This window comes from Rhizobium sp. Rhizsp82 (assembly GCF_047325115.1).
Classification (GTDB): domain Bacteria; phylum Pseudomonadota; class Alphaproteobacteria; order Rhizobiales; family Rhizobiaceae; genus Rhizobium.
Genome location: NZ_CP168571.1, coordinates 492501 through 548182, shown reverse-complemented (window position 1 = coordinate 548182; position 55682 = coordinate 492501). Strand labels below are relative to the sequence as shown.

The window sequence follows — 55682 nt, the reverse complement described above, 5'->3', positions numbered from 1 at the left end:
CGCCTACCTGCCCTGGGATTACTGCCAGGTCGGCCGCAAGCTCAACATCGAGTATTTCGCCGAGACCTATCCGGTCGAAGTCGCAGCGGTCGGCTACAAGCCGCTCTACGACCCTGAAAACATCAACCCGCGCAGCTAAGTCAGCACCGGGTCAGCTTCGAAAGCCGCCGCGATGAACACGCGGCGGCTTTTTCGTTTCATTCGCCGCCGAGCGCAAAGACCGGGCACGGCTCGGCAATGCCGCGAAGCGGATGGCTGCCGAGGTCCACGAGCCCTTCCGGCACCTCGGCCGCCAGGGCACCCGAGACGAGAACCGTCTGTCCCAGCGGCTTGCAGAGACCTTCGAGACGGCTGACGAGATTGACGGCAGGGCCGATCGCGGTGAAATCCAGCCGGTCGGCCGCGCCGATATTGCCCCAGAAGATTTCGCCGAAATGCAGCGCCATGCCGAACGGCAAGGCGGGAAGACCATCGCCTTCTCGCGTGGCATTCAGGTGCTTCATGCCGGCCTTCGCCGCGTTGGCGGCACGGATGGCGGCCGCGCAGGCATCATGCGCCGTCCCCGTCACCGGAAAGATCGCCAGCACGCCGTCGCCGATGAATTTCAGCACCTCGCCGCCGAAGACATTGACGGCACCGGTCACCCGCTCGAACCAGGCATCGAGCGCGGCGATGACTGTTTCCGCCGGAGCACTTTCGGACATGGCGGTGAAATCGCGAAGATCGGCGCAAAGCAGTGCCGCACGGATCGTCTCGCCAGTGCCGCGTTTCAGCGCACCGGCGCCGACGCGGGCGGCACTGCGCCTGCCGAGATAGGCTTCGAGCAAGGCCCCACCCGCCAGCCGTGCCGAGATCGCCGCCAGCGGCGCCTTGGCAAAGCGCGCGGCATCGTCGATCAGCGCCTGCTGCTCTGCACTGAAGGGTTGGCTCCCCGCAAAGCCGAGGAAGCGCACGCCGCTTGCCTCACTGCCGAGCCCTTCCCTGGCATTGCCGATCTCGGCCAGCCATTCGCGCCCGGCCTGCGCCGAGACGCCGAAGCCGAGCGCTTCGATCACCTCGTTGCCGGCGGCGCGCCAGAGCCAGGTTCGCTGGGCGATGATCGGATGCGGCACGGCAAGTGTCAGCGCCATGCGGGCGACGGGAATGCCTTCGGCCAGCAGCATCCGGCCGAGTTCACCGAGAAACAGTTCCGGGGTTGCCGTATGGCTCGCCTCATCGACCAGCCAGGCAAGGGAGGGAGGCATGTTCATGCGGCGATGATGCCATGGCCGCTAGCCCCTGTCATCCAAGCTTCAGCCGGTGCGGCCGGCATTCGAATCCGGTCCCGGATCCTTGCCGGCGACGACGGTGGCGAGACGGTCGAGATAATGCGCCCAGCCCTCGGCATGACCGGCGCACTGCTCCGGCGTCGGCAGGCCGGTATGCGTCAGCCGCAGCAATGTGCCATCCGGCTTCTCGATGAGATCGATCTCAACCAGGCTCGATCCCGGCGGCACGATCTCGCTGCCATCCCAGCCGAAACTGTAGGCGATGCGATGGACGGGGATCACCTCGCGGAACGTGCCCCGGGCGAAGCGGGCGCCGGTGACATTGACGAGATAGAGACCACCCGGCTCGGCCTCGACATGGGCCTCGGTTCCCATCCAGCGCAGGATCTTGTCGGGATCGGTCAGCAGCGCAAAGACCGCCGCAGGCGGCGCGGCTACATGGGTTTCCCGTTTGACGACCATTGTATCAGGCATGGCTCTCCCCCTGACCTTCTCTCCTGATGATCTAGGTTCCGCATCACAACTGCTCAAGGGGCGGCCCTGACAGCGCGCGGCTGCCGCCGGTTGCCGTATGCGGGAACGCGGGATAACGTATACAGGAAATCACTTCTCAGGATCCGCAATGTCCTCGAATTCCGATCGCGTCGAAGCCGCCACCCTCGCCCTGCGGCGCGCCATCATCGAACAGGCACTGAAGGCCGGCACCAAGCTGCCCGAAGACGAGATCGGCCGGCACTTCTCGATGAGCCGGACGCTGGTGCGCGCCGTGCTCGCCAAGCTGCAGACCCAGGGCCTCGTCGATACCTATCACAAGCGCACCGCGACCGTGGCGCAGCCGAGCCTGGAAGAGGCGCGTGATGTCTTTGCCGTGCGCCGTTCGCTGGAGCGCGAGGCGATGAGAAGCGTGATGAAGCGCTGGTCTCCGGAGATCGAGAAGGCTCTGAAAAATCACGTGAAAGAGGAGGAGGCGGCGCATGCCAAGGGCGATGCGCGGCTTTCCACCCGGCTTGCCGGCGAGTTCCACCTGAAACTCGCGACGCTCTCCGGCAACACGCTGTTGGAGCGCTATCTTTTCGAGCTGGTGTCGCGCTGCTCGCTGATCCTGGCGATGTATAGCCGCCCGCATTCCAGCGAATGCGCCATCAGCGAACATTCCGCCCTGATCGCCGCCCTCAAAGCGCAGGATGCCGCTGCCGCCGAACGGTTGATGGACGAACATCTCGTATCTGTGGAGACGCGCGCGCTGATCACCGAGGAGGCGGAGACTGCACCCGATCTCGGCAGCATCCTCTCGCGCTACAGCAGCGCCCGGTAGCGCCGCCTATTTTTCAATCATGTATACATGATTTTGCCTTTTATGTAGACATGATATATGAGCATTCGCGAAACCGTGCCGGTCAAGCGGGTCTCCAAGCCCTGCGATCCGTGCCCGGCAGATATTTCATCCCATAGGCCGCCAACTGGCATTGCTCTTGCACGTCATATCCCGAGTGAGTCAGGCGCCCGGCAGCAGAACAACAAGGAGAACGAGATGGCCGAGATCGAGACCGTCTTTACCAATGCGCGCCTCGCCGATGGATCGCTGGCGGATATCGGCGTTTCCAGCGGCAGGATCGTGGCGATTTCACCGGCAGGCGCTGCAGGTGGCGCGGGCAGTACCGTCGATCTCGGGGGCGTGCTGGTCGTGCCCGGCTTCGTCGAGGGCCATATCCATCTCGACACCAGCTTCTATGGCGACGCCTGGATCCCGCATAAGTCCTGCACCAATGGCTTCGACGTCCATGAGCGCGTCGCGTTCCAGGCGCAGAATATGGCTCAGGCCGCGCCTATGGACGAGCGCGCCCGCAACCAACTCGACCTCTGCATCGCCAATGGCGCAACGGCCATGCGCAGCCATGTCATGGTCGACGGATCGGTCGGCCTGACGTCTCTCGAGACCATCCTGAAGGTCCGCGAGGACTATCGCGATCTGATCGATATCCAGCTCGTCGCCTTCCCGCAGAGCGGCATTCTGAAAAGTCCCGGCACACCCGAACTCCTCGACCAGGCCATCGCGCTTGGCGCAGATCTCGTCGGTGGCCTCGATCCGGCAAGCTTCGACCGCGATGTGACGGGCCATCTCGATGTCGTCTTCGGCGTCGCCGAAAAGCACGGCGTCGATGTCGATATCCATCTGCATGATGCCGGCACGCTCGGTCTCTTCACCATCGAGGAGATCTGTGCGCGGACTGCGGCGCTCGGCATGTCCGGCCACGTCACCGTCAGCCATGCCTACGGGCTAGGCGACCTGCCTCCGGATGCGGCAAGGAAGGCAGCCGACCTGATCGCTGCGAGCGGCGTTTCCATCATGACCAATGCGCCCGGCAATCACAATTTTCCGCCGGTCGCCTTGCTGCGCAAGGCCGGCGTGACCGTCTTCAGCGGCAGCGACAATATCCGCGACTCCTGGTGGCCCTATGGCGATGGCGACATGCTGCGCCGGGCCGAAATCATCGGCTACCGCTCCGGCTTCTATACCGATGACGAGCTGGCCGCCGCCTTCGACGTTGTCACCGCAGCAGGCGCCAAGGCGCTGCGGCTGGAAGGCTACGGCCTTCAACTCGGCAACAAGGCAGACTTCGTGACCTTGCCGGCCGAGCATATCCCGCAGGCCGTCGTCAGCGTGCCGAAGGGCCGCAAGGTCTTCAAGTCCGGCAAACTGGTTGCCGAGGACGGTGTGGTGATCCGCAGATGACGACGGCGAGCCGCCAGACATCAGGCAGCGATGCCGCGTCCGCGAGCGCCATGGTGACGGCGCCGCATTGGCTTGCCGCTGAAGCCGGTGCCAAAGTCCTCCGTCGCGGTGGCAACGCCATCGAGGCGGTGATCGCGGCCGGTGCGGCGCTTTCGGTCGTCTATCCGCATTTCTGCGGGCTCGGTGGCGATGCGATCTGGCTCGTCGCCGATCGCTCCGGCACCGCCACGTCCTTTCTCGGCATCGGCCAGGCGGCCATGACCCTGCCCGAGATCCCGGCAATTCCGCTTCGCGGACCGATGTCGGCTCTCACGACGGCGTGCCTCGTGGACAGCTGGGGCGCGCTCCTCGCTCATTCGGCGGAAAGCTGGAACGGCAAGGAAAAACTCGTCGCCCTGCTGGAGGACGCGATCGCTCTGGCGGAAGACGGCTTTCCCGCCAGCCCCTCTCAGAGTTTCTGGTACCGGTTCAGGGAAAAGGAAATCCCGGACTGGCCGGGCTTTGCGGCGACTTTCGCCGCCGATGGCACACAGCGCCAGCCTGCACTGGCGAAGACATTGCGCGCCATTGCCGACCATGGCCCACGCGAGTTCTACGAGGGCGAGCTTGCAGCCCGGATTGCCGCCGGGCTGGCTTTGGCCGGTTCACCTTTGACCGCAGGGGACCTGGCGAGAACCAAGACCCGTACGGCCGAACCCCTGTCGCTCGATTATCGCGGCCTGACCCTGCTGGCGCCCCCGCCTCCGACGCAGGGCGTCACCACGCTCGGCATCATGGGGGTTCTCAGCCAATTCAACATGGCAGCGCTCGAGCCGGACAGCGCCGCCTTCTACCATCGGCTCGTCGAAGCGGTGAAGCAGGTCTTCCTCGATCGTGCCAGGATCGCCGATCCGGATTTCGCCGATGTCGATTGCGAGACCCTGCTGGATGGCACCCGCCTGGCAGCCAAGGCCGCCGCGATCGATCCACAGAAGGCGATGCCCTGGCCGCAGCCCTACAAGCACGGCGATACCGCGTTTTTAGCCGCCACCGACAGCGAGGGGCGCAGCGCCTCCATGCTCCAGAGCATCTATTTCGACTGGGGCAGCGGCGTCGTGGCCGGGGATACCGGCATCCTCTGGCAGAACCGCGGCGCCGCCTTCAGCCTCGATCCCGCGAGCCCCAATCGGCTGACGCCCGGCAAGCGGCCCTTCTACACCCTGAACCCCGGCATGGCGCTGAAGAACGGGCGCCCGCACCTCCTCTACGGCACGCAGGGCGCCGACGGGCAGCCGCAGACGCTGTCGCTGCTGTTGTCGCTGCTGATTGACCACGGGCTTGACCCGCTGGCGGCCCTGTCGCAGCCCCGCTTCCTGCTCGGCCGCACCTTCTCCGATGTCAGGGACACGCTGAAGATCGAGGCCAATGCCGGGGCTGGTGTCTTCGAGGAATTGCAGGCCATGGGCCACGAGGTCAGCAGCATCGATGCCTTCAGCCAGCTGGGCGGACAGGCAGGCATCATCCGCATCGGCGAGACAATCCATGGCGCGCATGATCCGCGCAGCGACGGCGGGGCGATCGGTACCTGACCATGGCGACGCCGCTCTTCGATCTCCTCATCCGCAATGCCAGCCTCGAAGAAGCCGATAGCCCTGCCGATATCGGCATATCCGGCGGGACGATCGCCGTGATCGGATCGAACCTCGTTTGCGAAGCCGTCGAAACCATCGATGCCGAGGGCGCCTTTGCGAGCTGCGGCTTCACCGACAGCCATATCCATCTCGACAAGGCCTGCATCCTCGACCGCTGCAGCATCTGCGAGGGCACGCTTGCCGAAGCCGTCCGCGAGACCGCCGTCGCCAAGGCAGGCTTCACCGAGGCCGATGTCTATGCCCGCGCCGCCCGCGTCGTCGAGAAAGCAATCGTCAATGGCACAATGCGGATGCGAACCTTCGTCGAGATCGATCCTCGCGCAGGCATGCGCTCCTTCGAGGCGATCAAGCGCATCCGCAGCGACTATGCCTTCGCGGTCGACATCGAGATCTGCGTCTTCGCCCAGGACGGCCTGACCAATGAACCCGAGACCTTCGCGATGCTGGATCAGGCGCTGGCGGATGGCGCCGACCTCATCGGCGGCGCGCCCTATATCGATCCCGATCCGCGCGGCCAGATCCGCATGATCTTCGATCAGGCGGAAAAGCACGGTGTCCCCGTGGATTTTCACCTCGATTTCGACCTGTCGCCGGAAAAGAGCAACATACCCGCCGTCATCGAGGAGACGCTGAAGCGCGGTTATCAGGGCCGCGTCTCACTCGGGCACATGACCAGCCTGTCGGCGCTCGCGCCGGACGAATTGCGCGCCGTGGCCCAGAAACTGAAAGCCGCAGGCATCGCCATTACCGTGCTGCCATCGACCGATCTCTTTCTCAACGGCCGCAGCTTTGACCGGCTGGTACCGCGCGGTGTCGCCCCTGCGCATCTCCTGGCTTCGGAGGGCGTGCTGACGTCGATCGCCAGCAACAACATCCTCAATCCCTTCACGCCTTACGGCGACGCCTCGCTGATCCGCATGGCGAACCTCTATGCCAATGTCGCGCAGCTCTCACGCCGCCAGGATATGCAACTCGCCTTCGACATGATCGAGCGCTCCGCGGCAGAGATCCTGGGAAAGAGACAAAAGATCGCCGTCGGCGAACCCGCCGACATCATCCTCATCGACTGCGCCGACCGAGAACAGGCCATCCGCGAAAACGCCCGCGTCATCTTCGGATGCAAAGGCGGGCGCAGGACGTTCGAGGCGCAGAGGCCGAAGCTGTTCCGGCCTCGCTGACCGGAACAGGATCGCCTCACGCCGTCCGCTTCGATTTCAATCCGCTCTCGAAGGTCTGGTTATCCTTGCCGATGCCGTAGGATTTCTCGCCGGATTTGCCGATCAGCGGGAAGAGCAGCTCGGCGACATGGAATGCCTCTTCGAGATGCGGATAGCCCGAACCGATGATGGTCTCTACGCCGATCTCCTGATATTCGCGCAGGCGCGCCGCGATATTTTCCGGGCTCCCGACCAGCGCCGTCCCGGCGCCGCCGCGTACCAGGCCATGACCGGCCCAGAGGTTCGGCGCGATGACAAGCTTGTCGCGGCTCCCCTGATGCAGCGCCGACATCCGCTTCTGGCCGACCGACTGCGATACGTTGAGGAATTCGTTCTGCGCCTCGGCGATCTGTTCGTCGGTGACGCGGCTGATCAGTTCGTCGGCAGCGGCCCAGGCCTTGTCCTCGGTTTCGCGGACGATGAAATGGATGCGCAGGCCGAAGCGGATCTTGCGTCCCTCGGCAAGGGCACGCTCCTTCACCCGGGTGATCTTCTCCGCCAATAGCGCGGGCGGCTCGCCCCAACTCAGATAAACGTCGGCATGCTTGGCGGCGACAGCGATACCGGCATCCGACGAGCCGCCGAACCAGATCGGCGGATGCGGAGCCTGCACCGGCGGGAACGACAATCCGCGCCCGTGCGAGGAGAGATACTTGCCTTCGAAATCCGGATTTTCGCCGGAGAGAATCCGCCGCCAGATCGTCAGGAACTCGTCGGTCTGTTCGTAGCGTTCGCCATGGCCGAGCTTGTTGCCGTCTCCTGCGAGATCGGCAGGGTCGGCGCCCGTGACGACATTGAACAGCGCCCTGCCGCCGGAGATGCGGTCGAGGGCGGCGGCATGACGCGCGAACATGGCAGGTGTTGCGCTGCCCGGGCGGAGCGCCACGAGGAAACGAAGCCGTTCCGTCAGCGGTGCGAGCGAGGCGGCGGTGATCCAGGCATCCTCGCAATAGGTGCCGGTTGGAAGCAGCACGCCTTCGAAGCCGAGCCGATCGGTTGCCTGGGCGATATCGCGCATGTAGCCGAAGGTCGGCGGACGGTGGCGTTCGTCGCTTCCGAGGTAGGGACCATCGCCATGGGTCGGCAGGTACCAGAAGAAGTTCAGCGGAGGATTTGCATGTGCGGTCATGGGTCGGATCCGGATGTCAGAGTTTGCCCTTCCAGGGCACGAGCTGTTTTTCGAGGAAACGCATCGCCGCGGTGAAGGCGAAGGCGAAGATGGCGATGACGATCAGGCCGACGAAGACGACATCGGTTGCCAGGAAATTGGAGGCGGACATGATCATGTAGCCAACACCCGATTGGGCGGCGATGAGCTCGGCGGCCACCAGGGTCGAGAGCGTTGCACCGATCGCGATGCGCAGACCCGTCAGGATCTCGGGCAGCGCAGAGGGAAGCACGATCGTCGTGAAAAGCTGGAGGCTGTTAGCGCCCAGCGACTGGGCGGCATTGATGCGCTCCTGCGGTACGGAGCGGACACCGGCCTGCGCCGCATAGCAGATCGGCGCGAAGGCGGAGAGGCTGAGGAGCAGGATCTTCGAGGATTCGCCGATGCCGAGCCAGATGATCAGCAGCGGCAGATAGGCAAGCGGCGGCAGACCCCAGTAGATGTCGATCGGCACGCTCAACACGCCTTTCGCCCAGCGATTCAGCCCCATGATCAGGCCGATCGGCACGCCGAGGCCGATGCCGAAGGCGAGCGCCACGCTGATGCGACCAAGGCTCGCCAGAATATGTTCGGTAAGCGTCCCGTTGGCATATCCATCAGCGGCGATCGCCTGAAACTGGACGAGCACTTCGCCCGGCGAGGGAAGGAAGAGCGGGGAAGCGAGATGGTACCGTGTGGCGATCACCCATCCGAAGAGGAGTGCCACCAGCGTCGCGGCACTGATCGCGAAGGTGCCCGTCGCCGGTTTGCGGACGCGTGGCCTGCGCTCGGGCGAGGCCGCGTGGGCTGCTGTGGCTGGTTCTGCCAATACGCTCATAGTCAAATCCTTGATTTGTGTGCCGCGTCAGGCGGCCCGGCGGTCATGCGCGGGCTTGTGAATGATCGAGCGGATCTCTTCCCTGAGAGCGACGAAATCCGGGTTTGCGAGGATCGGCCCGATCTCGCCGGTGCCTGCGAATTCCCGCACGAAATCGGCCTCGTATCGTGCAACCACCCTGCCCGGCCGTGGCGACATGACGAGGATATGGGTGCCGAGCGTCAGCGCCTCTTCGATCGAGTGCGTGATGAAGAACACCTGTTTCTTCGTCTCGGCCCAGACCGAGGCGAGCAGCTGCTGCATGGTTTCGCGCGTCAGGCTGTCGAGGGCGCCGAATGGCTCGTCCATCAGCAGCACTTTCGGATCCGTCGCCAAGGCGCGGGCGATGCCGACGCGCTGGCGCATGCCGCCGGAAAGTTCATAGGGAGGCTTGTTCTCGAAATCGGAAAGCCCGACAAGCTTCAGGAGGTCGCGCGCCTTCTGGTGTCGCTCCCTTTTGCCGACGCCCTGATAACGCAGGCCGAGCGCGACATTGTCGAGAACGCTCGACCAGGGAAGCAGCGTATCCTTCTGGAAGACGACACCGCGATCACCGCCCGGCCGCGAAACCGCCACGCCGTCGATCAGGATCTCGCCTTCGGTCAACGGCTGGAAGCCGGCGATGGCATTCAGCAAGGTCGATTTTCCGCAGCCCGAGGCACCGAGCGCGACGACGATCGAGGCTGGCGGGATGTCGAAGGAGACGTTGTCGAGGGCATGGACGGAGCTTCCGTCGGCTGCATCGAACTTCACGGTGGCGTGTCGGACTTCAAGCATGTCGTGTCTTCCGTAAATGTGAAATGGCGGCCGGGTCGGGCCGCCATTTCGTCAGACGTTCAGTTCGAAGCGAGGGCTGCGGCAGCAAACTGCGGATCGACGAAGCTCGCGTAGCTGTCCTTGACCGCAGTGATCTTCTTCTGCTCCTTCAGGAAGCCGGCGGTATCCTTCAGGGTCTTGGCGACGCTGCCCTTGTCGCCTTCGCCCAGCCAAGCGGCCGTTACCTGCTCCTGCAGCGGAACGACGACGGTCGTGTTCAGCCAGCCGGCATTTTCCTCAGGCGTACCGCCCTGCAGCTTGGCGATCGCCTTGATGTTGTCGGAGGATGCAGTCCAGTTGCCGGGGTTCTTGGCGAAATCGACATAGTATTTGTCGATCAGGCCGACATATTTCGTCAGGAACTCGGCATTCTTTTTAGCGAAGTCGCCGGTCACCACCAGCGCGCTGAAAACGGGCGCGCCGCGCTTCGAGACTTCCCCCGAGGTCACCAGAACCTTGCCGTCCTTCTTCAACTCGGTCAGCGCCGGATCCCAGACGAAGGCACCGTCGATATCGCCGCGCTTCCAGGCGGCAACGATCTGCGGCTGCGGCATGGCGATGACCTGCGCGTCCTTTTCGGTGAGACCTTCCTGCTTCAGATAGGCGAGAAGCTGGTAATGGTCGGTGGAAACGGGCGCGGCCGAGAACTTCTTGCCCTTGAGATCGGCGGCGGACTTGATATCGGGGCGCACGACCAGCGCTTCGCTGTCGCCTGCACCGGCCGTGATGTAGATGCCCTTGACGTCGAGATCCTTGCTGACCGAAGCCGCATAGGGGCTCGAACCGACATCGCCGAGCTGCACGTCGCCGGAGGCGATCGCCGCGAAGATATCGGCACCGGAATTGAAGCGGCGGAATTCGATATCCCAGCCGGTCTGCTTGGCAAGATCGCCGTTTGCAATGCCGACCAGATAGGGCACGGCGCCGGTCTGGTAGGCGATGACGACCTTCTTTGCTTCATCGGCATGCGCGGCGGTGATGAACGACGCGACGAGACCGATCGTCCCGAGCAATGTCTTGATACCCATGATGTCACCTCAATGTTTCGTCAGCCCCAGCGGTGACGTCCCAATGAGATTTCCATAATGTCTATTTATATTATAGATTATATTTTCTAAAAACAGGCGACCTTCGGAAAAGAGTCATTCCGGAAAAGCGACAAGCTTAGCGCTGACATTGCGGCACGGCGGTCTGCCGGAGCGTTTCATGGGCGCCCCGGCACCGATTACTTGGCGGCGATCGCGGTCATTTCGACGAGCATATCCGGATGGGCAAGCCGTGCCTCGACGGTTGCGCGCGCCGGCGCATGGCCTTCCGCAACCCAGGCATCCCAAGCTTCGTTCATCTCGTCGAAGCCCGCAATGTCGGCGAGATAGATTGTGACGCTGACGAGATTGTTCTTGGTGACGCCCGCCTGCGCCAGCGTGTCGTCCATGCTGGCGAGTACCTCGGCGGTCTGCACCTTGACGGACTGGCCACGGGTTTCCTCCGCCGTATGGCCCGCGAGGAAAATCAGATTTCCGACAACGACCGCGTCGCTCCAGCGCGCTGCCAAGCCAATTCTTTCGATCATCAAACCACCCTTCTCTCTTTAAAACGGACTTCTCGCTGGGTTTGGCACAGGCCGCCCACTCATCACAAGGCGGGAATATTTTTCCTGCTTTGCCGCCCTCGTGAAATTTCATCCCTGTTCAGCGCCGCCCCGCCGCGGCATAAGTCCCCTCATTGAAGAGAGGCGCCTTGCCTCTCCAGCCGCCTACACTGAAAGCCTGTTGTCATGCGCCGGAACCGTGATTGTCTTCGAATGTGCAGCCTGATTGGCTAATGTGCGCATGAGCGGTTATAGAACCGCGAGTTTTTGAAGACCAACCTCCGAGAGCATAGCATGACAACTGAGCACGCGGGCCACGAACTGGCTGCCGGCGCCGCATCAACCGGTCGTTCCCACGGCAATTTTGCGGGCACCGATCATCCGGTGCCGATGGTCGCCTTCGAAGGCGCCGGAAAGCGCTACGGTCCCTCAGGCGAAGGCGGGTTCACCGCTGTCGAACATGTCGATCTCACCGTCGCGCGCGGTGCCATCACCGGCATCATCGGCCGGTCGGGCGCCGGCAAGTCGACGCTGATCCGCATGGTCAACGGCCTGGAGACCGCGACATCCGGCAAGGTGCTTGTCGATGGCGTCGATGTTGGGGCGCTCGGCGAAGATGGTCTGCGGGGGCTCCGCCGCCAGATCGGCATGATCTTCCAGCACTTCAATCTTCTCTCTTCGCGCACCGCTTTCGACAACGTGGCGCTGCCGCTGGAAATCGCCGGCGTCGACAAGCAGGCGATCCGCGCCAAGGTCGGCCCCCTGCTCGATCTCGTCGGCCTCGGCGACAAGGCCGGCAGCTACCCTTCGGAACTTTCGGGCGGCCAGAAGCAGCGCGTCGGCATCGCCCGCGCGCTAGCCACCGATCCGAAGCTGCTGCTCTCGGACGAGGCGACCTCGGCGCTCGATCCGGAAACCACGCAGTCGATCCTCGAGCTCCTGAAGCGGATCAATGCCGATCTCGGCCTGACCGTTCTGCTGATCACCCACGAGATGGAAGTAGTGAAGACCATCGCCAGCCATGTGGCTGTCATCGATGCCGGGCGGATCGTCGAGTCGGGCCGCACCTTCGACGTCTATACCAACCCGCAGCACGAGACGACACGCACGCTGCTCGCCTCGGCGCTGAAGCTGCCGCAATGGCTGCGCTCGACGATCAAGCCGCAGCCTTCGGCGGGCGACCGGGTGCTGGTGCGCCTCGTCTTCTTCGGCGACACCGCCTTCAAGCCGCTGACCGGCAGGCTGGTCGCCGAGCTCGGCTCCGACGTCAATATTCTCGCGGGAGCGATCGAGGAAATCTCCGGCGAGCCCTTCGGCTCGCTGGTCGTGTCCTATTCGGCTGATCCGGATGTCGTCGCGCGCGCCAACAGGTTCTATACTGAAACGGGCCTCAAGACGGAGGTGCTCGGCTATGTCGCCTGATATGATCTTCAGCCTGCTTTCCAAGGCGCTGATGCAGACCCTGCAGATGGTCTTCGTCGCCGGCATCGTCGGCTCGATCATCGGCTTGCCGATCGGCGTTTTCCTGGCCACATCTGGCAAGGGCGAGCTGTTCCCGGCGCCGGCGACCAACCGCGTGCTTGGCCTCATCGTCAACGCGGCGCGCTCGACGCCCTTCATCATCCTCGTCGTCGCCATCGTGCCACTGACGCGGCTGCTCACCGGCACCTCGATCGGCACCTGGGCGGCGATCGTGCCGCTGACCATTGCCACCATTCCGTTCTTCGCCCGCCTGGTCGAATCCGCGATCCGCGAGATCGACAAGGGCCTGATCGAAGCCGCACGCGCCATGGGCGCGACGCCGTTCCAGATCGTCTTCAAGGTGCTGCTCGCGGAAGCGCGACCCAGCATCCTGATGGCGCTGACGATGACCATCGTCAGCCTGATCGGCTACTCCGCGATGGTCGGCGCCGTCGGCGGCGGCGGGCTTGGAGACCTCGGCATCCGCTTCGGCTACCAGCGTTTTAATCCCGAGATGATGGTGATCGTCGTCGTGGTGCTGATCGTGCTGGTGCAGGTGGTCCAGAGCGCCGGCGACGGCCTTGCCCGGCGCTTCGACAAGCGCAACCGCAAGAACTGATTATTCGCATACCCGATAAACATACCAAGGAGACATCCATGAAGAAGTTCATCATCGCAGCTGCGATCGCGGCCTTTGCCGCCGGTTCGGCACTTGCCGAAGACATCAAGGTCGGCGTCACGCCGGGCGAGCACGCGCAGATCATGGAAAAGGTTGCCGAAGTCGCCAAGACCAAGGGCCTCAACATCGAAATCGTCGAGTTCTCCGACTACGTCGTCCCGAACCAGGCGCTTGCCGACGGCGACATCCAGGCCAACTCGTTCCAGCACCAGCCCTATCTCGACAACCAGATCGCCGACCGCAAGTTCGACCTCGTCAGCATCGGCACGACGATCACCACCCCGATGGGCGTCTATTCCAAGAAGGTGAAGAGCCTCGACGAACTGAAGGAAGGCGCCACCGTCGCCATCCCGAACGACCCGACCAACGGCGGCCGCGCGCTTCTGGTTCTCGCCAGCAAGGGCCTGATCAAGTTCAAGGAAAACCCGGGCATCAAGGTCACTGTCGCCGATATCGTCGAGAACCCGAAGAAGATCGACTTCGCCGAAATCGACGCCGCCCAGCTGCCGCGCTCGCTCGATGACGTCGACGCCGCCGTCATCAACACCAACTACGCGATGGAAGCCGGCCTGCACCCGAAGACCGACGCGATCGCCATCGAAGGCGAAAAGTCGCCCTACGCCAACGTCATCGTCGTGCGCGCCGCCGACAAGGACGCGCCCTGGGCCAAGACGCTCGTCGAATCCTACCACGACGAAAGCATCCGCAAGTTCATCAACGAACAGTTCAAGGGTGCGCTGATCGCGTCCTGGTAAGACCTGCGCGATCTCGTGAAGACGTGGAACGGTCCGGCCCTGCCGGGCCGTTTTTGCTTTCACCGGATCGACAGGAAGCCGCCGGGCTCGGAATGGTCGTAAAGCACGAAGCCGATGAGCAGCGTCAGCACGATCAGGGTCGTCAGGGCTTCCGATACGATGAGCCGTCTCATGACATGCCTCACAAATCATCCGGCGAGGGATCGCCGGCCATCTCGCGCAGTTCGGAGGCGCTGAGCGCGATCAGCGCCTCATATTGATCGCCGATCATCCTGTTGAACTTCCTGCGGACACCGAAATCCTGTGATGACCCGAGGGTCTCCATCGTGTCGATCGTTTTCAGGATGTGATCCTTGATACCACTGGGCTCTGATGTCATCGGGTACTCGCCACCAAACGCTGCACTCAAGGCGCCGGAGCGCTCCGCGCCAGGCGGAAGCGCCACGCATTGCACTGTCACTATCTATCCAAATGCCGGCAATATCACCTTGGTCCTTCGGCTTAAGCCTGAAGCCGGGTGTTCCCTATTCGGCATTCTCCACGAAGAAGTCGATGAGCGCGCGAACCGCGGGAGAGTTGCCCTTGCGCGTTGCAAAGGCGAGATAGACTTCCTCATCCGCCGGGCTCCAGTCCGGCAGGATGCGGACAAGACGGCCGGCCGCCAGATCGTCACGGCAGGTTATCTCCGGCAGCATGGCGATGCCGAGGCCCGAGCGCAGCGCGGCGAGCACCGCCGGAATGCTGCGACAGGCGAGACGCGCCCGCTTCTTGACGATCGCGACCTCCTTGTTCGGACCCGTCATCTGCCAGGTATCTTCGTCGTAGAGGCTTGTCGCCGTCAGCAGCGGAAGGTCTTCGAGCTGCGCGATCGAGGTGATCGCGCCCGCCTCCTCGAGAAAGGCCGGGCTTGCGACCAGGACCGACGACGCCTTGGCCAGCCGCCGCATGACGACGCTCGACTGCGTTTCGCGTTCCCGGCTGGAGCGGATTTCGAGATCGATGCCTTCGCCAACCAGGTCACTGTTATGCTCGACACCGACGACCTGGACGGAGACCTCAGGATAGCGGCTCAGAAAATTCTGGATGGTCCGGGTCACGACGAGATCGACGAAAGGCATCGGGCATCCGAGCCGGATCAGACCCCTCGGGCGCTCCTGCGCGCTGATCACCGCGTTTCGCGCATCCTCGGCGGCCTGAAGGATCGCCACGCAGCGTTCGTAGAAGTCCCGTCCGATCTCGGTGACACGAAAATTGCGCGTCGATCGCTCGATCAGGCGGGTGCTCAGCTCGTCCTCGAGCTTCTGGACCCGGACGCTGAGCTTCGAGCGCGGAATACCGAGATTGCGGCTTGCCGCCGCGTAGCCGCCATGTGCGACGACAGCGGTGAAATACCGGATGTCGTTCAGGTCGTTTGCCGGCATTGCTGCCTCCTGTGCGTCGCCCGATGCGACAATTCCTAGAACGGCACTCCGGTAGCGCATCGGAATGTCTTAGTCATCAGCGATAGATGATGCGGCGGGGGCTCGCCCGTGGCATGGAGATTGCAGTAGGTTAATAAAAACCTCGCTTTTGCGGATACCTGTCATGCTTCGACACGCATTGTCAAAATTAGCAGCCGTTTTGATGCATCTTGCATCGGTCCAGGGGACACATGCTGCCGAAAAGTGGCAGGTCTTCACCCCTCCTCCGCCGATGCCCGTCGCCGACGAGAGCGGCCTGGCGGATGTGAACGGCATTCGCATGTATTATGCGATCTACGGCAAGGGCCGGGGCAATCCGATCCTCCTGGTGCACGGCGGCATGGGAACCGGGGATGTCTGGGGCTTCGAAGTGCCGCGGCTTTCTGAGCATCATGAAGTCATCGTCGCCGACAGCAGAGGCCACGGGCGTTCAACGCGCACCGATGCGCCCTATACCTATCATATGATGGCCGAAGACTATGTGGCCCTGCTCGACAAGCTGAAGGAGCCGAAGGTCTCGCTGGTCGGATGGAGCGACGGCGCGATCATCGGCCTCGACATTGCCATGAACCATCCGGACCATCTGGCGAAACTCTTCGCCCACGCGGCCAATGTCACGCCCGACGGCCTGAACGACGACCCCGACATGACGGCGCTGACCGCCGCCGGCGCGCGCGACGAAACGGAATACAAGCGCCTGTCGCCCACGCCGGACGACTTCTCGAATTTCAAGGCGGCGATCCAAAAGCTCTGGGCCACCGAGCCCAACTACACCGCCGCCGACCTCGGCAAGATCACGGTGCCAACCGAGATCGTCGTCGGCGATCATGACGAGTTCATCCTGCCGGAACATTCCCGCTACATCGCCTCGGCCATCCCGGGCGCCAAGCTCGTTATCCTCAAGGATGTCAGCCATCTGGCGATCTACCAGGACCCGGACCAGTATATCAAAGCGGTCGAAGACTTCGTGGATGGAGACGGCGCGAGCGCGACGAACGCATCGACGCCCTGACCGGGCGATCAGCCCATCGAGCGGAACGTCTCGAAGATCAGCGCCCGCAGCCAGCGATGGACGGGATCGGCATCCATCCGCGGATGCCAGGCCTGCACGATATCGAAACCCGGCATGACAAACGGCAGGTCGAAGGTCGCGATCTGGTCGGCGGCGGCCGATCTCAGATAGGATTTCGGAATCGAGCCGATCAGATCCGATGTCGAGGCGACGGCAATCACCGCTGGAAAGCTCGGGACGATCAGCTTGACCTCGCGGTGGGCGCCAAGCTCTGCCAAGGCCCTGTCGACAGGACCGGAAAAATCGGCCTGTGGGGAGAAGACGACATGGCCGCAGGCGGCATAGGCGCCGACAGTCAGCTTGCCCGTGTCAAGAATGGGGTGGCCGTGTCTGGCAACACCGACATAGCGGTCTTCAAACAGCGTCTGGCAGCGCAGCTCGCCGGCGTCGGCGGGCAAGACCCCTATATCGAGATCGACGGCCGCCTCTCGCAGGGGGTGCACGTCCTTGTCCGATCTCGGCGCGAAGCGAAGGCGGATGCCGGGCGCAGCACCGGCGACGGCGGCGCTCAAGGTCGCGGCATAGAGAAGCACGAAGGCCTCGTTGGCCCGGATGGTGAAGTCGCGGCTGATCTCGCGGATATCAAGCGTTGCCGCCGGGCTCAGCACCCTGACCACCGCCTCTTTCAGCGCGTGGACGTCTGCGGCGATGGCGAGAGCATGCGGGGTGGCGACCATGCCGCGGCCGGCGGGCACCAGGATCGGATCGCGCAGCGCGGTCCGCAGGCGCGACAGCGTTCTGCTCATTGCGGAGGTGCTGAGGTTCATCCGGCGTGCGGCGGCCGAGACGCTCTGCTCCTGCAGCAGGGCATCCAGGGCGACCAGCAGATTGAGATCGACTTCCGTCATGGCTGAACGATATTGATGAATGGCGTTTTATGCAACGGTACTTTTACTTCGTTGCGTCTGGCGCAACTCGTCCGCAGAGCGTAGCTATCGGGCATGGAAACCAAAGGGAGTGTCCTGATGTCCCTCGCTTCAACAATGCCCGTCGCCGACGAGCCCGGCCTGAAGTCGGCGCGCAGCCGGATTGCCGTCGCGCTGATCCTGTCGACCATCGTTCTCGTCGTCCTCGACGGCGCAATCGCCAATGTCGCCCTACCGTCGATCGCGCTGTCGATGAAGGCCGATGCAGGCAGCACCGTCTGGGTCGTTTCGGCCTATCAGCTGGCCGTGCTTGTCGCCATTCTGCCCTGCGGGGCGCTCGGAGAAATCTACGGCGCCCGGCGGGTCTTCCTCGCCGGTGTCGCGCTGTTTACCGCAGCCTCGGCGGCCTGCGCCCTTGCCGGCAATCTGCCCGTTCTGGTCGTTGCCCGCTTCGCGCAGGGCCTCGGCGGTGGCGCGATCATGGCGCTTGCAATGATGAACCTGCGCGCCGTCGTGCCAGAGCGATCGCTTGGGCCGATCATCGGCGTCAACGCCATGGTTATCGCCATCTCGGCGGCTGCCGGCCCCGGCATTGCCGGTGCGATCCTCTCTGTGACCCAATGGCCGTGGCTCTTTGCCGTCAACCTGCCGCTCGGCACCATCGTTCTGATCGGTGGGCGGCTGCTTGGGAAGATGGAGCGCGCCGATCGCCCGCTGAACACCAGGGCGCTGCTCCTGAACACGCTGATGTTCATCCTGTTCTTCTGCGGCACCGAACGGATCGCCACCGCGCCGGTTACCGGTGTCGCCCTGATCGCCGCCGCACTCGCCTGCCTCGCCGCCTTGCTACGTCTCGAACGCGGAAGCCGCACGCCGATCATCCCGACCGATCTTCTGGCGGAACCGGCTTTCCGAGTTGCGGTCATCGCCTCGGTCTGCTGCTTCAGCGGACAGATGCTGAGCTACATCGCCCTGCCCTTCTACCTGCAGCACAGCTATCAGATGTCCCCGGTTCTCGCCGGCCTCTACATGATGCCCTGGCCGATCGCGACCGCCATTATTGCGCCGATTTCCGGGCGCCTCGCCAACCGCGTCAAGACGGCCTGGCTCTGCGCCACAGGCGGGGCTCTTCTGGCGTTCGGTCTTCTGATCATCGGCTTTGCGCCATCGGACCCGCATGCCATCGCGTTCCTGACGGGCACTGTGATTTCCGGCTTCGGCTTCGGATTGTTTCAGACCCCGAACAACCGGATCCTGCTGTTGTCGGCACCGAAGGCCCGGAGCGGCGCGGCTGGCGCCATGCAGGGCACGGCACGGCTACTCGGTCAGACCTTGGGCGGGATTTCGATGTCGATCATCTTCACGCTGCTGCCGATATCGATTGCGCTCGAAACGGCAATCCTCACGGCCAGCGCCTGCGCTGCCGTGGCAAGTCTGGTGAGCCTCAGCCGTGGACGGTATGAAGTGGCGGGGAAAGCGTAAACAGCGCCGAAGCGGTGGCGTCGGGGATCAGTGCAATCCCGGCGCCCCGGTTACCTTCCAGGAACCATCGGCCGGGCAGGCAACGCCATCGAACCGCGTCGTGCCTTCCAGGCTTTGGCTGCTCGTCACGAACCGCCGGCATCCATCCGGACCATCGCCTGCAGCGTCGATCTTTTCGATAACACCGGCACTGCCCGTCGAAGGATTGGCCCAAGCCAGGGTACTCGCACCGACCGGCGCATTGCCGACAGCATCGGCGATAACCGACTGATCCGTCATCGGAGCCTGCTTCGGCACGGAAGACGTGACCGCCACTGTTTCCAGCGGTTCGGTATGCGAACACGCTGCCAGCGGCAGCAGGAGCATCAGGCAGGCAAGGAGCGGCGCGATCGGCTTTTCTGTCATGGAGTCATCCAGTTTCAAAAGTGCCTCTGACACAGCAATGTGTTCAGAAGCGGGCCACTTCGTCGATCCCATGCCGCCATGGTTAGTATCGTCTTAATGTCTGCTGCTACCGCAGGTCAATATGGCGGGAGCAGTTCTTCAAGTGCTTGTGGTGGCGTGGAATTCTCCGATCGGCCTTGGCGATCGCGGCAACCTCCCCTTCGGCATCCCCGATAAAAAGATTCGATCGCGCCGCCAGAGGTGCTATCTACGTCGCGGGCACGCTTCAGGAGCGGCCGTTTGTCAGGGCGCTTGTGGGAGGCAGTCCTGACGGAGGAGAGTTTTCGTTTTTGGCCGCGATAGATTGCGGTCGTTCCCTCTATGCTCAACGAGGTCCAGATTTCATGAAAACCTATACTGTCAAGAACACGTCGCTCAGCGTTTCCAGCGTCATCCTCGGCCTGATGCGCATCGCCGAGATGACCGATGCGGAGATTCGCGGGCTGTTCGATGCCGCGGTCGAAGCTGGTGTGACCGTCATCGACCACGCCGACATCTACGGCGGCGAGCGCCACCGCTGCGAGAAGCGCTTCGGCGAGGCCGTGAAACTGTCGGCGGCCGACCGTTCGCGGATCAGCATCCAGAGCAAGGTCGGCATTCGCCGCGGCTGGTTCGACTTTTCGCGCGAACATATCCTGCAGTCGGTCGACGGCTCGCTTGCCGCGCTGAAAACCGATTATCTCGACGTGCTGCTGCTCCACCGCCCGGATACGCTGGTCGAGCCTGAAGAAGTGGCCGATGCCTTCGAGACGCTGCACAAGGCCGGCAAGGTAAAGCATTTCGGCGTTTCCAACCATACGCCGGGCCAGATCGAGCTCCTGAAGACCGCGGTCACGCAGCCGCTGCTGTTCAACCAGGTCCAGCTCAGCATCACCCATGCCAATCTGATCGCCCAGGGCGTCGCCGCCAACATGGCCGGTCTCGACCAGTCGATCTCGCGCGATGTCGGCCTTCTCGATTATTCGCGCCTCAACGGCATGATGCTGCAGGCATGGTCGCCCTTCCAGAAGGGCTTCTTCGACGGCGTCTTCATCGGCGACCGCAAGGACTTTGCCGAGCTCAACGACGTGCTCGACGAGCTGGCCGCCAAATACGGCGTGACGCCGACCGGCATCGCGGTCGCCTGGATCACCCGTCATCCGGCCAATATCCAGGTCGTCCTCGGCACCACCAAGGCCGCGCGCGTTCGCGAAAGCGTTGCAGGTTCGGATGTCGATCTGACCCGCGAAGAATGGTACCGCCTGTTCCGCGCTGCCGGCAACAAGGTGCCGTAAGATCGGGTGATCCCGTGTCAGCGATGCCCTTTACGGGGCATCGCTGCAATCAATCCAGGCGCTGCAGGGTGCTGCCGAGATCGCCGAGCCGGGCGAGCAGCAGCGCCATCTCCTCGGTATGATCCTGTGAGAGGCGGCCGACCGAGCCGCTGCGCTCCCAGAGCCGCTGCAGCCGCTGGCTGAGACCCGCCGCGTCCTGCATCATCTGCAGGATCGCCTCGCGGTTCTCCCAGGTGGTGACCACGGAGGGCGGGATCTCGTCATATTGTCCGTAAAGCTGCTCGTCTAATCTCAGCATGATGGATCCTATCGTCGAACGGCCGGCGCTGCGCGCGGGGCGGAAAACTGCCGGGACAAATTCTTGAGCAATTCCAGAAGGCAGGGACGGGCCGAGCGGTAGAAGATCAGCTGCCCCTCGCGGCGTGTGGTGACCAGATCGGCCTGCCGCAGCCGGGCCAGATGCTGCGACAGCGACGACTGGCCCATGCCGAGCTGGTCCGCCAGATCGCAGACACTCATCTCTTCTTCGTTGAGGATCGCCAGGATTTCCAGTCGCTTGGGGTTACCCATTGCCAGCAAACGCATGGCATACGCCTGGATCATTTCTCGATCGGCCATCGGCAATCGCATCCGTCAACGGTTGATTGAAACAAACGCATGAAAAAACGGGGCGGCCGTCTACCAGCTTGGGGTTGCGCAGGTGGACGGCCGGCGACTGCTGCCGCGGCAAAGCAAGCATTTCAGAATCGCATCCCTAATAAATGGGAATTTTTCCCATATGTCAATTAGCAGACGCTTCCGCAAGCGCCTCAATCAGGCGCTGGTCCAGGGGGGCCTGACGGCGGACCGCCCGGCCCGCCGAAGCCACCGGGTCCGCCAAAGCCGCCGGGGGGATGACCGACACCACCCGGCGGGGGGCCACCCGGAGGCGGACCACCAGGCGGTGGGCCGCTACCGGGTCCAGGTCCGAAACCAGGGCCATTGAACTGCGAACCGTCGAAGGGGCGCCCGTCAGGCGGCGGACCACCGGGTTGACCATTCGGACCCGGACCTCCGGAAGGACCGAAATCGGTCCGCATGCCGTTGCGGGGATCCATCAGCCGCCCGCCGTCGCGCACGGCGATATCGGCAAAGGCATGGCCACCGGGACCGAAGCGCATCGGCCCTCGCGGCGGGAAACGGCCGATCCCGAGCACGAGCGAACTGCTGCCCTGCCGGCCATAGGTCTCGACATTGACGAGGCCGCGTTTCAGCCCGGGGACAAGAGGCTCGACGGCGACCGTCGAGACAGCCGTCAAGCCGGCTATAGTCTGGAAGCGCACCAGGGCCGGACGGCCAACAATCCCGAAGTAGCGCGGCCCGAGTGAAAGACCGCCGATCGCAACGCCGGCGCCTCTCGGCTCGGCAACGCCGCGCACATGCTGTCCGGCGCCCGCCGGGCGCGGCTCGATCCGCCGCGCGACGATCTTGCCGTCAGGCTTGCGGATGCCGAAGACCGCAACGACATCGCCGACCTTCAGCGAACTCGTGTCGAGCCCGTGGGTCGCAACCCGCTGATGCAGGATCGAGAGGCTCCGGGAGCCGATCCGGTCGATGCGGCCCTGCACCTCGCTGGTGATGCTGATCCGCCGTGCCCGGCGTCCGTCGAGGAGGACGCGCACGACATGGCCGATCTGCATCTCCCGTGTCGAAACCCGCTTGCCGTCGATCGTGACGGGCGTCCTGCGAGTAAAGGGGATGTGGACGTCGTTGACGATGATCGAGCCGAAGCCCTGGATCGTGCCGACGATGCCCGTACCGCCGATGCCGTGGTCCTCGTTCTCGCCGCCATGAACGGAAAGGCCGGAGCCGCCGATACCATGGTCGCCGTTGCCGCTATTGCTGCCGCCGCTCTTGCCACGGGCGTCGGCAGGCAGGGCACCGAAGAGCTGCAGCGCGACGCTGCCGAGCAGGAGCTGGCGTCTGGAAAGCATGGGAGGCCTCATGGCTTGCCCTCCCCGGCTCCAGTGGAGGCATCAGGCGCGACGGTCTCGTTCATCACGTAGACGCCGGTGATCCAGCGGCCGTCGCCACCCGGATCCTGCTGTACCAGCTGGTGGGCGATCTTGTTGAGCTTCAGGAGCATCGCCATCGTCTCTTCCCGCGCCATACCGTCGAGTCGCGCGGCAAGCTCCGTCGAAATCCGGTCGTAGTGAACAGCGCGCTCCAGATGCGGGGGGCTGTCGCTCAGGACGTTGGTGACGGCCGCAAGCGCATGGTCATGCAGGTTACGGGTGAAATAGTGGCGGCGGGCATCGTCGGCGGCACTCGGCACCACGGAGGCGACATCGAGCGTCACCCGGCCCTCGGCGTCGATTAATGCGGTGCCGCGGTCGAGCCATTCGTCGAGCACGGCGCGCGGGTGCACGTCACGCGTCACCTCGGTGACGAGCCGCTCGAAGGACGGACCATCGTCGGGCGCGGTGCGCGGCAGCGGCAAGGGCTTGCCGTTTTCGTCGCAATAGGTGGGGTCGGCGAGCCAGCGGGCGATGACGCGGCCGGTCTGCGAGACGGCCGGCGGCAGCGCCGCCTCGGAGAGCGGCTCACCGCGCAGACGGCTGACATCCTTGCGGTGGATGCCGGTCAGAAGCGAGATGCGGCTATCCGTCTGCTGCTTGTTGGCAAGCGCAAAGTCATTTTCCGCTACTTCGATGTAAAGCCTTCTGAGCACCGCCGAAAAAGCCGGAAAGCCGAGCCCGGACGACAGCGCGAGCTTCACCAGCGGCCGGAGCACGCGGATCAACATGGCCTGCAGGTTCTCTTCGGAGAACGGACGTTTCGCGCGCGGCGTCGGCATCGGATATACCCGGTCTAGCAAGGCCGCCGACCACTGTAACGGGCTGACGGCCATCGATATGCCGTAAGCGAAACCATGCGCTGCCGCAACGCCCCGGCCCTGGCCGGAAAGGCTGCCAATAAGGCCATAACCGGCCGGAGGGACGCACCGCTAAGACACCCCTCCGGCCGGCCTTCAGCCGACGCGCCGGATATCATCTCTTGCTGAAACAAGGACATAACAGGCGCGCCGCCATCAGTGAACGGTGCGATTTTCGGTACTGCCGCCGCCGCCCTGCAGCCCCTCGCCGCTCCAGTCGATAAGCCGGTCGAGCCGCGCGATCTTGTGGAAAACCTGGAAGACGTCGAAGGTCTGGCCGAGCTGGATGTTCTCGGCCAGCAATTCGCAGAGGTCGAAGATCTCCTGCGGCGTCTCCGCCATCTCGACGCCATCGTCGGTGAAGATGCCGGAACGCGGCCAGGCCCGCTCCTGCTTTGCGTCGCGCTTGGCGCCGATGAACGGGATGGTATCGACGATATTGGAGGCGAGCTGGAAGGAGAGTTCGGTCATATAGGCCTGGCGCGACGTCATCGAGCGTGCCGCATCCAGGATCGAGGTTCGGGGTTTCGGCAGGCTCATCGGGGCCCCTCAGAGATAGTTGACGAGGCTCAGCTGCTGCAGCTTGGAGACCAGCGTGTAGGCGGTCTCCAGCTGCGTCTGCAGCTGATTGACGAGGGTCGAGGCCTCATAGACATCGACGCCCTGCAGATCGACGAGATTGCCCTGATAGAGCGTCGAGCGCGCATCGAGCGCGTCGTTCGCCTTCTCCAGCCGCTCCTGCGACAGGCCGAGCTGGCTCTGTTGCGTGACGATCCCGCTGGTCGCCTGCGAGGCGTAGCTGATCGCCTTGGAGGCCACTGCGCTCTTGGCGTCGGCGCCGAGATCCTGGCCGAACAGCGACGAGATGACGACGGAGGCGAGCGCCAGGTAGCGCATTCCCTCCGAATTGGCGCTGGTCGAAGACGAGATCGTTTCGTTCTCGCTGATGCGGCTCGTCATGCTGTTGCTTGACGCCGTCGACCAGCCATTCGCTGGATCGGTCCAGGCACTTTCGGAGAACATCGGCTCGATTGTGCCGGTGATGAAGCTGGTGATCTCGTCGCCGGAGAGCTCGTTGACCGGCTTGCCGAGGCTCGTGGCATAGTCACTGAGCGCTGAAGTGATCGCCTCCGTCATCGTTGCTGACTGGTCGGTCAGAGGCGTCTCGTCGATATTCGTCCCGGCGAAGACGAACTCGCCGTTGACGGAGGTATTGGCCGTCGAAATGAGCTGCGACAGCGTATCGTTGGCCGCCTGCAGGGCGACGGCGACGCTGGTCGAATCCTGCCCGGCCTGCAGCGCCGTCAGGTTCGAGACCAGCGTATCGCCGGCATCCTTGAGGCTGGAGAGCGCCGTCTGTGACGCGTCCATGCGCAGCCCGACGATCGAGTTGCTCGCCGTCAGCGCATCGGTGAGGCTGATAGCATTGGTCAGGTTGACGGACTTGGCAGCGCCCGACCCGAGCGACACGCCGATATCGCTGTAGACGCCAGTTGCCGCTTCCGTCGAGGCCTGCAGCAGTTTGGTCTGCGACTGGCTGATCGTCAGCCTGAGCGTGCTTTGCATGGCGGATGAAGAGACGAAGGATGCTTTCATGGTGATCAGCTCGCAATGTCGAGCAGCGACTGAAGCATCTCGTCGATGACGTTCAGGATCTTGGTCGCCGCCTTGTAGGATTGTTCGATGTCGAGGAGCAGCGTCAGCTCCTCGTCCAGATTGACGCCCGTCTCGTTCGAATAGGCCTCGTCGGAGCGCGATAGCGCCGCCGAGGTATTTTCCGAAGCGGTGGTCGCGCCGCTGCGATATTCTTCCAGCCAGCCGATCGAGGCGCTGGCATAGTCCATCAGGCTCTGGCTGGTAGAGAGCCCGGCGTCGGAGGAGAAATCACGCTTCGCGGACAGCGCCTGATAGAGGTTATCGAGATTGTCGGTGAAGCCTGCGTCGCCGGAGCTATTGAGGTCGGTGATGCCGCTGATATTGCCGTCGCGCAGCTTCATCGCATCGCCGCCCTGGCTGGTGATGACGGCTGTGTTGATCGAGATCGTCGCAGCGATCCCCGTCGTATCGTCGCTTGCCGACGGCGTGCCGCCTGCTGCGCCCGATGACATCGTCCAGGTGAAAAGCCCCGGCGCACTCGATGTGCCGTCGCTTTCTGAAAAGATCTGCACCAGCGACTTGGCGATCTCATCGAGCTGCGCCTGGAAGGTCGGCGCCACCTCGTCACGCAGCTGCAGCAGGGCCTGCAGGCTGCCATTGGCGTCGGTGGTCGAGCCCTCGCCCGCCGTCAACGCCACGCCGTCGATGTAGACGGCATTGCCCTCGGTTCCCGCCACATAGGTGGAGGTCGGCGAGAAGGTGACGCTGCGCGGGATCGTCTCGAACAGCACCGTGCCATCGGACGTATAGAGCGCCATGTCGTTGTTACTGCGGGTCACCGAGGTGACGCCGACGATCGAGGAGATCTGCTTCAGCAGCTTCTCGCGCTCATCGAGCGCCGAAGACGTATCGGCACCGGTGGCGGTCGCGGCCTTGACCGCATTGTTGGCGGTCTCGAACTGCGACAGCAGGCTGTTCAGCGTATCGACCTGCGAGGCGATCTCGGCATCCGCATCGGCGCGGACGGACTGCACGCCGTCGCTTGCCGTATTCAGCGAGTTCGCCAGATCCTGCGCCGCCGTCACGGCCGACTGCGCCGTGATCGAGCTGCTCGGCGACGTGGCAAACGTCTGCAGTGCCTGCTGGAAGGCGCTGAGATAGGTGCTCGGCGACGTCTCGTAGTCGTTGCCGCCGACGAGCGACTTCAGGCTTTCCAGCCCGCTGAGCAGTGTCTGCTGGGCGCTGTCCTTCGAGTTCGACTGCAGATATTGCGTCAGCAGCGCATCTTCCTGCGCCCGGCTGATGGTGACGACCTGAGCTCCGGCAAGCGAAGTGGTGACCGATGCTTGGCGGCGCACATAGTCGGAATTGCCGACATTGGCGATGTTGGTCGAGACAATGCTGCTCTGCTTCGCCGTGGTGTTGAAGATGCTTTGAACGCTGTTCAGCGCGGAGGAAAGGGTCATGAGCCTCTCCCCTTAGCGCTTCAGGTTGACCAGGACGTCCATGATGTCGGAGCCCGTCTGGAAGACCTTGGAATTGGCGGTGTAGCTGCGCTGCGCCTCGATCATCTCGGTCAGCTCACCGGCGAGATCGACATTCGAGCTCTCAAGCGCGCCCGACTGGATCGAGCCAAGGCCGTTCGACTGCGGGAAGCCGGTGACGGTGACGCCGGACATGCCGTTCGCCGAATAGACGTTACCGCTCAGAAGCGTCAGGTTGTCGGGGCTGGCGACGGTCGCGAGTGGGATCTGGTAGAGCGCCTTGCTGGTGCCGTTGGCATAGGACACCGAGACGACGCCGGCAGTGCTGATCGAGACCGAGCTGACGGCGCTTGCCGCCTGACCATCGGCCGAGCCGGTCGCCGAGAAATCCGACGACAGCTGGGTGAAGCCGGAATAATCCATGGTGATCGTCTTGCCGGTGGTGGGATCGACGATATCGGTGTCGGTTGCCGAAGTGAGCTTGCCATCCGCATCGAAGCTCAGCGTCGCGGTGCTGACGGCATCCGATGAATAGGGGAAGGACGTCGTGCTGCCGGTTGCGGCATCGCCGTTGCGATAGACGGCCACTTCCCAGGTGCTGCCGGTCACGGCGCCGTTGGCGTCAGTCGTCACGCCGGTCTTGGTGAAGTAGTAGTCGTACTGGACCGTGGCGCCGAGGCTGTCATAGGCGACCAGCGACATCTTCTTGGTATCGTCGGTCACCGAGGCGGAATTGGCGCTCGGCAGCGTCGTGGTATCGCTGACCACTTCGGCAGCGGAATTCAGGTTGCCGCTGAAAGAGGCACTGGTCGAGGCGATGGCGCTGAGGCCCGACTGGGAGACATTGACCGGAACGAGACCATCGAAGCCGTTGACGACGACGGCCGGCGCGCCGGAATCGTAGGAATAGCCCATCAGCGTGAAACCGGCGCTGTTGACCAGATTGCCGCTGCTGTCGACCGAGAAGTCGCCGGAGCGCGTCAGAACCGGCGTGCCGTCGGGGCTCTCGACGATGAAGAAGCCGTCGCCTGAAATCGCCAGATCATAGGCCGAGGTCGTGTAGGAAATATCGCCCTGTTGCGAGATCGCCTGGCGCACCGAGGTCTGCACGCCGCCGGAATTGTAATTGCCCGACGAGGACGGCAGGACCAGCGAGGAGAAGGAGGTCGATACCGACTTGTAGCCGACGGTATTGGCATTGGCGATATTGTCGGACACCGTGCTCAGGCGGTTTGCCTGCGCGTTCATGCCGGAAACTGCGGTTTTCATGCTGCCGAAGATGCTCATGATCTGATCCCTGTTCTTGGATTTTCTGGACATGCCCCGGACAAGACGGCATTCAGCGCCTGAAAAGCGCGCACGAGGGCTCACGGGCAGCCGGGCACCGGCAACCGCAAAGAGGCTGATCGTGTTGGAATGCCGCCTGATGGCGAAGGTCGCAGCGGATCATCCGCGCGTTTGGAGACCGCCCCTGCGGGACGGCAGCGCATTCAAGGTCTCGAAATCGAGATGTGGGGTCTCGCTCTCCGCGGCGGTTGCATTTTTGCCGGGAGACGGTTTATTGGACACAATGGCGCTTTCTGCTTCGAACGGCAGACGGCGCAGGAAAGCGTCACATCGGTTTGGTGCTGCGAACGGCTGTCATATGCGCTCCTCAGGGGGCAAGTTAGTCGAACAACGCATTACAGAACTAATCAGTTCTCTAATTCTGATTCGGTCAGAGGGCAACTGAATTTTCTGCGCCGGGCGCCGATCTTCAGTTTTGCCGGCCCCGCCCGGCGCTTCGCCAATGGGACTTGCGTGCATCGATGACGGCCGGCGGGAATGAGGACGAGGCACCGCGCAAGCGCGGCAGGCCCAAGGTTTCGAGCGACGACGACAAGCGCGCCAATATCGTCGAGAACGCCCGCCGCATCTTTGTCAGGAACGGCTATGCGGCCAGCACCACGGCAGTCGTCGCCACCGAAGCCGGCGTTTCCAAGCAGACGCTCTACAAGCTGTTCGAAAGCAAGGAAGAGCTCTTTGCCGCCGTCGTCGGCGCCCACCGGCGCATGATGCTCGACCTACCGCGCGAGGCAGAAGCGATCAGCATCGCCCAGTCGCTCGAGCAGATCTTCATGATCGATATCGACGAGGAGACCGACGCCGACCGCGCCGGTCTGCTGCAACTCGTCTTCCGCGAAGCGCCGCAATTCCCCGAACTTATCGAGATCCTGCACCGCGAAGGCGTTCTCGCCTCCCGCCGCGAGCTCTCGGCATGGCTGGACGAGCGCCGCGCCGAAGGGCGCATCCGTATCGAGGATAGCGCGAGCGGCGCACGTATGCTGATGGACATGATTTTCGGCGGCATGGGCCCGCCGGAAGGCCGCGCCCAGGCATGGCAGGGCCGCGAGGAGCGTCTGGCGCATCTGCGCCGCTGCATCGCCATCTTCTGCGCCGGCGTCGACGCCAGGTAGCATCCAGGCATATCAGCGCCATGGCGTTGACATAAAATACAGAACCGTATAGTTCTTTAATTAAGAACCGGCGCGGGATGACTCGCGTTGTCCGCGCCATGACAGGCGCCGATCTCCACACATCCAAAGCACCCCGACGTGGCCTCCCTCCGCTGGCCGCGAACGCCGATCCGCGCGCCTGCGCCAAGGAGCAGCCAATGGTCTCCACCTATGTCAGCTATCTCGCCATCGCCGGCAACCTGACCACGAGCCTCAGAAACGTCGCCTCGCAGGGCGCGGTGGCGCGCGATACCGACTATTACAAGGAGCACATCACCAAGATCACCACGGTCGATGAGTTCATGGACGACTACAAGCTCTATTCCTATGCGATGAAGGCTTACGGTCTGGAGGACATGACCTATGCCAAGGCCTTCATGAAGAAGGTCCTGGAGAGCGATCTCAGCGATTCCTCGAGCTTCGCCAACAGCCTGAGCGATAGCCGATATGCCGAATTCGCCGCCGCCTTCAAATTCTCCGGCGAGACCGCCACCGCCCAATCCAGCACCCAGCGGGATACGCTGCTCGACGCCTACGAGGCCTCCTTCGACGCCGAGACCGACGCGATCAGCGAGGAGACCGATTATTTCCAGGAGAAGATCGGCTCGATCACCTCGGTCGACGACCTCCTGTCGAACACCAGGCTCACCAACTTCACGCTCAAGGCCTTCGGCCTCAGCACCGAATATACGTCCACCAGCTTTCTAAGGAACGTGCTGACCAGCGACCCTGATGACCCCGACAGCTTCGTCAACCAGCTCGGCGACGACGTCTATCTGAACCTGGCGAAGGCCTTCAATTTCAACAGCGACGGCTCGGTCGATGGCGAGGCGCAATCCGAGGATCAGACGGCACTGGTCTCCAGCGCCTATGCCGTCGGCAGCTCGACCTTCGCATCGTCAGAGACCGGCGACGCCTATTCCACCTATTTCGCTTCGGTGATCGGCAGCATCACCTCGGTCAGCCAGCTGATGAGCGACGACAAGCTGGTGAGCTACCTGCGCACCGCCTATGGCCTTGCCGATTCCGACAACGACAACTTCATCTCCGCGTCGCTGAAGAGCGCCTCGGTTGCGACCGCGATCGGTCTCTCCGCGCTGCACGACGCCTTCAATTTTGATGAGAGCGGCAATCTCGCCGATGGCGTCAGCGCCCAGACCGCCGACCAGACCGCTTCGACGACCTCGGCCTTTACCTCCGGCTATCAATCCGTGATCGCCGCTGCCAGCAGCGACGATGCAATCGAGAATTACAAGACCCGCATCGCCAGCGTCGCCTCGATCGACGACTTCCTGAAGACCAATGCCAGCGATGACGACGAGGACAATGACGGGCTTCCCGAACTCTCGGCCATCGCGCTGACCGCCTTCGGCATCGATCCCTCGACCGTCTCCAAGGCCGAGTTGCGGAAGATCCTGGAAAGCGATCCGACCGACGACAAGAGCTATGTGAACCGCCTGCACGACGATCGTTTCGAGGCATTCCGCGATGCCTTCAATTTCGACAGCGAGGGTGACGTCACGGTTCCCCTGCAGGCGATGTCCTCTTCCGTGATCGACGACTTCGCCACCTATTACAAACAGGACGCCATCCGCTATCTCACCGGCACCGAACAGACGGATGCCTCCGATGCCGCCGACACGGAGATCAGCTATTTCCGCGAGCAGATGGCGACGATCAAGACCTCAAGCGAATTCCTGGCCGACGACCGCCTCGTCTCCTTCGCGCTGAAGGCCAAGGGGCTTGACCCCGACGAGGTCAGCGACGACGAGCTCAAGAAGATGTTTGCGTCGGACCTCGACGACGAGAACAGCTACGTCAACGGCCTCGACGATTACCGCTACGCCGAACTCGTCGGCGCCTTCAATTTCGACAGCGACGGCAATCTGTCGGACGACCCGACGGGAACCGTCCAGCAGCGCGGCGACGTCCTTGAGACCGTCGATTTCTATCTGCAGCAGACGCTGGAATCCGATCAGGGCGACAGCAATACCGGCGTCCGCCTTGCCCTCTATTTCGAGCGCAAGGCGCCCGATATTTCCAGCGCCTACGACATCCTCGGCGACAGCGCCCTCTTCGAATTCTTCACCACGAGCTTCAATCTCTCGAGCTACGTGTCCAACATGGATGTCGATAAACAGGCCGAGATGGTCGAGAATTTCATCGACCTGAAGGACCTCTCCGACCCCGACAAGGTCCAGGATTTGATCAAGCGCTTCACCGCCATGTACGACGTCGCCAACGGCACCAACACTTCGTCACCCGCACTGTCCATATTGACCGGTTCGGCGTCGATCAGCGCCGATACGCTGCTGGCAATGGCGCAGCTGAAGACGGGATAGCCGAAGGCTTCAGTCGCTGAAGATGTCGTTGAATTTCGAGTGGCCGCGATTGCCCTGGTCGGGGGAGCGCCAGCCGAGGCGGTGGGAAATGTCGTTCGCGACCTGGGCGAGCTCCGGTCCGAGAAAGGCGATGCGATCGGACGTCATGCGCAGTTCGATCGCCGAGGCGGAAATCGCGCCGATGACCTCTCCCGAGCGCCCGCGAATGGGAGCGGCGACGCAGCAGACGCCGTTCTCAAGCTCCTGCAGGTCGGTCGCGTAACCGCGCTTGCGCACGTTTTCGAGCTCGTGCAGCACCTGGTCGGTCGTCGTCAGCGTATGTTCCGTGTAGCGCGTAAGCGCGCCATCGCCGAGGAGATCGCGGACCCGCTCTTCCCAGAGCCAGGCAAGCATCACCTTGCCGGCCGCCGTGCAATAGAGCGGCTGGCGGGAGCCGATGCGCATCACCGTTCGCGCGGTGCCGCGTCCCTCATATTGATCGACATAGATGACTTCCTTGCCTTCAAGGATGCAGAGGCTGACGGTATCGCCGATCTCGTGGACCAGTCTCTGGACGATCGGTCCAGCGACCTGATCGATACGCATGTGCTTGGAGAAGGCGAGCCCAACCTCGAAGGCACCGAGGCCGATCTTGAAGGTGCCGTTTTCCTGCGCGACGAAGCCGCGCTCCGAAAGCGTTGCCAGCAGGCGCGACACCGTGCTCGGCGAAAGATCAAGTTCGCGCGACAGTTCCGAGAGGCTCAGACCGGGCGCCTTGGCCAGAATCTGCAGCACGGAAAGGCCGCGGTCCAGCGTACGGGTGACCGGCAGGACCTCACGGGTGGGCTTGCGTCCGGGACGGTTGGAAGCTTCCTTCATATCAATCAAACGGCCGCCTGGAGTGTCCGTAACTGTTCGCACCAGCGTTCGATTTCGCCGGCTATTACCTTTTCACTTCCGGTGTAGAAAAATTCAACCCCTGCAATCTTCCTTGTCTTCACCAGGGACGATGCCGTGGCCGTGCGGCGCACGCGCGCCAGGAAGTCGTCGATGTCCTTGTTGGCGAGCTTTTCCTTCGAGCCGTACCAGGCAAGGATCGGGCATGTGATGCGCGCCAGCGCCGGCGGAACGCTCTGATAGCCGTAGAGCGACTCGTGGATACGGTCCAGATCCATGTAAGATTCGGCACTGATCGTCGCGACCTGGCGGTCGCCGCGCGTACCCCAGGGCAGCAGTTCCTTTTCCCGCCCTTCCGCGATCATCTTCGCTGCCACGGGATGCAGGTCCTGGCGCATCTTTTCGCGAAACAGCGAACCAGACGAGGCGATGATCAAGCCCGCCAGCCGCGGATCGCGGCGCTCGGCCTGATAGTAAACGACCTTCGCTCCGCCAAGACCATGCCCGGCGAGCACGACGCGGCCCGGATCCTTCGTCGCGAAGTCGATCCATGCGGCGATGTCGAGCGGGGATTCGCTGAACAGCTCCCAGGCACTGCCGCCGAGATAGGCGCCCTTGTCGGTGCGGAACCAGGTGCCGAAATCGTGGCTGCGGAGGTTCGCCGTGATGAAACGGAAGCCGCGGGCAGCGAGCTGCCTGCCGATATTGACATATTCGGCTTCCGAGAACTTCTGGTGCAGGCCGTGAAACCAGATGACCGTTTCGGCGGGCGTCGGCTGCCCCAAAGGCTGCAGCATCAGGCCCTCAAGCGTGAGGCCGTCCTCCGTCTTCACGTAAACGATCTTTTCCGTTGTTTCGTTTTGCAACCAAAGTTCCCTTATCTGGCAGGCTGTCCCAATCGAAAGTCTTTTTGTCCGGATCCGGCAAGCCGTTCCGAATCAAGAGATTATAGCGGGACGCCCGGCGAAGACCGCATAGGCCTCGGGCGCCCCGCCACAATTGCGTCAGGCGACCCGGTACTTTTCGAGCGCGGCCTCGTTCGGATCGCTCGCCATGCCGGGTACGTCAGGAATGGTCACGGTGCCGTCTTCGTTCAGATCCGGCGTGTACTTGTAGACCTGGCCCGCCATCGGGTTCAGTTCCTTGGCACCGAATTCGAGCATATGGCCGTTCGGGATGGCGCCGAGCAGCTGGATATGCGCCTGCTGGTCGCCATGCGGGCAGATGTTGAGGCCGTGGGCCTGCGCCATGCCGGCGACCTTCATGAACTCGGTAACGCCGCCCATGTAGCGGGCATCCGGCTGCAGGAAGGCGATCGCCTGCGTGGCGATCAGGTCGCGGAAGCCATGCTTGGTATATTCGTTTTCGCCGGTCGCGAGCGGAATGGAGGTGGCGCGCGAAAGCTTGATGAAGCCTTCGTAGTCATCAGGCTGAACGGCTTCCTCGAACCAGTAGATGTCATATTCCTCGACGCGCTTGGCGATGCGGATCGCGTCCGAATAGGAATAGGCGCAGTTGGCATCAATCATCAGCTTGATATCGGGACCGAGCACTTCGCGAACGGCCTTGATGCGCTCGACATCCTCGGCGATCTCGACGGCACCGATCTTCATCTTGACGGCGCGGGCGTTGTTCTTGACGTGGCCCTCCATCTCCGCCTGCAGGTCGCGCGTGCCCTTGCCCTTGCTGTAGTAGCCGCCGGCCACATAGGTCGGGATACGGTTACGGTAACCACCGAGCAGACGCCAGATCGGCAGGCCGGCAAGCTTGCCCTTGATGTCCCAGAGCGCCATGTCGATCGACGACAGCGCCTTGGTTTCCTGGCCGCGGCGACCGTAGAGCTTCGGGATCCAGAATTCCTTCCAGACCGCCTCGGTCATCGTCGGGTCCTTGCCGATCATCTTGGCGAGGAACTGCTTGCGCATGGCGTTCTCGCCGACATTGTCGCGGCCGATGCCGTAGCCGGTGACGCCGATATCGGTTTCGATCTTGGTGATCGCGATATTGACGTTCACATAGTCGAGATTCCAGGGGTTGTTGGTCTGGCCGGTCAGGAGGTTGTCGGTCTCGATCGAGGTGGCGAACTCGGGCGGATTGGTCTTGGCGATCAGGATACCTCCGGCAGCCTTGACGCGGGCAACGGCGGTGGCGTCTGTGTCGGGCACACGTCCCTTGAAGATCGGCGAACCGCGCTGCGTGAGAACGCCAGCGGTATCGATGCTGTCCTTGACGGTGAACGGGACGCCATGCAGCGCGCCGAGCTTTTCGCCTGACATGACCGCGGCCTCAGCCTTCTTTGCAGCCTCAAGCGCACCGTCGGCCATTGTGACGATGGCATTGAGCCTGGGATTGACGGCCTCAATGCGATCGAGATGCGCCTGGACGACTTCGACAGGCGAGACCTGCTTGGTGCGGATCAAGTCGGCCAGTTTGGTGGCGTTGGTATAATAGAGTTTTTCCTGTTGCATCTTTCTGCTCCATTTGACTAACTAACGTTAGTTAGATACGGATAGAAGCAAAGTTTTCCTTGGTCAACCCCCTTTTTTCGATTAACTGGGCGCGACCAGAAAGGCCGTGAAAATGGGTACGAATGCGCGTGAAGACATCATGGAGGCAGCCAAGAAGGCGGCTCAGGCCCATGGATACGGCGGCCTCAGCATGCGCGATCTGGCCGCCGAGGTCGGTATCAAGGCCGCCAGTCTCTATTATCACTTCCCAAGCAAGGCCGAACTCGCCACCGCAGTCGCCAAACGATATTGGGAAGATGCGGCTGCCGATCTCGAAAAGATCTGGGATGAAAATCCCGACCCGGCCGAGCGCCTGCGCTTTTTCCCGGTGACTTTCCGGCGGGCCCTCGAAAACGAAAACCGCATGTGTCTGTGCAGTTTCATGGGAGCCGAATACGATGACCTGCCGGACCAGGTGAAGGAAGAGGTGCAGGTCTTCGCAGACGTTAACGTCGCCTGGCTGAAAAAGGCACTGCTCGCGTCGGGCGCCGTCGATGAAGAAGCAGGTGAGGCGCGCGCCAAAGCCGTGTTTGCGGCGGTGGCGGGCGCACAGCTCATGGCGAGAAGCCGCGCCGATATCTCCCTTTACGACACGCTGATCGACAGCTACCGGGCCGCGGGCCTTCTGCCGGCCTGAATATGCGAAGGCCTCGGCCGACCGCAGCGAGCAACGCCGCTTTCAAACGGATGTTTTCATCACTCCCGCCACCGCAGCAAGCGGCGTTCCGCAGCACCCGCCAGCCGATTGAACGCAAAACCGACAATGCCGAGGATGATGACGCCGACCATGACGAGGGCCATGTCGAAGCGCTCGCGGCCGGCGATGACGAGGCCGCCGATACCGGGGCCGACAGCGAGGAAGTATTCGGCGCCGACAGTTGCGAGCCAGGAATAGATCAGGCCGAGGTGGATGCCGGTCGCGATCGACGGCAGGGCGACCGGGAGATAGATCCGGCTGATGCGCTGCCAGGAATTGAAGCGCAGCGCACGGCCGACCTCGACCAGTTCGCGCGGCGCATCGTTGATGCCGTCATGCGTGTTGAGCGCAATCGGAATGAAGGCGGCAAGCGCCACGAAGACGATCTTTGCCTGCTCGCCGAAGCCGAACCAGACGGAGATCAGCGGGATCCAGGCAAGCAGCGAGATCTGCTTGATGCCGTTGAAGGTCGGCATGATCAGCCGGTCGGCGATGTTGACGACGGCGAGCAGCGTGCCGAAACCGATGCCGAGGACGGCGCCGATCAGGAAGCCCGCGATATTGCGCAGCAGGCTCGAGCCGAGCTGGCCGACCAAGCCGTTGTCGATGATCTCCTGCTTGGCCGTCAGGATGACGTCCTCGATCGGCGGCAGGAAGCGGATATCGACCAGACCGAAGCGGCTCGAGGCCTCCCATGCGACAAGCAGCAGAAGCGGCAGCGTCAATCCCCGGCGGATGCGGACGAAGTTTGAAGTCTCTTCCATCTCTCAGTCCTCCGCCTGCCGTTTCCAGCGCCGGATCAGCACCTCGGATGCTTCCAGTCCGCGATCCATGGCGAAACCGATGATGCCGATGACGACCATGGCGATGATGACGGTATCGAGCCAGAACATCTGGCGGCCCCAGACGAGCAGGTATCCGAGCCCCTCCGAAGAGGCCAGGAGTTCGACGCCGACAAGCGACGTCCAGGCATGCGTCAGGCCGTAGCGGATACCGGTAAAGATCGAGGGCACGGCGCTTGGGAGGATGATCAGCCGCAGCGTCTGCCAGCGGCTGAAGCGCAATGCCCGACCGACCTCCAGATATTTGGCTGGAACGCTGCGAATGCCCGAGAAGGTGTTCAGCGTTACCGGCACCAGAGCGCCCTTGGCGATGATGATGATCTTCAGCGTTTCCTCGATACCGACGAGCAGCATCAGAAGCGGGATCCAGCCGAGCGTCGGGATCTGTGCGAAGGCAAGGAAGACCGGTTTGACATAATCCTCGAAGCGCCGGGAGAGGCCCATGGCAATTCCAAGAACCATGCCGAGAGCGGCCCCTATCGCGAAGCCGAAGACGACGCGGCGGAGGCTGACGCCGGCATGATAGAACAGTTCGCCGGTCGAGATCATGTCCCGCCCGGTCGCGACGACATAGGCGGGCGCCGGCAGGATCTGTTCCGGCAGCCAGCCGCGCGCCGAAGCGATCCACCAGAGGGCGATCAGACCGGCCGGGAAGAGGAATGCCTCTCCCCGGCGGATCTGGCGAATGGCCGGATGCTGCGACCAATTGCGCCGCCGCGCCTGTCCTTCGAACTCGATATCGATTGCCATGCCGGGTCTTTCACTCAGGCTGTTCGGTCAGCAAGATCACGACGCGACGGGTTTGCCGTCGGCGCCATAGGCCTGCCAGAAGTTCTTGAAACCGAGACGCTCGATCGCGTTGTCGAGATATTTCGGTTCGAACCAGCCCTTGAGATCGACATCGCGGCGGATCAGGCCGAATTCCTTGCTCTTGGCCGCCTGCTCCGTGTACTGCGACACCAGGAGATCATCGATCAGCGGCGAATTGCGGTAGGCGAGCGTATCGCCCTTGAAATACTCCTCGAGGATCGGGATTGCCGTGCCGGACTTGTGCCAGAGCTCGAAGAGCGCCGCGCGGTTCGGCTCGTCGGACGACCACTTTGCGGCCTTGACGAAGGCGTCGACGACGCGCTGGGTGATTTCGGGATGGGCATCGATGAAGGCCTCGCGGCCGATGATGCCGGCGTTTCGGCCGAAGCGCGGATCGTCGCCCTTGGTGGTGTAGATGACGTCGGCCGCACCCTTGGCCGCAAGGTTGATCAGCTGCGTATCGCCGAAAGCGGCATCGATATCCTTGCTGGTCAAAGCTGCAACGGTGCCAGCACTATCGAGATTGACGACCTGGACATCGCGTTCGGTCAGGCCATGCGCTTCCAGAATCTTGATCGCTGCCAGGTGGCCGTTGGTGCCGCGTTGCAGGGCGATCTTGCGGCCCTTCAGATCCTCGATCGACTTGATGCCGGAATCCTTGGCGACGGCGAGATAGAGCGGCTTGCGTGCGCCACTTGCCAGCAGATACTTGGTCTTCAAACCGGTGGCGCGGCCGATCAGCGCCGGCAGGTCGCCCTGATAGGCGAAGTCGAGCTGGTCGTTGGCGAAGCCCTCGTTGACGGCGGGACCGGCGCCCTTGAAGAAGGTCCACTCGATCTTGATGTTGGGATCATTCGCAAATTCCTTCTCCAGGAATTCGCCGGCCCGCGCGGTCGCGGCCGAGGTGCCTTCCGAATAGGGCCTGTTGTCGATGCCGATCGCGGCATAGCCGACATGGATGACAAGCGGATCCTCGGCGCGTGCCGATGTTGCCGTCGCCGCAAGCAGAATGGCGAGGCCGGCGGCCAGACGGGTAAAGGTGATGCGTTTCATGATTGTCTCCGTTGATGCTTATCGTGCAATGGCGATCGCCGGCCGCGGGCGATCCTGTTCGGGCGCGCGCAGCGGGCGTGGGGCTGCGGGAGCGGCGATTTCGCCGGTGGCATGCAGGCTGTTGAGAACGCGGTCGCGCACTGCGGCAATCTCAGGCGACGTGCGCCGGCGCGGGCGGTCGATCGCAACAGGGATGATCTCGCGCACCCGGCCGGGGCGCGGCGACATCACAACCACCCTGTCACCGAGATAGACCGCCTCTTCGACATCATGGGTGACGAGCACCATGGTGATGCCTTCCTTGGCCCAAATGTCCTGGAGCTCGTCCTGAAGGCGCGCCTTGGTGATCGCGTCGAGCGCGCCGAAGGGTTCGTCGAGCAGCAGCACGTTCGGACGATTGACCAGCCCGCGCGCGATACCGGCGCGCTGCGCCATGCCGCCGGAAAGCTGATGCGGATAGACGGTGGCAAAGCCGCCAAGACCGACGAGCTCGAGATGCTCGCGCACCAGCTCAGCCTTGCGGGCCTTCGGCAGCCTGGTGTTCAGGAGACCGAGAGCGACATTCTGCTCGACCGTCAGCCAGGGAAAGAGCCGCGGCTCCTGAAAGACGATGCCGCGATCGAGGCTCGGCTCGTGCACCTCGGCGCCGCCGTGGCGGATGCGCCCGGCGGTGGTGACATCGAGACCGGCAAGCAGCCGTAACAGGGTCGATTTTCCGCAGCCGCTGGCGCCGACGATGGTGACGAATTCGCCCTTGGCGACATCGACGCTGACATCGTCGAGGGCAGTCAGCGTATCCTTGCCGATCTTGAAGCGGCGGGTGATGTGGTCGGCCTGGAGATGGGCGATGCTCATGGTGATCCTACTCGGCGGCAAGAGGGGCGGATGCCGGATGCTGCGGTGTGCGCAGCCCCAGATTCTGGCGCAGCGTCGTGCCTTCATATTCGTTGCGGAACAGGCCACGGCGGCGCAGCTCCGGCAGCACGAGATCGACGAAATCGCGAAGACCGACGGGCAGATGCGGGGGCATGATGTTGAAGCCATCGGCGGCTCCACCCGTGAACCAGTGCTGCATCTCGTCGGCGATCTGCGCCGGCGTGCCGACGATCTGCCGGTGGCCGCGCGCGCCGGCGATCCTGAGATAAAGCTGGCGGATCGTCAGGTTCTCGCGATGGGCGAGATCGAGCAGCAGGCGCTGGCGGCTCTTGCTGGCATTGGTCTCCGGCAGCGGCGGAACCGGCCCATCGAGGGAATAGGCAGAGAGATCGACGCCGCCAGTCATGCCGCTCAGCAAGGCCAGGCCGACGGCCGGATGGATCAGCTCCTGGATCTGTTCGAACTTCTCTTCCGCCTCGGCGATCGTACGGCCGACGACGGGAAAGATGCCAGGCATAACCTTCAGATCATCGGCGTGACGGCCGTATTTGCGCAGGCGCCCCTTGAGATCGGCATAGAAGGCGCGGGCATCCTCGAATGTCTGGTGGGCGGTAAAGACGACTTCAGCGGTGCGCGCCGCGAGCTCCTTGCCGGGCTCGGAAGAGCCCGCCTGAACGAGCACCGGATGTCCCTGGGGCGAACGGTCAACGTTCAGCGGCCCGCGAACCTTGAAGAACTTGCCCTTGTGATTGAGGACATGCTGCTTGTCGGGATCGAAATAGAGACCGCTCTGCTTGTCGCGCGGGAAGGCGCCCTCTTCCCAGGTATCCCACAGCCCGGTCACGACATCGGCGAATTCCTCGGCGCGCTCGTAGCGCTCGCCGTGGGCATAATGCTCGTCGCGGCCGAAATTGTGCGCTTCGTGCTCACTGGACGAGGTGACGAGGTTCCATCCTGCCCGGCCGCCGCTGATATGGTCGAGCGAGGCGAATTTGCGGGCGATATGATAGGGCTCGTTATAGGATGTCGAGGCGGTCGCGACGAAGCCGATATTGCGGGTGACCGCCGCCAGCGCCGAGAGCAGCGTGATCGGTTCGAACTGCGCGACATAGCGCGTGGCGGTGCGGCTCAGGGCCTCGATATCGGTTCCGCGCGTGCCGACGCCATCGGCCATGAAGATCAGGTCGAACTTGCCGCGCTCGGCGAGCTGCGCCAGTTCCACGTAATGGGCGAAGTTTGAGCCGGCATCGGCCTGCGCATCCGGATGACGCCAAGCGGCAATGTGATGTCCGGTCGGGTAGAGAAAGGCGCCGAGCCTGAGTTGCGATCGTTCAGCCATTTCGAGCTCCGTTCGAAGGAGCAGTCAGGCTAGGATTAAAAAAATAATATCTATAGAAATTATATTCTATTTCGAGGCCACTGAAGGAACTTTTGTAATTGGAAAGGCTGCGCGCGAGCGGGCATGTTTTCGGCTCACCGGTGCGGCCCGCATCGCGCCCAAGGAGATATGAATGACTTTGTCAGCGCCCATCGCGCCACAGGAAGACAGACTGGCCGCGATCGTAAAGAGCCGGTATCGCAGCGAGAAGGCGCTGTCCGGACAATGGAACGAGGCGCTCGACGCAATCCTGTCGCACCGCAGCGTCCGCGATTATCTCCCGCAATCCGTGCCCGCGCATGTGATCGAACTTGCCGTCGCCGCGGCTCAATCGGCGCCGAGTTCGTCTAACCTCCAGGCCTGGAGCGTGATCGCCGTCGAAAATAAAGACATCAGGGATCGTCTGAATGCCGTTGCCGGCAATCAGCGCCAGATTGCCGGGGCGCCGCTTCTTCTGGTCTGGCTCGCCGATCTCGCCCGCCCGCGTGACATCGCTGAGACGCAGGGCGGTACGGCCGAAGGTCTCGATTATATCGAGAATTTCCTGCTCGGTGTCATCGATGCAGCTCTTGCTGCGCAGAATGCCGTCGTGGCGCTCGAATCCCTTGGCCTCGGCACCTGCTATATCGGCGCCATCCGCAATGATCCGGAAAGCGTGGCGCGCGAGCTCGGGCTGCCCAAAGGCGTGTTCCCGGTCTTCGGCCTCACGGTCGGCTATCCCGATCCGGGCAGGCCTGCAGATGTGAAGCCGCGGCTCGGCCAGGCAGCAATCCTCCATCGCGATCGCTACGATCCCGGTGCACACCGGCCTGCTCTCGACGCCTATAACCGTGCGCTTGCAACCTTCCAGGCGGAACAGGCAATGCCGCGGATCGACTGGACCGAACAGGTCAGCAACCGCATCGGCACAGTCGCAGCACTGAAAGGCCGTCACGTTCTGAAGGGCGTCATCCGAAAGCTCGGCATCGCGCTCAAGTAAGCGCCCTGCCCTTTCATTCAGCAAATCGATCAGCAGGCACAGGCATGACCAACAGTTCCGAGTTTCTCTGGTACATCCCGAACGACATCAAGGCCGGTCACCGCGGCGACAGCGCCACCATCGATCACAACAGCCTGGAAACGCTGACGGAGCATGCGCAGGCGCTCGAGGATCACGGCTGGAAGGGCGCGCTGATCGGCACCGGTTGGGGGCGGCCGGATACGTTCACGGTTGCCACGGCGCTGGCAGCGCGCACCAAGACCTTCGAGCCGCTGATCGCCATCAGGCCCGGCTATTGGCGCCCGGCGAACTTCGCTTCTGCGGCCGCAACGCTCGACCACCTCAGCGGCGGCCGGGTCCGCGTCAATATTGTCTCGGGGCAGGATAATCTTGCCGCCTATGGCGACAGCGAGGGCGATCAGGCCCATCGCTACGCACGCACCAAGGAATTCATGCGCCTCGTGCGCCGCCTCTGGACGGAAGAAAACGTGACCTCGGCGGGCGAGCATTTCCGGCTGGAGGGCTCGACCGTCCAGCCGCGCATCGCCGGAAATGGCAACCGCCGCCACCCCAAGCTCTATTTCGGCGGCGCTTCGGAGGCAGCCGAAAAGGTCGCCGCGACCGAGGCGGACGTGCAGCTCTTCTGGGGCGAACCGCTCGATGGCGTCAGGGAACGCATCGACAGGCTGAAGCGCCTGAGCCGCGATCTCGACCGCGATCTTGCACCGCTGGAATTCGGTCTGAGGATCACCACGCTCGTGCGGGAGACGCGCGAGGAAGCCTGGGCGGATGCCGAAAAGAAGGTTGCCGCCATGGCGGCAAATCAGGGCGGCAGCTGGCAGGACCATCGTGGCTCTGTCGCCGTCGGCCAACGCCGCCTCCTGGAACTGCACGAGCGCGGCGATGTGCTCGATGACAACCTCTATACCGCTCCCGGAAAATTCGGCGGCGGCGGCGCGGGAACGACATGGCTGGTCGGCTCGGCCGAGGATGTCGCCTCGTCGCTGCGCAAATACCGCGACCTCGGCATCACGCATTTCGTGCTCTCGGATACGCCCTACCTTGCCGAGATCAAACGGCAGGGAAACAAGCTGCTGCCGCTCCTGAGGGATTGAGAGATGGATCGGGTCGATCGCAAAATCCTGGCGCAGCTGCAGAGCGACGCCGACATCCCCGGGCCGGAGCTTGCCAAGTCGGTCGGCATTTCGAACACGCCCTGCTGGCGAAGGGTTCAGAAGCTGGAGGAAGAGAAGGTCATCCGCCGGCGGGTCGCCCTGCTCGACGCGGCGAAAATCAACGCCGCCGTCACCGTCTTCGTGTCCATCCGGGTCAAGGCGCATTCGCCGGAATGGCTGCGCCGGTTTTCCGAGGTGGTGACAAGCTTTGCCGAAGTGGTCGAGTTCTACCGCATGAGCGGCGACGTCGACTATCTGATGCGGGTCGTGGTGCCCGACGTCGCAGGATATGACGCGTTCTACAAGCGGCTGGTGGCGAAGATCGAGATCGGTGACGTCAGCTCGCGCTTTGCCATGCAGGAGCTGAAGTTCACGACCGAGCTTCCCTTATCCTATCTGCCGATCAACAACCCCAAGGCGGCGCGCGGAAGCTAGCCGCGACTGGACGCGACATTGTGACGTTCGGCGGCGCCACCGGCGCAATGACGGCCTTGCCTGGGGGTAAGGAAGGAGCGAGACGCTGCCTGCGCTTTCACATGAGCCTCAGGGCCGGTCACTCTCGAAGTGCCGCTCAAGGAAGGGGAGATTGTCCTGACCCCAATAGGTTTCCCCGTCATAGATGAATGTCGGGAAACCAAAGACGCCGCTGTTGCGGGCGCGTTCGCGGTCACGGCTCCACTTCTTCTGGACATCGTCGTCGCCCTGGCGCTTGAGAAGTGCCTCGCCGTCGAAACCGGCTCGGGTGACGACCTCGGCCCGCGCCTCGGGTTTGCCGTTATCACGTGCGTCCGCCCAATAGGCGGTCTGCAACGCGCGAGTGACACCCACCCAATCCTTGCCGTCGAGATAGGCTGCGATCACCAGAAAGGAGGCGGGCGTCGGATCACCGAGTTCCGGGCGCTTGTCGAGCCAGATTTCCTTGCCGCGCACCTTCGCCCAGCGTTTCAGGTCCCTGATCCAGTAGGCCCGGCGGATTTCCGGCCGGTTGCGCGAGAAGATGCCGCCGTTTTCCTCGATCACGGTGGTCAGGAAAGGCTCTATCTCCACCTGGTGCCGCTTGGCGAGATCGACGAAGGCATCGAGGCCGATATAGGACCAGGGAGAACCGATGGAGAAGAAATATTCGAGGGACTTCGTCATTGCTAATATCCTGATTCCAAAGATCTCACGTCACCGGCGCGCGGCGATAATGGCTGAAGCGCGGCAGGGCGCCAACCGAGTTCGGGACCGATCAGCGTCACGAAGTCGTGTAGAATCTGGCGGTAATCCTCGTCGATGAATTCATAGGGAAGCTCCAGACGGAATTCCTCGACATGAGGCAGGATCGGATCCGCGTATAGCGTCTCCAGGATTTCGTCAGCCGTTCCGACGAGGTCACGGGCAAACAGGGTGCGGCGCTCGCCCTGCGGCGTGAGCGTCCGTTCGTGACGGCCGGCGGCATAGGCAGCGTAGCGCTTGCGCGTTGCCAGGCTGGCACTGTCGAAGGGGACGATGACCCTTCCGAGCGCCACCCGGCGCCCGGCCCCACCGGAATTTCTGTAGCGCTCGAGCTGGCGTCCCTGGGCGACAAAGAACTCGTCTGTCTCCTCGCCCGTCGTCACGTTGCCGATCAGGAGATTGAAGCCGTTCTGTCCGGCCCAGGCTGCGGAGCGCAGGGACCCTCCTCCATACCAGATGCGGTCGATCAGGCCCTTGGCATGGGGATTGAGCCGCGGACGCTGCGGGCCGAAGGGCGTCTTGATCCGCGTCTCCTCGTCGCCGAGATAGTGCCCCTTCAGATTGTCGGCAAACCTGATAACGCGGGCATGCGAGAAGTCATGGCTCTCCCAGTCGCCATCAAAAGCGAGCGGCCCGATCAGATCGGCATGGAGCGGCCGTCCCGCGCTCAGCCCGACATTGAGCCGACCTCGGGAGAGCACATCGACGGTCGAGAGATCCTCGGCCAACCGATACGGGCTTTCGTAGCCGATCGGAATGACCGCCGTCCCGAGCTCGATCCTCTCGGTCCGCTGGGTGGCGGCCGCCAGAAAGGCAGTTGCCGAGGAAATACCCGGTTCCAGATGCCGCTGCCTGACCCAGGCACTGTTGAAGCCAAGCGCTTCGCCATGTTTCAGGAGCTGGAGCGTTTCTTCGAGCCCGCGATGGGGATCGTCTTCGGGATAGTTTCCGGGCGTCAGGAACCCGACATGTTTGATCGCAATGGAATTGCTGGTCATCTCTGGAACTCAGAATTTCGGCAGGCCGGGTGGATTCGTCTCCGAAGCAGGCAAGGCTTCCTCCGACAGATGCCAATGATCGAGGATTTTGGCGTAGGTGCCGTCCTTGATCAGGCCGTTGGTGGCGATCGTCAGCGTGTCGGCAATGCCGCTGCCCTTGCGCGTCGTGATCGCGACGTCGGAGCGATCGGGCCAGCCGGCGCTCAGCGTTCCCACGCGCTTGATGTTCTTGTCGCGGGCGGCGATGAAGACGAGCTGCGCATGCGGCTGAACAATGACGTCGGCTCGTCCTGATTGCAGCGCCAGCAGGCTCGCTGCCTCGTCGTCGAAATATTGAAGCTCGATCGGTTTCAGGCCGGCGGCAACGTCCTCATCGCTCCACTTCAGCAGGATCCGCTCCTGGTTGGTCCCAGCACCGACGATGATGCGCAGACCCGCCGCATCCTTCGGTTCCTTGATGGAGGCGATCGCGCTGTCACCCTTCACGAAGAAGCCATGCAGGCCTTTGCGATAGGTCGAGAAGTCGAACTTCTGCTTGCGCTCTTCGGTGACCCCGACATTGGAGATGACGGCGTCATACTTGCCCGAGACGAGACCAAGAGGCCAGTCGATCCAGGCGACCGGCACGATCTCCAGCTCCAGCCCGAGGCTTTCGGCAATCGCATTGGCATATTCGGGATCGGCGCCGACGACCGTCTTCGCGTCGGTGGCATAGGTTGCAAGCGGTGGTCCGCCCGGGCTGATCGCAACGGTAAACTTGCCCGGCGTGACGAAGGCAAAGCTCTTCGGAATCGAGGCGATCGCCGCTTCATTCTTCACCGCATGGACACGAGCGGGTTGCTCGGGGCTCAGATCGAATTCGTCGCCGGCATGCGCAGTGCCGGAGGCAGCCAGCATCATCGCACTCAAGCACAGCGCTTGGCGCCAGGTAGCAAAAGACATCATTTTAAATCTCCTGAAATGAACGGTGCGGGCCGGCTCGCGTCCCTCGCGCCGGCCCGCACGGCCAGCCTTAGGAACCGCTCTTCGGCAGTCCCGGCGGGTTGGTCTTCGATTCCGCCGTCGCCTCTGATGTCAGGTTCCAGCGCTTCAGCACTTCGCCATACTTGCCATTCTTGATGAGGTCGTTGAGAGCGAGAGTGACCGCGTCGGCAAGTCCGGCGCCCTTCTTGGTCGTGACTGCGATCTCGGCCGCAATCGGCCAGCCGCCGCTGACGGTGCCGACGAGCTTGGTGGAGCCCTTGATCGAGGAGCTGTAGGCGAGCGTGGCATTCGGATTGAATTCGACATCGGCACGGCCGGACTGGATCGCCAGATCGGCCGCGGCCCGGTCATCGTAATATTGCACCTCGATCGGCTTCAGACCGGCGGCGACATTCTCGCGGTCCCATTCGAGGATGATCTTTTCCTGATTGGTACCGGCGCCCGTGATGACCTTCAGCCCGGCTACGTCCTTCGGCTCCTTGATCGCGGTGATCTCGCTGTCGGCCTTCACGTAGAAGCCGAGCACGTCATTGCGGTAGGTGGAGAAATCGAACTTCTCCTTGCGCTCCTCCGTCACGGTGACGTTGGAAATGACGGCATCGTACTTGCCGGAGGAGACACCGAGCGGCCAGTCTTCCCAGGCGACCGGAACGAGATCGAGCTCGAGGCCGAAAGAGTCGGCGAGCAGCTGCGCGATCTCGGGATCGGTACCGACGACGGTCTTCGCATCCGTTGCGTAGGTCGCGACGGGCGGATCCCAGGGGTTGATGGCGACCGTGAACTTGCCCTTCTGGACGAACTTGAAGGACGGAGAGATTGCCTTGATCGCCGCTTCATCCTTCTCGGCGCGGATCCGGTTCGAGGTATCCGGGCTCAAGTTGAATTTCTCGGCAGCCTGCGCGGAGCCGATCCCTATGGTTGCCACCGCTACGGCGCTGGCGAGCAGCTGGATTGCGCTATTTCTGAATGTCATTGCCCTACTCCATTTCTTCTTTAAATTGTGGCTGCTGGCATGCGATCCGGACGCCCGTCGCGGCCGGAATTTCGTTTTCTGCGGAAAGTTCAGAGCACCTTGGCGAGAAACTCTCTGGTGCGGGAATGTTCGGCCCGGGTGAAGATCTTCGATGGCGGGCCGGACTCCAGGATCTTGCCGCCGTCCATGAAGACAACGGTATCGGCGATCTCGCGGGCGAAGCCGATCTCGTGGGTGACGACGACAAGCGTCGTTCCTGTCCGCGCGAGTTCCTTGATGACATCGAGCACCTCGCCGACGAGCTCGGGATCGAGCGCCGATGTCGGTTCGTCGAACAGGAGAACCTTGGGACGGAGGGCCAGCGCCCGGGCAATTGCCACGCGCTGCTGCTGGCCGCCCGAAAGCTGGCGGGGATAGGCATTGATCTTGTCGCCGAGCCCGACCCTGGCGAGCAACTCCTGCGCCAGCTGGACCGCTTCCTCGCGTTTTGCGCCGCGCACCTGGATAGGTGCCTCGATCAGATTTTCGAGCACGGTCAGATGCGGAAAGAGATTGAAGCTCTGGAACACCATGCCGATATCGGCGCGCCGCTTCAGGATTTCGTTCTCCTTGAGCTCATAGAGCAGATTGCCCTTCTGCTCGTAGCCGACGAGCTCGCCATCGACGGCGATGAAACCGGCGTCCACGCGCTCCAAATGATTGATCGAGCGCAGCAGCGTCGACTTGCCGGAACCCGAGGGGCCGAGAATGGCGGTCACGCTACCGGCAGGCAGATTGAGATCGATGCCATCGAGCACCTTCAGCGAGCCAAAGCTTTTCGAAATTCCCTGGATGCTGATGGCGCCACCGGCGCGCAGAACCGCGGCATCGGCAAATCCCCTATGGTCGACCGCGGTTTCAGGCGCAACCTCAGCCGCGGCAGGCTGGCGGGTAAAGCGTGCGAAGAAGGCCTGGAACGGCAAGGGCTTCGGATTGCGCAGGGCGCCCTTGGAATAATGCCGCTCGATATAGTGCTGCGCGATCGACAGCACGGTCATGATGGCGAGATACCAGGCGGTTGCGACCATCAGCAGCGGAATGACTTCCAGATTGCGGCGATAGATGACCTGCACGGTGTAGAAGAGCTCCGGCAGGGCCAGAACGTAGACCATCGAGGTCGCCTTCGCGAGACCGATCACCTCGTTGAACCCGGTCGGCAGGATCGAGCGCATGGCCTGCGGCAGGATGATGCGGAATGCCTGGCGGCGATGCGAGAGGCCGAGCGAGGCGGCCGCCTCAAGCTGCCCCTGGTCCACGGAGAGGATACCGCCGCGAACGATCTCGGCGAAGAAGGCCGACTGATTGAGCGTCAGACCAAGAAAGGCTGCCGCGAACGGCGTCAGAAGCTGCGTCGTCGGATAGCTCGCAAAGACCGTATCGGTGAAGGGGATGCCGATCGTGATCGTTTCATAGAGATAGCCGAGATTGTTGAGAACGAGCAGCAGCACGATGACCGGGATCGAGCGGAGCAGCCAGATATAGCCCCAGGAGAGACCCGACAGCAGCGGTGAGCGGGAAACACGGGCGAGTGCCAGCGCAGTTCCGAGGATCGAGCCGGAGACGGTGGCGAGTGCTGTCAGAAGCAGGGTTCGCCCAAGGCCGGCCAGCACCGGCTCCGCGAAGAACCACTCGGCAAACACATTCCAGCCCCAGCGCGGGTTCGTGGACGTCGAATAGATGATGCTCGCAATGACCACGGCGGCAAAGATCGTGCCCACAAGGCGCGCCGGGTGGCGTGCAGGAACAATCTTGTAGCGCGTGAAATCGGAGGTCTCCGCCGCTCTGTGCTCGTGTTTTGCGATAGCCGCAAATTCGCTGGTCAGCGCCATGTCCCTGTTCCTTCCCAAATCAAAGATTGGCGACCGCTCGAAGCGGCGTTGCGTCGATATCTGCCGCCGGCGCGAAAGCACCGGCCGCGATTGTCTTTTCGAACGGCAGCGTCTTGTAGAATTCGGGATCGACATTGATGTCGAAGAGCGCGGTGTAACCGTTGCTCAGATAGAGGCCGACGGCCTCCGGCTGCCGGAACCCCGTCGTCAGATAGACGCGCTGATAGCCCTGGCGGGCCGCCTGCGCCTCAAGCTCGACGAGAACCTTTCGCGCCAGTCCCTGACGTCGCAGGTCGGAGCGGGTCCAGATGCGCTTGAACTCGGCGGTCCGCTCGTCATAGCGCTTGAAGGCACCACCGCCGATCGTCACGCCATCGCGGATCAACAAAACGAAGTTGCCGTCCGGCGCGGCGAAGGCTTCGGGGGGATAGCGGTTGAGCTCGGCTGCCGCGCCCTTCTCATCGAAATAGCTGCCGTAACGGCTATCATATTCATGAATGAGTTCGTCGATCAGCGGCTTTGCCTGCGGATCAAGCGGTGATGTGTAGAGAAACGTATCGCTCATGTCGTCGTTACCCGTTGTCTTCGGAGAGAAAGGTTTCGGCGAGCTGCACCCAGTAACGGGCCGCAGGCGCTATGATGGCGTCATTGAAATCGTAGTGAGCGCTGTGCAGCGGCGCGCTGTCGCCGTTGCCGACGAAGAGATAGCTTCCCGGCGTCTCCTGCAGCATGAAGGCGAAGTCTTCACTTGCCGTCCGCGGGCGGAAATCGTCCTCGGTGACGCTGCGATCGAACGCCCTGATCGCTACATTTCTCGCAAATGCCGTTTCGTCGACATGGTTGATCAGGGCCGGGAAACCGCGCCGGTAGTCGACCTCGGCCACCGCGCCGAAGCTTTCGGCCTGTGCGCGGGCCAACGCCGGAATGCGGGTCTCAAGCCTTTCGCGAACGCTCTCGTCATAGGCCCGCATGGTGAGCTTCAGCTCGACGCTTTCGGGGATGACATTCGAGGCGGACCCGCCGTGGATCGAGCCCACGGTGACAACGGCCATCTCCTGCGGATCGACATTGCGGGAGACGACGCTCTGCAGCGCGGTGATGAATGAGGCGGATGCCAGCACCGGATCGACACCGCGATGCGGCTCGGCACCATGGCCGCCCTTGCCGACGATCCTGATCACCGCCTGGTCGACCGAGGCCATGGCCGCATTCGCGACGAAGCCGAAATGCCCGGAGGGCACGCCGGGCCAATTGTGGAGCCCGAAGACTGCATCGACGGGAAAGCGGTCGAACAGCCCTTCAGCGATCATCTTGCGCGCACCGGCCCCGATCTCCTCCGCCGGCTGGAAGATCAGCCGAAGCGTGCCGTCGAAGCGCCCGCTCTCGGCGAGATAGCGCGCCGCCGCAAGCAGGATGGTCGTGTGCCCGTCATGCCCGCAGGCATGCATGACGCCGGGATTGCTGCTAGAATAGGCAAGGCCCGTCGCCTCCTCGATCGGCAGCGCATCCATGTCGGCGCGAATGGCGACCTTCTTGTTGCCGTTTCCCTTCGTCAAGGTCGCGACGATGCCGGTGCCGGCGATGCCATGCTCGACCTGATAGCCCCACGAGGCAAGACGCGAGGCGATGAGCTTGCTGGTGCGATGCTCGCGAAACGCAAGCTCCGGATATTGGTGAAGATCGTGGCGCAGAGCGATGAATTCGTCGAGGAATGAGGCAATCCCCTGCTCGACGCGGTCATGGCCTGGGGGTGTTTGAACTCTTGCGTTCATCGGGCATCCCCAGCGCTCAGGCGCTGGCGGCCTTTCGCTGGTCGGAATCGTCGGCGCGTTCGGCGTAGCGGCTGGTGCGGAAGGGCAGCCCCAGATGATCGCGAAGCGTTTCGCCTTTCAGCTTGGGATCGAAATAGCCGCGACGCTGCAGGATGGGCAGAACGTGATGCGCGAAGTCGTCGAAGCCTTCGGCGATCACCGGGAAACCGAGAATGAAGCCGTCGGCAGCTTCGCCATCGACCCAGCGGATGATCTCGTCCGCGATATGATCGGCCGTGCCGATAAACGCCGTGCGCGGCGTGGCTGCATCGAGCGCAACCTCGCGCAAGGTCAGCCCCTTCTCGCGCGCCGTCTTCTTGATCCGGTCGGTCGTGGCGCGGAAATTGTTGCGGCCGATATCGCCGAGTTCGGGAAATTGCTCGTCCAGCGGATAGACGCTGAAATCATGGTGATCGAAGAAGCGGCCGAGATAGCGCAAGGCCTCTTCGATGGTAACGAGGCCGCGGATGGCCTGATACTTGGCTTCCGCCTCCTCCACCGTCGCACCCACGATCGGGCCGATGCCGGGATAGACGCCGATCTCTCTGGCGCTGCGCCCCTGGGCGACCGCGCTCTGCTTGAGTTGCTTGTAGAAGGTCTTCGCATCCTCGACCGGACCGCCATTGGTGAAGACGGCGTCGGCATGCTTGCCGGCGAGCTTGATGCCGGAATCCGAGGCGCCCGCCTGGAAGACGACCGGCTGGCCCTGTTTCGAGCGGCGGATATTGAGCGGCCCTTCGATCCGGAAGAACCGCCCCTTGTGATCGAGCCGGTGCATCTTATCGAAGTCGGCATATCGCCCGCTGTCGCGATCCCGGATGAAGGCGTCGTCATCCCAGGAATCCCAAAGGCCCTTGGCCGCGTCGATATATTCCTCAGCGATCTCGTATCGCAGCTCATGTTCGGGATGTTCGCGCCCGTAATTGCGCCCGGATGCCTCCAGAGGCGAGGTGACGGCGTTCCAGCCGGCGCGGCCGCCGCTGATCAGGTCGAGCGACGCGAACTGCCGGGCGATGGTGAAGGGGTCGCTGTAGGAAGTCGATACCGTGCCCACCAGACCGATCTTCGATGTCGAGGCGGCCAGCGCCGAGAGGATCGTCAGCGGCTCGAAGCGGTTGAGAAAATGGGGAATCGATTGCTCGTTGATGTAGAGGCCGTCGGCAACGAACGCGAAGGCTATGCCGACATCCTCGGCCTTGCGGGCGGTATCGACGAAGAACTGGAGGTTGGTCGAGGCGTCCGCCGGACCGCTCGGATGCTTCCAGGCGTTCATGTGGCCGCCCGGGCCCTGCAGCATGATGCCGAAAGTGACGTGTTTCTGAGCCATGATCTGTCTCCGGAGTGGGAATTAGGCAGCGAGTGAAAGGCGTTCTTTTGCCAGCAGCTCGATGGAGGCGAGGCGCTCGCCCGGCGTCAGGGCCGGCGTGTCGAGCACGAATTCCTGGACGCCGTAGCGCGCGTGGAGGTCGTCGAGCGCATCCCGCACCTGACGTGCGGTGCCGTGGAGAACGCTCGGGGTCCTTTCCTCGGTGCGGTAGTCGGCAACACCGGCCTGCCGGGCATATTCGGCCGCCTGCTCTTCATTGCCGACATTCACCGTCTGGCCGTTCGGCAGGAACACCTTGACGATGCGCAGATCGCCGACGCGGGTTCTCGCCTGCTCCGCGTTTTCGGCGGCGAAAGCTGCAAGCGCCAGGATCGGAACATCGCCGCCGCTCGCCTGCGCATAGGCATCGAAGGTCTTGCGGAGATTTTCGGGATCGCCATTCAGGTGTCCGGCAAAGACCAGCCGCCACCCCTTCTCCGCGGCAAGCAGAGCGCTGTCGACGCTGGCACCGAGCAGGAAGCGCTCGGGCTTGACCGGCGGGATAGGCGTTGCGACCGCCTGGTCGTCGCGCGCATCGAACGAAAGGTAGTCATTCAGCTCGGAAAGCTGTTCGGCAAAGCTCTGCTTCAGCGCAGGATCGACCGCGACCTGCAAGGCGCGCGTCGAATAGGGAAAGCCGCCCGGCGCCTTGCCGACGCCGAGATCGACCCTGCCCGGCGCAAGCGACGACAGGACGTTGAAAGTCTCGGCGACCTTGTAGGTGCTATAGTGCTGCAGCATCACCCCGCCCGAGCCGATACGGATCGAGCGCGTACGCGCCAGAAGATAGGAGATCAGCACCTCCGGTGCGGAACTTGCGAGGTTAGTCATGCTATGATGTTCGGCGACCCAGAAGCGGTGGTAACCGAGCTCCTCCGCCGCAATGGCGAGCTTGACCGCCGCAGCAAGCGCTTCCGTCGCGCTCACGCCCGCTTCGATCGGGGCCTTGTCGAGCAAGCTGAGAAGATAGGTCATCACGGTACCTCGCCATATTTCTATATTGTCTATAAAATCAGTAGACAAATGGCACGGTAAGGAACCGCTTTCTCTTTGGAGTTGAACGAGGGGAAAAAACCACCGTGCTGCGGGGGTGGGATGACGATACCGTTCAGCAGGGCGAACCGCTGCCTGCGAATGTCAGGTCTCGACCGGTCATCGAGATGTGGGCGGCATGGATCGACCGAAGTCCGGGCCGGTCACGCGCGAATCTCTGCTCGACACATGAGCGGACGGCGATGTCGTTTCTGACGAAGCCATTGACAGATCAGTTGAGCCGTGCGTTTCGGGAGGAGTGAGGGTGCGGTTTATCTCTAGCCCGGAAACGCAAGAACGCGCCGGATGGCGGGCTGTGATGTGTCGGGGATCGTTGGTTGCGGGGGCAGGATTTGAACCTGCGGCCTTCAGGTTATGAGCCTGACGAGCTACCGGGCTGCTCCACCCCGCGCCAGCGCAAAACCCTTTGGGTTTTGTCGCGATAGCGTAAAGCGCCGAAGACGTTTTACGCTTACTGCCGGAGCAACTCCAAAGGAGTTGTCTCCTGTAAGGGACGCACCATTATAGATCCGGTGCATCGCTATTTCAGTCTGCATATAGGGCTCGAAAGCAAAAAGGCCGCTTTGCGAGCGGCCCTTTGATCGGCCAGGGGCCGTAATTTCGTTCAGAGAAGATTTATGTTGCGTTTAGCAGACCTGGCAGCGACCGACTCTCCCGCGTCTTAAGACGAAGTACCATAGGCGCTGGGGCGTTTCACGGCCGTGTTCGGAATGGGAACGGGTGCAGCCACCCCGCCATGACCACCAGGTCAGCGAAGCGCAACAATTGAGAAGCTGGCGCAGCCGCTAGGCTGCATTTTTTGAACACGTCTTCGGTGCAACAAACCGGACGAACACTGCGTGTTCGCCGCGCCCGTCGCAAAGGCTTTCGCCTTCGCTCTGTCGGGACAACCGCTTTGCGGTTGCCCTGAGATGAGCACAAGCAATGAGAACGATCAAGCCAATCGAGCTATTAGTACCGGTAAGCTTCATGCGTTGCCGCACTTCCACACCCGGCCTATCAACGTGGTCGTCTTCCACGGCTCTGATAGGGAACACTCGTTTTCAGGTGGGTTTCCCGCTTAGATGCCTTCAGCGGTTATCCCGTCCATATATAGCTACCCTGCTATGCCCTTGGCAGGACAACAGGTCCACCAGAGATATGTCCATCCCGGTCCTCTCGTACTAGGGACAGATCCTGTCAATATTCCTACACCCACGGCAGATAGGGACCGAACTGTCTCACGACGTTCTGAACCCAGCTCACGTACCGCTTTAATTGGCGAACAGCCAAACCCTTGGGACCTGCTCCAGCCCCAGGATGCGATGAGCCGACATCGAGGTGCCAAACAACCCCGTCGATATGGACTCTTGGGGGTCATCAGCCTGTTATCCCCGGCGTACCTTTTATCCGTTGAGCGATGGCCCTTCCACGCGGGACCACCGGATCACTATGACCGACTTTCGTCTCTGCTCGACTTGTCAGTCTCGCAGTCAGGCGGGCTTATGCCATTGCACTCGACGACCGATTTCCGACCGGTCTGAGCCCACCATCGCGCGCCTCCGTTACTCTTTCGGAGGCGACCGCCCCAGTCAAACTACCCACCATACACTGTCCCGGATCCGGATAACGGACCGCGGTTAGACATCCATGACGATAAGGGTGGTATTTCAAGGATGGCTCCACGGAAACTGGCGTCCCCGCTTCAAAGCCTACCACCTATCCTACACATGCCGACACGAATGCCAGTGTAAAGCTATAGTAAAGGTGCACGGGGTCTTTCCGTCTGACCGCAGGAACCCCGCATCTTCACGGGGAATTCAATTTCACTGAGTCTATGTTGGAGACAGCGGGGAAGTCGTTACGCCATTCGTGCAGGTCGGAACTTACCCGACAAGGAATTTCGCTACCTTAGGACCGTTATAGTTACGGCCGCCGTTTACTGGGGCTTCGATTCAAAGCTTGCACCTCTCCTCTTAACCTTCCAGCACCGGGCAGGCGTCAGACCCTATACGTCGTCTTGCGACTTCGCAGAGCCCTGTGTTTTTGATAAACAGTCGCTACCCCCTGGTCTGTGCCACCCCATCTCACTTGCGTAAAATGGGGTCACGCTTCTTCCGAAGTTACGCGTGCAATTTGCCGAGTTCCTTCAACATAGTTCTCTCAAGCGCCTTGGTATACTCTACCTGACCACCTGTGTCGGTTTCGGGTACGGTCTATACGGTGGAGCTATTTCCTGGAACCGCTTCCCTGCCCACTCAATCCAATAAGAATGAACAAGTTACGCAATCCGTCACTACCACCAGGCCCACGAATATTAACGTGGTTCCCATCGACTACGCGTGTCCGCCTCGTCTTAGGGGCCGGCTAACCCTGCTCAGATTAACTTTAAGCAGGAACCCTTGGTCTTTCGGCGAGAGGGTCTCTCACCCTCTTTATCGTTACTCATGTCAACATTCGCACTTCCGATACCTCCAGGATGTCTCACGACTGTCCCTTCACAGGCTTACGGAACGCTCCGCTACCACTTGCATTGCTGCAAATCCTCAGCTTCGGTGCATGGCTTCAGCCCCGTTACATTTTCGGCGCAAAGACCCTTATTTAGACCAGTGAGCTGTTACGCTTTCTTTAAAT

53 protein-coding genes, 1 tRNA gene and 2 rRNA genes (2 of these 56 cut by a window edge) are annotated in these 55682 nt (G+C 62.7%); 17 read left to right on the top strand and 39 right to left on the bottom strand.

Annotated features, from left to right (window positions below; translation table 11 throughout):
• Window positions 1–139 carry the 3' portion of a GcvT family protein gene (locus ACEN84_RS26715; protein ID WP_413712287.1) on the top strand. It extends 2423 nt beyond the left edge of the window, so the window shows 139 of its 2562 coding nt (coding positions 2424–2562); its start codon lies beyond the left edge, outside the window; its stop codon occupies window positions 137–139.
• 58 nt (window positions 140–197) lie between these two features.
• Here the strand turns inward: ACEN84_RS26715 and ACEN84_RS26710 are convergent, their stop codons facing one another.
• Window positions 198–1250 (bottom strand): adenylate/guanylate cyclase domain-containing protein, encoded by a 1053-nt coding sequence (locus tag ACEN84_RS26710; RefSeq protein WP_413712286.1) that lies wholly within the window; start codon window positions 1248–1250, stop codon window positions 198–200.
• A 42-nt stretch (window positions 1251–1292) separates the two neighbouring features.
• Window positions 1293–1742, bottom strand: a complete 450-nt coding sequence (locus ACEN84_RS26705) for an SRPBCC family protein (protein ID WP_112711261.1) — start codon at window positions 1740–1742, stop codon at window positions 1293–1295.
• A 148-nt stretch (window positions 1743–1890) separates the two neighbouring features.
• Between ACEN84_RS26705 and ACEN84_RS26700 the strand changes: the two genes are divergently transcribed.
• From ACEN84_RS26700 to ACEN84_RS26685, 4 genes are all read left to right on the top strand, one after another.
• Complete coding sequence (locus tag ACEN84_RS26700; protein ID WP_413712285.1) at window positions 1891–2583, top strand: GntR family transcriptional regulator; 693 nt, start codon at window positions 1891–1893, stop codon at window positions 2581–2583.
• Between the two features lie 216 nt (window positions 2584–2799).
• Window positions 2800–4002: an amidohydrolase family protein gene (locus ACEN84_RS26695; RefSeq protein ID WP_413712284.1), complete on the top strand. Its 1203-nt coding sequence runs from the start codon at window positions 2800–2802 to the stop codon at window positions 4000–4002.
• The gene (locus tag ACEN84_RS26690) at window positions 3999–5570 is read left to right on the top strand and encodes a gamma-glutamyltransferase family protein (RefSeq protein WP_413712283.1); all 1572 of its coding nucleotides are present in this window, start codon (window positions 3999–4001) and stop codon (window positions 5568–5570) included. The genes ACEN84_RS26695 and ACEN84_RS26690 overlap by 4 nt, the downstream gene beginning before the upstream one ends.
• Window positions 5571–5572: 2 nt before the next feature.
• The gene (locus ACEN84_RS26685) at window positions 5573–6811 is read left to right on the top strand and encodes an amidohydrolase family protein (protein ID WP_413712282.1); all 1239 of its coding nucleotides are present in this window, start codon (window positions 5573–5575) and stop codon (window positions 6809–6811) included.
• A gap of 16 nt (window positions 6812–6827) precedes the next feature.
• Here ACEN84_RS26685 and ssuD read toward each other — a convergent pair whose 3' ends face one another.
• From ssuD to ACEN84_RS26660, 5 genes are all read right to left on the bottom strand, one after another.
• A complete protein-coding gene (ssuD, locus tag ACEN84_RS26680) occupies window positions 6828–7979 on the bottom strand; it encodes an FMNH2-dependent alkanesulfonate monooxygenase (RefSeq protein WP_413712281.1) in 1152 nt (383 codons plus the stop codon).
• Window positions 7980–7995: 16 nt separating this feature from the next.
• On the bottom strand, window positions 7996–8835 hold the full coding sequence (locus ACEN84_RS26675) for an ABC transporter permease subunit (RefSeq protein WP_413712280.1): 840 nt from the start codon (window positions 8833–8835) through the stop codon (window positions 7996–7998).
• A 27-nt stretch (window positions 8836–8862) separates the two neighbouring features.
• On the bottom strand, window positions 8863–9651 hold the full coding sequence (locus tag ACEN84_RS26670) for a taurine ABC transporter ATP-binding protein (RefSeq protein ID WP_413712279.1): 789 nt from the start codon (window positions 9649–9651) through the stop codon (window positions 8863–8865).
• Window positions 9652–9710: 59 nt separating this feature from the next.
• The gene (locus ACEN84_RS26665) at window positions 9711–10718 is read right to left on the bottom strand and encodes a glycine betaine ABC transporter substrate-binding protein (protein ID WP_413712278.1); all 1008 of its coding nucleotides are present in this window, start codon (window positions 10716–10718) and stop codon (window positions 9711–9713) included.
• Between the two features lie 197 nt (window positions 10719–10915).
• Entirely contained in the window at window positions 10916–11263 is a 348-nt protein-coding gene (locus ACEN84_RS26660) for a RidA family protein (protein ID WP_130281724.1), read from the bottom strand.
• A gap of 408 nt (window positions 11264–11671) precedes the next feature.
• On the opposite strand from ACEN84_RS26660, the gene ACEN84_RS26655 reads away from it, so the two are divergent.
• The 3 genes from ACEN84_RS26655 to ACEN84_RS26645 are packed head-to-tail and all read left to right on the top strand — an operon-like array spanning window position 11672 to window position 14176.
• Window positions 11672–12703 carry a methionine ABC transporter ATP-binding protein gene (locus ACEN84_RS26655; protein ID WP_413712499.1) on the top strand — a complete coding sequence of 344 codons (1032 nt, stop codon included), beginning with the start codon at window positions 11672–11674 and terminating at the stop codon, window positions 12701–12703.
• Window positions 12693–13361 carry a methionine ABC transporter permease gene (locus ACEN84_RS26650; protein ID WP_112711271.1) on the top strand — a complete coding sequence of 223 codons (669 nt, stop codon included), beginning with the start codon at window positions 12693–12695 and terminating at the stop codon, window positions 13359–13361. The genes ACEN84_RS26655 and ACEN84_RS26650 overlap by 11 nt, the downstream gene beginning before the upstream one ends.
• Window positions 13362–13399: 38 nt before the next feature.
• The gene (locus ACEN84_RS26645; RefSeq protein ID WP_112711272.1) at window positions 13400–14176 is read left to right on the top strand and encodes a MetQ/NlpA family ABC transporter substrate-binding protein; all 777 of its coding nucleotides are present in this window, start codon (window positions 13400–13402) and stop codon (window positions 14174–14176) included.
• A 181-nt stretch (window positions 14177–14357) separates the two neighbouring features.
• On the opposite strand, the gene ACEN84_RS26640 is transcribed toward ACEN84_RS26645, so the two are convergent.
• Window positions 14358–14555, bottom strand: a complete 198-nt coding sequence (locus tag ACEN84_RS26640) for a hypothetical protein (RefSeq protein ID WP_112711273.1) — start codon at window positions 14553–14555, stop codon at window positions 14358–14360.
• A 145-nt stretch (window positions 14556–14700) separates the two neighbouring features.
• Window positions 14701–15597 carry a LysR substrate-binding domain-containing protein gene (locus ACEN84_RS26635; protein WP_413712277.1) on the bottom strand — a complete coding sequence of 299 codons (897 nt, stop codon included), beginning with the start codon at window positions 15595–15597 and terminating at the stop codon, window positions 14701–14703.
• 202 nt (window positions 15598–15799) lie between these two features.
• Here ACEN84_RS26635 and ACEN84_RS26630 point away from each other — a divergent pair, with 202 nt between their 5' ends.
• On the top strand, window positions 15800–16648 hold the full coding sequence (locus ACEN84_RS26630) for an alpha/beta fold hydrolase (protein ID WP_246777613.1): 849 nt from the start codon (window positions 15800–15802) through the stop codon (window positions 16646–16648).
• An 8-nt stretch (window positions 16649–16656) separates the two neighbouring features.
• Here the strand turns inward: ACEN84_RS26630 and ACEN84_RS26625 are convergent, their stop codons facing one another.
• Window positions 16657–17556: a LysR family transcriptional regulator gene (locus tag ACEN84_RS26625; RefSeq protein WP_413712276.1), complete on the bottom strand. Its 900-nt coding sequence runs from the start codon at window positions 17554–17556 to the stop codon at window positions 16657–16659.
• 192 nt (window positions 17557–17748) lie between these two features.
• Between ACEN84_RS26625 and ACEN84_RS26620 the strand changes: the two genes are divergently transcribed.
• Window positions 17749–19056, top strand: a complete 1308-nt coding sequence (locus tag ACEN84_RS26620; protein WP_413712498.1) for an MFS transporter — start codon at window positions 17749–17751, stop codon at window positions 19054–19056.
• A 27-nt stretch (window positions 19057–19083) separates the two neighbouring features.
• Here ACEN84_RS26620 and ACEN84_RS26615 read toward each other — a convergent pair whose 3' ends face one another.
• Window positions 19084–19461, bottom strand: coding sequence for an RT0821/Lpp0805 family surface protein (locus ACEN84_RS26615; RefSeq protein ID WP_413712275.1), 378 nt, complete (start codon window positions 19459–19461; stop codon window positions 19084–19086).
• Between the two features lie 383 nt (window positions 19462–19844).
• Between ACEN84_RS26615 and ACEN84_RS26610 the strand changes: the two genes are divergently transcribed.
• Window positions 19845–20774 (top strand): aldo/keto reductase, encoded by a 930-nt coding sequence (locus tag ACEN84_RS26610; protein WP_112711279.1) that lies wholly within the window; start codon window positions 19845–19847, stop codon window positions 20772–20774.
• Between the two features lie 49 nt (window positions 20775–20823).
• Here the strand turns inward: ACEN84_RS26610 and ACEN84_RS26605 are convergent, their stop codons facing one another.
• From ACEN84_RS26605 to ACEN84_RS26570, 8 genes are all read right to left on the bottom strand, one after another.
• On the bottom strand, window positions 20824–21072 hold the full coding sequence (locus tag ACEN84_RS26605; RefSeq protein WP_413712274.1) for a hypothetical protein: 249 nt from the start codon (window positions 21070–21072) through the stop codon (window positions 20824–20826).
• Window positions 21073–21080: 8 nt separating this feature from the next.
• Complete coding sequence (locus ACEN84_RS26600; RefSeq protein WP_413712273.1) at window positions 21081–21392, bottom strand: ArsR/SmtB family transcription factor; 312 nt, start codon at window positions 21390–21392, stop codon at window positions 21081–21083.
• Window positions 21393–21583: 191 nt separating this feature from the next.
• The gene (locus ACEN84_RS26595; RefSeq protein ID WP_413712272.1) at window positions 21584–22759 is read right to left on the bottom strand and encodes a DUF5666 domain-containing protein; all 1176 of its coding nucleotides are present in this window, start codon (window positions 22757–22759) and stop codon (window positions 21584–21586) included.
• Complete coding sequence (locus tag ACEN84_RS26590; RefSeq protein ID WP_413712271.1) at window positions 22756–23610, bottom strand: DUF6502 family protein; 855 nt, start codon at window positions 23608–23610, stop codon at window positions 22756–22758. Before ACEN84_RS26590 ends, ACEN84_RS26595 begins: the two co-directional genes overlap by 4 nt.
• A gap of 234 nt (window positions 23611–23844) precedes the next feature.
• Window positions 23845–24228 (bottom strand): hypothetical protein, encoded by a 384-nt coding sequence (locus ACEN84_RS26585; protein ID WP_413712270.1) that lies wholly within the window; start codon window positions 24226–24228, stop codon window positions 23845–23847.
• A gap of 9 nt (window positions 24229–24237) precedes the next feature.
• The gene (locus ACEN84_RS26580) at window positions 24238–25284 is read right to left on the bottom strand and encodes a flagellar hook-associated family protein (protein ID WP_413712269.1); all 1047 of its coding nucleotides are present in this window, start codon (window positions 25282–25284) and stop codon (window positions 24238–24240) included.
• 5 nt (window positions 25285–25289) lie between these two features.
• The gene (gene flgK, locus ACEN84_RS26575) at window positions 25290–26750 is read right to left on the bottom strand and encodes a flagellar hook-associated protein FlgK (protein WP_413712268.1); all 1461 of its coding nucleotides are present in this window, start codon (window positions 26748–26750) and stop codon (window positions 25290–25292) included.
• Between the two features lie 12 nt (window positions 26751–26762).
• Window positions 26763–28055: a flagellar hook protein FlgE gene (locus tag ACEN84_RS26570; RefSeq protein ID WP_413712267.1), complete on the bottom strand. Its 1293-nt coding sequence runs from the start codon at window positions 28053–28055 to the stop codon at window positions 26763–26765.
• 521 nt (window positions 28056–28576) lie between these two features.
• Between ACEN84_RS26570 and ACEN84_RS26565 the strand changes: the two genes are divergently transcribed.
• Both ACEN84_RS26565 and ACEN84_RS26560 read left to right on the top strand, forming a co-directional pair.
• The gene (locus ACEN84_RS26565) at window positions 28577–29224 is read left to right on the top strand and encodes a TetR/AcrR family transcriptional regulator (protein ID WP_413712266.1); all 648 of its coding nucleotides are present in this window, start codon (window positions 28577–28579) and stop codon (window positions 29222–29224) included.
• Window positions 29225–29421: 197 nt separating this feature from the next.
• On the top strand, window positions 29422–31605 hold the full coding sequence (locus ACEN84_RS26560) for a DUF1217 domain-containing protein (protein WP_413712265.1): 2184 nt from the start codon (window positions 29422–29424) through the stop codon (window positions 31603–31605).
• A gap of 9 nt (window positions 31606–31614) precedes the next feature.
• On the opposite strand, the gene ACEN84_RS26555 is transcribed toward ACEN84_RS26560, so the two are convergent.
• From ACEN84_RS26555 to ACEN84_RS26545, 3 genes are all read right to left on the bottom strand, one after another.
• Window positions 31615–32463 carry an IclR family transcriptional regulator gene (locus tag ACEN84_RS26555; RefSeq protein ID WP_413712497.1) on the bottom strand — a complete coding sequence of 283 codons (849 nt, stop codon included), beginning with the start codon at window positions 32461–32463 and terminating at the stop codon, window positions 31615–31617.
• Window positions 32464–32468: 5 nt separating this feature from the next.
• A complete protein-coding gene (locus ACEN84_RS26550; RefSeq protein ID WP_246777610.1) occupies window positions 32469–33347 on the bottom strand; it encodes an alpha/beta hydrolase in 879 nt (292 codons plus the stop codon).
• 138 nt (window positions 33348–33485) lie between these two features.
• A complete protein-coding gene (locus ACEN84_RS26545; protein ID WP_413712264.1) occupies window positions 33486–34949 on the bottom strand; it encodes an enolase C-terminal domain-like protein in 1464 nt (487 codons plus the stop codon).
• A 112-nt stretch (window positions 34950–35061) separates the two neighbouring features.
• On the opposite strand from ACEN84_RS26545, the gene ACEN84_RS26540 reads away from it, so the two are divergent.
• The gene (locus ACEN84_RS26540) at window positions 35062–35625 is read left to right on the top strand and encodes a TetR/AcrR family transcriptional regulator (RefSeq protein WP_413712263.1); all 564 of its coding nucleotides are present in this window, start codon (window positions 35062–35064) and stop codon (window positions 35623–35625) included.
• Between the two features lie 59 nt (window positions 35626–35684).
• Here the strand turns inward: ACEN84_RS26540 and ACEN84_RS26535 are convergent, their stop codons facing one another.
• From ACEN84_RS26535 to ACEN84_RS26515, 5 genes are read right to left on the bottom strand one after another with little or no spacing between them, the layout of a single operon-like run.
• Entirely contained in the window at window positions 35685–36449 is a 765-nt protein-coding gene (locus ACEN84_RS26535) for an ABC transporter permease (RefSeq protein WP_413712262.1), read from the bottom strand.
• A gap of 3 nt (window positions 36450–36452) precedes the next feature.
• A complete protein-coding gene (locus ACEN84_RS26530; RefSeq protein ID WP_413712261.1) occupies window positions 36453–37277 on the bottom strand; it encodes an ABC transporter permease in 825 nt (274 codons plus the stop codon).
• A 36-nt stretch (window positions 37278–37313) separates the two neighbouring features.
• Window positions 37314–38390 (bottom strand): ABC transporter substrate-binding protein, encoded by a 1077-nt coding sequence (locus ACEN84_RS26525; RefSeq protein ID WP_112711293.1) that lies wholly within the window; start codon window positions 38388–38390, stop codon window positions 37314–37316.
• Window positions 38391–38408: 18 nt separating this feature from the next.
• Window positions 38409–39245, bottom strand: a complete 837-nt coding sequence (locus ACEN84_RS26520) for an ABC transporter ATP-binding protein (protein WP_413712260.1) — start codon at window positions 39243–39245, stop codon at window positions 38409–38411.
• Between the two features lie 7 nt (window positions 39246–39252).
• A complete protein-coding gene (locus tag ACEN84_RS26515; protein WP_413712259.1) occupies window positions 39253–40605 on the bottom strand; it encodes an LLM class flavin-dependent oxidoreductase in 1353 nt (450 codons plus the stop codon).
• Between the two features lie 172 nt (window positions 40606–40777).
• On the opposite strand from ACEN84_RS26515, the gene ACEN84_RS26510 reads away from it, so the two are divergent.
• From ACEN84_RS26510 to ACEN84_RS26500, 3 genes are read left to right on the top strand one after another with little or no spacing between them, the layout of a single operon-like run.
• Window positions 40778–41623, top strand: coding sequence for an NADPH-dependent oxidoreductase (locus tag ACEN84_RS26510; protein WP_413712258.1), 846 nt, complete (start codon window positions 40778–40780; stop codon window positions 41621–41623).
• 44 nt (window positions 41624–41667) lie between these two features.
• On the top strand, window positions 41668–42738 hold the full coding sequence (locus tag ACEN84_RS26505) for an LLM class flavin-dependent oxidoreductase (protein ID WP_199628358.1): 1071 nt from the start codon (window positions 41668–41670) through the stop codon (window positions 42736–42738).
• 3 nt (window positions 42739–42741) lie between these two features.
• Window positions 42742–43233: an Lrp/AsnC family transcriptional regulator gene (locus ACEN84_RS26500; RefSeq protein WP_413712257.1), complete on the top strand. Its 492-nt coding sequence runs from the start codon at window positions 42742–42744 to the stop codon at window positions 43231–43233.
• A gap of 108 nt (window positions 43234–43341) precedes the next feature.
• Here the strand turns inward: ACEN84_RS26500 and ACEN84_RS26495 are convergent, their stop codons facing one another.
• The 12 genes from ACEN84_RS26495 to ACEN84_RS26440 form a co-directional block, all read right to left on the bottom strand.
• On the bottom strand, window positions 43342–43938 hold the full coding sequence (locus tag ACEN84_RS26495; protein ID WP_413712256.1) for a 2-hydroxychromene-2-carboxylate isomerase: 597 nt from the start codon (window positions 43936–43938) through the stop codon (window positions 43342–43344).
• A 2-nt stretch (window positions 43939–43940) separates the two neighbouring features.
• A complete protein-coding gene (locus tag ACEN84_RS26490) occupies window positions 43941–45014 on the bottom strand; it encodes an LLM class flavin-dependent oxidoreductase (RefSeq protein WP_413712255.1) in 1074 nt (357 codons plus the stop codon).
• 9 nt (window positions 45015–45023) lie between these two features.
• Window positions 45024–45914: an ABC transporter substrate-binding protein gene (locus tag ACEN84_RS26485; protein WP_413712496.1), complete on the bottom strand. Its 891-nt coding sequence runs from the start codon at window positions 45912–45914 to the stop codon at window positions 45024–45026.
• A 112-nt stretch (window positions 45915–46026) separates the two neighbouring features.
• Window positions 46027–46971, bottom strand: coding sequence for an ABC transporter substrate-binding protein (locus ACEN84_RS26480; RefSeq protein ID WP_112711302.1), 945 nt, complete (start codon window positions 46969–46971; stop codon window positions 46027–46029).
• Between the two features lie 89 nt (window positions 46972–47060).
• Window positions 47061–48839 (bottom strand): amino acid ABC transporter permease/ATP-binding protein, encoded by a 1779-nt coding sequence (locus tag ACEN84_RS26475; RefSeq protein ID WP_413712254.1) that lies wholly within the window; start codon window positions 48837–48839, stop codon window positions 47061–47063.
• A gap of 19 nt (window positions 48840–48858) precedes the next feature.
• Window positions 48859–49404 (bottom strand): GNAT family N-acetyltransferase, encoded by a 546-nt coding sequence (locus ACEN84_RS26470; protein ID WP_112711304.1) that lies wholly within the window; start codon window positions 49402–49404, stop codon window positions 48859–48861.
• 7 nt (window positions 49405–49411) lie between these two features.
• Window positions 49412–50611 carry a M20 aminoacylase family protein gene (locus ACEN84_RS26465; RefSeq protein ID WP_413712253.1) on the bottom strand — a complete coding sequence of 400 codons (1200 nt, stop codon included), beginning with the start codon at window positions 50609–50611 and terminating at the stop codon, window positions 49412–49414.
• A gap of 16 nt (window positions 50612–50627) precedes the next feature.
• A complete protein-coding gene (locus tag ACEN84_RS26460; RefSeq protein ID WP_413712252.1) occupies window positions 50628–51977 on the bottom strand; it encodes an LLM class flavin-dependent oxidoreductase in 1350 nt (449 codons plus the stop codon).
• Between the two features lie 21 nt (window positions 51978–51998).
• Window positions 51999–52991, bottom strand: a complete 993-nt coding sequence (locus tag ACEN84_RS26455) for an MsnO8 family LLM class oxidoreductase (RefSeq protein WP_413712251.1) — start codon at window positions 52989–52991, stop codon at window positions 51999–52001.
• Window positions 52992–53383: 392 nt separating this feature from the next.
• Window positions 53384–53460: transfer RNA gene (locus tag ACEN84_RS26450), tRNA-Met, on the bottom strand.
• 242 nt (window positions 53461–53702) lie between these two features.
• Window positions 53703–53817: ribosomal RNA gene (gene rrf / locus ACEN84_RS26445) — 5S ribosomal RNA — on the bottom strand.
• 182 nt (window positions 53818–53999) lie between these two features.
• Window positions 54000–55682: ribosomal RNA gene (locus ACEN84_RS26440) — 23S ribosomal RNA — on the bottom strand (it continues 1116 nt past the right edge of the window).

Bases quoted from the DNA above. Each gene is read 5' to 3' on its own strand.
- ACEN84_RS26710 (WP_413712286.1), bottom strand. From the start codon at position 1,250: ATGAACATGCCTCCCTCCCTTGCCTGGCTGGTCGATGAGGCGAGCCAT.
- ACEN84_RS26705 (WP_112711261.1), bottom strand. From the start codon at position 1,742: ATGCCTGATACAATGGTCGTCAAACGGGAAACCCATGTAGCCGCGCCG.
- ACEN84_RS26700 (WP_413712285.1), top strand. From the start codon at position 1,891: ATGTCCTCGAATTCCGATCGCGTCGAAGCCGCCACCCTCGCCCTGCGG.
- ACEN84_RS26695 (WP_413712284.1), top strand. From the start codon at position 2,800: ATGGCCGAGATCGAGACCGTCTTTACCAATGCGCGCCTCGCCGATGGA.
- ACEN84_RS26690 (WP_413712283.1), top strand. From the start codon at position 3,999: ATGACGACGGCGAGCCGCCAGACATCAGGCAGCGATGCCGCGTCCGCG.
- ACEN84_RS26685 (WP_413712282.1), top strand. From the start codon at position 5,573: ATGGCGACGCCGCTCTTCGATCTCCTCATCCGCAATGCCAGCCTCGAA.
- ssuD (WP_413712281.1), bottom strand. From the start codon at position 7,979: ATGACCGCACATGCAAATCCTCCGCTGAACTTCTTCTGGTACCTGCCG.
- ACEN84_RS26675 (WP_413712280.1), bottom strand. From the start codon at position 8,835: ATGAGCGTATTGGCAGAACCAGCCACAGCAGCCCACGCGGCCTCGCCC.
- ACEN84_RS26670 (WP_413712279.1), bottom strand. From the start codon at position 9,651: ATGCTTGAAGTCCGACACGCCACCGTGAAGTTCGATGCAGCCGACGGA.
- ACEN84_RS26665 (WP_413712278.1), bottom strand. From the start codon at position 10,718: ATGGGTATCAAGACATTGCTCGGGACGATCGGTCTCGTCGCGTCGTTC.
- ACEN84_RS26660 (WP_130281724.1), bottom strand. From the start codon at position 11,263: ATGATCGAAAGAATTGGCTTGGCAGCGCGCTGGAGCGACGCGGTCGTT.
- ACEN84_RS26655 (WP_413712499.1), top strand. From the start codon at position 11,672: ATGGTCGCCTTCGAAGGCGCCGGAAAGCGCTACGGTCCCTCAGGCGAA.
- ACEN84_RS26650 (WP_112711271.1), top strand. From the start codon at position 12,693: ATGTCGCCTGATATGATCTTCAGCCTGCTTTCCAAGGCGCTGATGCAG.
- ACEN84_RS26645 (WP_112711272.1), top strand. From the start codon at position 13,400: ATGAAGAAGTTCATCATCGCAGCTGCGATCGCGGCCTTTGCCGCCGGT.
- ACEN84_RS26640 (WP_112711273.1), bottom strand. From the start codon at position 14,555: ATGACATCAGAGCCCAGTGGTATCAAGGATCACATCCTGAAAACGATC.
- ACEN84_RS26635 (WP_413712277.1), bottom strand. From the start codon at position 15,597: ATGCCGGCAAACGACCTGAACGACATCCGGTATTTCACCGCTGTCGTC.
- ACEN84_RS26630 (WP_246777613.1), top strand. From the start codon at position 15,800: ATGCATCTTGCATCGGTCCAGGGGACACATGCTGCCGAAAAGTGGCAG.
- ACEN84_RS26625 (WP_413712276.1), bottom strand. From the start codon at position 17,556: ATGACGGAAGTCGATCTCAATCTGCTGGTCGCCCTGGATGCCCTGCTG.
- ACEN84_RS26615 (WP_413712275.1), bottom strand. From the start codon at position 19,461: ATGACAGAAAAGCCGATCGCGCCGCTCCTTGCCTGCCTGATGCTCCTG.
- ACEN84_RS26610 (WP_112711279.1), top strand. From the start codon at position 19,845: ATGAAAACCTATACTGTCAAGAACACGTCGCTCAGCGTTTCCAGCGTC.
- ACEN84_RS26605 (WP_413712274.1), bottom strand. From the start codon at position 21,072: ATGCTGAGATTAGACGAGCAGCTTTACGGACAATATGACGAGATCCCG.
- ACEN84_RS26600 (WP_413712273.1), bottom strand. From the start codon at position 21,392: ATGGCCGATCGAGAAATGATCCAGGCGTATGCCATGCGTTTGCTGGCA.
- ACEN84_RS26595 (WP_413712272.1), bottom strand. From the start codon at position 22,759: ATGAGGCCTCCCATGCTTTCCAGACGCCAGCTCCTGCTCGGCAGCGTC.
- ACEN84_RS26590 (WP_413712271.1), bottom strand. From the start codon at position 23,610: ATGCCGACGCCGCGCGCGAAACGTCCGTTCTCCGAAGAGAACCTGCAG.
- ACEN84_RS26585 (WP_413712270.1), bottom strand. From the start codon at position 24,228: ATGAGCCTGCCGAAACCCCGAACCTCGATCCTGGATGCGGCACGCTCG.
- ACEN84_RS26580 (WP_413712269.1), bottom strand. From the start codon at position 25,284: ATGAAAGCATCCTTCGTCTCTTCATCCGCCATGCAAAGCACGCTCAGG.
- flgK (WP_413712268.1), bottom strand. From the start codon at position 26,750: ATGACCCTTTCCTCCGCGCTGAACAGCGTTCAAAGCATCTTCAACACC.
- ACEN84_RS26570 (WP_413712267.1), bottom strand. From the start codon at position 28,055: ATGAGCATCTTCGGCAGCATGAAAACCGCAGTTTCCGGCATGAACGCG.
- ACEN84_RS26565 (WP_413712266.1), top strand. From the start codon at position 28,577: ATGACGGCCGGCGGGAATGAGGACGAGGCACCGCGCAAGCGCGGCAGG.
- ACEN84_RS26560 (WP_413712265.1), top strand. From the start codon at position 29,422: ATGGTCTCCACCTATGTCAGCTATCTCGCCATCGCCGGCAACCTGACC.
- ACEN84_RS26555 (WP_413712497.1), bottom strand. From the start codon at position 32,463: ATGAAGGAAGCTTCCAACCGTCCCGGACGCAAGCCCACCCGTGAGGTC.
- ACEN84_RS26545 (WP_413712264.1), bottom strand. From the start codon at position 34,949: ATGCAACAGGAAAAACTCTATTATACCAACGCCACCAAACTGGCCGAC.
- ACEN84_RS26540 (WP_413712263.1), top strand. From the start codon at position 35,062: ATGGGTACGAATGCGCGTGAAGACATCATGGAGGCAGCCAAGAAGGCG.
- ACEN84_RS26535 (WP_413712262.1), bottom strand. From the start codon at position 36,449: ATGGAAGAGACTTCAAACTTCGTCCGCATCCGCCGGGGATTGACGCTG.
- ACEN84_RS26530 (WP_413712261.1), bottom strand. From the start codon at position 37,277: ATGGCAATCGATATCGAGTTCGAAGGACAGGCGCGGCGGCGCAATTGG.
- ACEN84_RS26525 (WP_112711293.1), bottom strand. From the start codon at position 38,390: ATGAAACGCATCACCTTTACCCGTCTGGCCGCCGGCCTCGCCATTCTG.
- ACEN84_RS26520 (WP_413712260.1), bottom strand. From the start codon at position 39,245: ATGAGCATCGCCCATCTCCAGGCCGACCACATCACCCGCCGCTTCAAG.
- ACEN84_RS26515 (WP_413712259.1), bottom strand. From the start codon at position 40,605: ATGGCTGAACGATCGCAACTCAGGCTCGGCGCCTTTCTCTACCCGACC.
- ACEN84_RS26510 (WP_413712258.1), top strand. From the start codon at position 40,778: ATGACTTTGTCAGCGCCCATCGCGCCACAGGAAGACAGACTGGCCGCG.
- ACEN84_RS26505 (WP_199628358.1), top strand. From the start codon at position 41,668: ATGACCAACAGTTCCGAGTTTCTCTGGTACATCCCGAACGACATCAAG.
- ACEN84_RS26500 (WP_413712257.1), top strand. From the start codon at position 42,742: ATGGATCGGGTCGATCGCAAAATCCTGGCGCAGCTGCAGAGCGACGCC.
- ACEN84_RS26495 (WP_413712256.1), bottom strand. From the start codon at position 43,938: ATGACGAAGTCCCTCGAATATTTCTTCTCCATCGGTTCTCCCTGGTCC.
- ACEN84_RS26490 (WP_413712255.1), bottom strand. From the start codon at position 45,014: ATGACCAGCAATTCCATTGCGATCAAACATGTCGGGTTCCTGACGCCC.
- ACEN84_RS26485 (WP_413712496.1), bottom strand. From the start codon at position 45,914: ATGATGCTGGCTGCCTCCGGCACTGCGCATGCCGGCGACGAATTCGAT.
- ACEN84_RS26480 (WP_112711302.1), bottom strand. From the start codon at position 46,971: ATGACATTCAGAAATAGCGCAATCCAGCTGCTCGCCAGCGCCGTAGCG.
- ACEN84_RS26475 (WP_413712254.1), bottom strand. From the start codon at position 48,839: ATGGCGCTGACCAGCGAATTTGCGGCTATCGCAAAACACGAGCACAGA.
- ACEN84_RS26470 (WP_112711304.1), bottom strand. From the start codon at position 49,404: ATGAGCGATACGTTTCTCTACACATCACCGCTTGATCCGCAGGCAAAG.
- ACEN84_RS26465 (WP_413712253.1), bottom strand. From the start codon at position 50,611: ATGAACGCAAGAGTTCAAACACCCCCAGGCCATGACCGCGTCGAGCAG.
- ACEN84_RS26460 (WP_413712252.1), bottom strand. From the start codon at position 51,977: ATGGCTCAGAAACACGTCACTTTCGGCATCATGCTGCAGGGCCCGGGC.
- ACEN84_RS26455 (WP_413712251.1), bottom strand. From the start codon at position 52,991: ATGACCTATCTTCTCAGCTTGCTCGACAAGGCCCCGATCGAAGCGGGC.